Annotated in this window: 52 protein-coding genes and 1 pseudogene; 5 read left to right on the top strand and 48 right to left on the bottom strand. The window is 42.1% G+C overall.

Features of this window, described 5'->3' with window-relative positions:
* Window positions 1–168 precede the first annotated feature (168 nt).
* Complete coding sequence (gene potE / locus EO115_RS07965; protein ID WP_126938415.1) at window positions 169–1,503, bottom strand: putrescine-ornithine antiporter; 1,335 nt, start codon at window positions 1,501–1,503, stop codon at window positions 169–171.
* A 270-nt stretch (window positions 1,504–1,773) separates the two neighbouring features.
* On the opposite strand from potE, the gene EO115_RS07960 reads away from it, so the two are divergent.
* The gene (locus EO115_RS07960) at window positions 1,774–3,198 is read left to right on the top strand and encodes a sodium:alanine symporter family protein (RefSeq protein ID WP_126938414.1); all 1,425 of its coding nucleotides are present in this window, start codon (window positions 1,774–1,776) and stop codon (window positions 3,196–3,198) included.
* A gap of 193 nt (window positions 3,199–3,391) precedes the next feature.
* Here the strand turns inward: EO115_RS07960 and addA are convergent, their stop codons facing one another.
* The 7 genes from addA to EO115_RS07925 all read right to left on the bottom strand — a co-directional run bounded on the left by addA (window position 3,392) and on the right by EO115_RS07925 (window position 13,779).
* Window positions 3,392–7,225: a helicase-exonuclease AddAB subunit AddA gene (gene addA / locus EO115_RS07955; RefSeq protein ID WP_126938413.1), complete on the bottom strand. Its 3,834-nt coding sequence runs from the start codon at window positions 7,223–7,225 to the stop codon at window positions 3,392–3,394.
* Window positions 7,212–10,601, bottom strand: a complete 3,390-nt coding sequence (locus EO115_RS07950) for a PD-(D/E)XK nuclease family protein (RefSeq protein ID WP_164724090.1) — start codon at window positions 10,599–10,601, stop codon at window positions 7,212–7,214. Before EO115_RS07950 ends, addA begins: the two co-directional genes overlap by 14 nt.
* Window positions 10,602–10,714: 113 nt before the next feature.
* Complete coding sequence (gene queF, locus EO115_RS07945) at window positions 10,715–11,212, bottom strand: preQ(1) synthase (RefSeq protein WP_126938411.1); 498 nt, start codon at window positions 11,210–11,212, stop codon at window positions 10,715–10,717.
* A complete protein-coding gene (locus EO115_RS07940) occupies window positions 11,205–11,705 on the bottom strand; it encodes a QueT transporter family protein (RefSeq protein WP_126938410.1) in 501 nt (166 codons plus the stop codon). Before EO115_RS07940 ends, queF begins: the two co-directional genes overlap by 8 nt.
* Window positions 11,706–11,896: 191 nt before the next feature.
* Window positions 11,897–12,565 (bottom strand): hypothetical protein, encoded by a 669-nt coding sequence (locus EO115_RS07935; RefSeq protein WP_126938409.1) that lies wholly within the window; start codon window positions 12,563–12,565, stop codon window positions 11,897–11,899.
* Between the two features lie 16 nt (window positions 12,566–12,581).
* Entirely contained in the window at window positions 12,582–13,298 is a 717-nt protein-coding gene (locus EO115_RS07930; RefSeq protein ID WP_126938408.1) for a hypothetical protein, read from the bottom strand.
* Window positions 13,291–13,779 carry an ECF transporter S component gene (locus EO115_RS07925; protein ID WP_126938407.1) on the bottom strand — a complete coding sequence of 163 codons (489 nt, stop codon included), beginning with the start codon at window positions 13,777–13,779 and terminating at the stop codon, window positions 13,291–13,293. Before EO115_RS07925 ends, EO115_RS07930 begins: the two co-directional genes overlap by 8 nt.
* 185 nt (window positions 13,780–13,964) lie before the next feature.
* On the opposite strand from EO115_RS07925, the gene EO115_RS07920 reads away from it, so the two are divergent.
* Both EO115_RS07920 and EO115_RS07915 read left to right on the top strand, forming a co-directional pair.
* Window positions 13,965–14,642 carry a response regulator transcription factor gene (locus tag EO115_RS07920; RefSeq protein WP_126938406.1) on the top strand — a complete coding sequence of 226 codons (678 nt, stop codon included), beginning with the start codon at window positions 13,965–13,967 and terminating at the stop codon, window positions 14,640–14,642.
* Complete coding sequence (locus EO115_RS07915) at window positions 14,643–16,010, top strand: cell wall metabolism sensor histidine kinase WalK (RefSeq protein ID WP_126938405.1); 1,368 nt, start codon at window positions 14,643–14,645, stop codon at window positions 16,008–16,010.
* Window positions 16,011–16,249: 239 nt separating this feature from the next.
* Here EO115_RS07915 and EO115_RS07910 read toward each other — a convergent pair whose 3' ends face one another.
* The 4 genes from EO115_RS07910 to EO115_RS07895 form a co-directional block, all read right to left on the bottom strand.
* Complete coding sequence (locus EO115_RS07910; protein ID WP_126938404.1) at window positions 16,250–16,621, bottom strand: cupin domain-containing protein; 372 nt, start codon at window positions 16,619–16,621, stop codon at window positions 16,250–16,252.
* 323 nt (window positions 16,622–16,944) lie between these two features.
* Window positions 16,945–18,153, bottom strand: coding sequence for an MFS transporter (locus EO115_RS07905; protein ID WP_126938403.1), 1,209 nt, complete (start codon window positions 18,151–18,153; stop codon window positions 16,945–16,947).
* A gap of 156 nt (window positions 18,154–18,309) precedes the next feature.
* Entirely contained in the window at window positions 18,310–18,747 is a 438-nt protein-coding gene (locus EO115_RS07900) for a MarR family winged helix-turn-helix transcriptional regulator (protein WP_126938402.1), read from the bottom strand.
* Between the two features lie 31 nt (window positions 18,748–18,778).
* Entirely contained in the window at window positions 18,779–19,195 is a 417-nt protein-coding gene (locus tag EO115_RS07895) for an Rrf2 family transcriptional regulator (protein ID WP_126938401.1), read from the bottom strand.
* A 333-nt stretch (window positions 19,196–19,528) separates the two neighbouring features.
* Here EO115_RS07895 and EO115_RS07890 point away from each other — a divergent pair, with 333 nt between their 5' ends.
* Window positions 19,529–20,899 (top strand): NCS2 family permease, encoded by a 1,371-nt coding sequence (locus EO115_RS07890; RefSeq protein WP_126938400.1) that lies wholly within the window; start codon window positions 19,529–19,531, stop codon window positions 20,897–20,899.
* Window positions 20,900–21,018: 119 nt separating this feature from the next.
* Here the strand turns inward: EO115_RS07890 and EO115_RS07885 are convergent, their stop codons facing one another.
* From EO115_RS07885 to EO115_RS07865, 5 genes are all read right to left on the bottom strand, one after another.
* Entirely contained in the window at window positions 21,019–21,327 is a 309-nt protein-coding gene (locus tag EO115_RS07885) for a hypothetical protein (RefSeq protein ID WP_126938399.1), read from the bottom strand.
* 136 nt (window positions 21,328–21,463) lie between these two features.
* Window positions 21,464–22,243: a tRNA pseudouridine(38-40) synthase TruA gene (truA, locus tag EO115_RS07880; RefSeq protein ID WP_126938416.1), complete on the bottom strand. Its 780-nt coding sequence runs from the start codon at window positions 22,241–22,243 to the stop codon at window positions 21,464–21,466.
* A gap of 8 nt (window positions 22,244–22,251) precedes the next feature.
* Entirely contained in the window at window positions 22,252–23,058 is an 807-nt protein-coding gene (locus EO115_RS07875) for an energy-coupling factor transporter transmembrane protein EcfT (RefSeq protein ID WP_126938398.1), read from the bottom strand.
* Window positions 23,048–23,917 carry an energy-coupling factor transporter ATPase gene (locus EO115_RS07870; protein WP_126938397.1) on the bottom strand — a complete coding sequence of 290 codons (870 nt, stop codon included), beginning with the start codon at window positions 23,915–23,917 and terminating at the stop codon, window positions 23,048–23,050. The genes EO115_RS07875 and EO115_RS07870 overlap by 11 nt, the downstream gene beginning before the upstream one ends.
* Complete coding sequence (locus EO115_RS07865; RefSeq protein ID WP_126938396.1) at window positions 23,902–24,744, bottom strand: energy-coupling factor transporter ATPase; 843 nt, start codon at window positions 24,742–24,744, stop codon at window positions 23,902–23,904. The genes EO115_RS07870 and EO115_RS07865 overlap by 16 nt, the downstream gene beginning before the upstream one ends.
* Before the next feature lie 351 nt (window positions 24,745–25,095).
* Here EO115_RS07865 and EO115_RS07860 point away from each other — a divergent pair, with 351 nt between their 5' ends.
* Window positions 25,096–26,841, top strand: a complete 1,746-nt coding sequence (locus tag EO115_RS07860) for a class I SAM-dependent methyltransferase (RefSeq protein WP_164724089.1) — start codon at window positions 25,096–25,098, stop codon at window positions 26,839–26,841.
* A gap of 113 nt (window positions 26,842–26,954) precedes the next feature.
* Here EO115_RS07860 and rplQ read toward each other — a convergent pair whose 3' ends face one another.
* The 31 genes and pseudogenes from rplQ to tuf form a co-directional block, all read right to left on the bottom strand.
* Complete coding sequence (gene rplQ, locus EO115_RS07855; RefSeq protein WP_009353923.1) at window positions 26,955–27,293, bottom strand: 50S ribosomal protein L17; 339 nt, start codon at window positions 27,291–27,293, stop codon at window positions 26,955–26,957.
* Window positions 27,294–27,307: 14 nt separating this feature from the next.
* Entirely contained in the window at window positions 27,308–28,315 is a 1,008-nt protein-coding gene (locus EO115_RS07850; protein ID WP_126938394.1) for a DNA-directed RNA polymerase subunit alpha, read from the bottom strand.
* A gap of 51 nt (window positions 28,316–28,366) precedes the next feature.
* The gene (rpsK, locus tag EO115_RS07845) at window positions 28,367–28,756 is read right to left on the bottom strand and encodes a 30S ribosomal protein S11 (RefSeq protein ID WP_009353912.1); all 390 of its coding nucleotides are present in this window, start codon (window positions 28,754–28,756) and stop codon (window positions 28,367–28,369) included.
* Between the two features lie 15 nt (window positions 28,757–28,771).
* Complete coding sequence (rpsM, locus tag EO115_RS07840; RefSeq protein ID WP_126938393.1) at window positions 28,772–29,140, bottom strand: 30S ribosomal protein S13; 369 nt, start codon at window positions 29,138–29,140, stop codon at window positions 28,772–28,774.
* 22 nt (window positions 29,141–29,162) lie between these two features.
* The gene (gene rpmJ / locus EO115_RS07835; protein WP_007391661.1) at window positions 29,163–29,276 is read right to left on the bottom strand and encodes a 50S ribosomal protein L36; all 114 of its coding nucleotides are present in this window, start codon (window positions 29,274–29,276) and stop codon (window positions 29,163–29,165) included.
* 26 nt (window positions 29,277–29,302) lie between these two features.
* Window positions 29,303–29,521 (bottom strand): translation initiation factor IF-1, encoded by a 219-nt coding sequence (gene infA / locus EO115_RS07830; protein ID WP_009353944.1) that lies wholly within the window; start codon window positions 29,519–29,521, stop codon window positions 29,303–29,305.
* Between the two features lie 22 nt (window positions 29,522–29,543).
* Entirely contained in the window at window positions 29,544–30,314 is a 771-nt protein-coding gene (gene map, locus EO115_RS07825) for a type I methionyl aminopeptidase (protein WP_126938392.1), read from the bottom strand.
* A 3-nt stretch (window positions 30,315–30,317) separates the two neighbouring features.
* Window positions 30,318–30,881 carry an adenylate kinase gene (locus EO115_RS07820; RefSeq protein ID WP_126938391.1) on the bottom strand — a complete coding sequence of 188 codons (564 nt, stop codon included), beginning with the start codon at window positions 30,879–30,881 and terminating at the stop codon, window positions 30,318–30,320.
* 11 nt (window positions 30,882–30,892) lie between these two features.
* Entirely contained in the window at window positions 30,893–32,155 is a 1,263-nt protein-coding gene (gene secY, locus EO115_RS07815; protein ID WP_126938390.1) for a preprotein translocase subunit SecY, read from the bottom strand.
* A gap of 1 nt (window position 32,156) precedes the next feature.
* Window positions 32,157–32,597: a 50S ribosomal protein L15 gene (gene rplO / locus EO115_RS07810; protein WP_009353906.1), complete on the bottom strand. Its 441-nt coding sequence runs from the start codon at window positions 32,595–32,597 to the stop codon at window positions 32,157–32,159.
* Window positions 32,598–32,616: 19 nt separating this feature from the next.
* On the bottom strand, window positions 32,617–32,796 hold the full coding sequence (gene rpmD / locus EO115_RS07805; RefSeq protein WP_009353936.1) for a 50S ribosomal protein L30: 180 nt from the start codon (window positions 32,794–32,796) through the stop codon (window positions 32,617–32,619).
* Between the two features lie 14 nt (window positions 32,797–32,810).
* Window positions 32,811–33,311, bottom strand: coding sequence for a 30S ribosomal protein S5 (gene rpsE, locus EO115_RS07800; RefSeq protein ID WP_126938389.1), 501 nt, complete (start codon window positions 33,309–33,311; stop codon window positions 32,811–32,813).
* Between the two features lie 18 nt (window positions 33,312–33,329).
* The gene (rplR, locus tag EO115_RS07795) at window positions 33,330–33,692 is read right to left on the bottom strand and encodes a 50S ribosomal protein L18 (RefSeq protein WP_126938388.1); all 363 of its coding nucleotides are present in this window, start codon (window positions 33,690–33,692) and stop codon (window positions 33,330–33,332) included.
* Between the two features lie 31 nt (window positions 33,693–33,723).
* On the bottom strand, window positions 33,724–34,269 hold the full coding sequence (rplF, locus tag EO115_RS07790) for a 50S ribosomal protein L6 (RefSeq protein WP_126938387.1): 546 nt from the start codon (window positions 34,267–34,269) through the stop codon (window positions 33,724–33,726).
* A 24-nt stretch (window positions 34,270–34,293) separates the two neighbouring features.
* Entirely contained in the window at window positions 34,294–34,692 is a 399-nt protein-coding gene (gene rpsH, locus EO115_RS07785) for a 30S ribosomal protein S8 (protein ID WP_126938386.1), read from the bottom strand.
* Between the two features lie 28 nt (window positions 34,693–34,720).
* A complete protein-coding gene (rpsN, locus tag EO115_RS07780) occupies window positions 34,721–34,990 on the bottom strand; it encodes a 30S ribosomal protein S14 (RefSeq protein WP_126938385.1) in 270 nt (89 codons plus the stop codon).
* Between the two features lie 17 nt (window positions 34,991–35,007).
* The gene (rplE, locus tag EO115_RS07775) at window positions 35,008–35,547 is read right to left on the bottom strand and encodes a 50S ribosomal protein L5 (RefSeq protein ID WP_126938384.1); all 540 of its coding nucleotides are present in this window, start codon (window positions 35,545–35,547) and stop codon (window positions 35,008–35,010) included.
* A 28-nt stretch (window positions 35,548–35,575) separates the two neighbouring features.
* Window positions 35,576–35,893, bottom strand: coding sequence for a 50S ribosomal protein L24 (gene rplX / locus EO115_RS07770; RefSeq protein ID WP_126938383.1), 318 nt, complete (start codon window positions 35,891–35,893; stop codon window positions 35,576–35,578).
* A gap of 16 nt (window positions 35,894–35,909) precedes the next feature.
* The gene (rplN, locus tag EO115_RS07765) at window positions 35,910–36,278 is read right to left on the bottom strand and encodes a 50S ribosomal protein L14 (RefSeq protein ID WP_009353930.1); all 369 of its coding nucleotides are present in this window, start codon (window positions 36,276–36,278) and stop codon (window positions 35,910–35,912) included.
* Between the two features lie 24 nt (window positions 36,279–36,302).
* Window positions 36,303–36,563: a 30S ribosomal protein S17 gene (gene rpsQ, locus EO115_RS07760; RefSeq protein WP_009353932.1), complete on the bottom strand. Its 261-nt coding sequence runs from the start codon at window positions 36,561–36,563 to the stop codon at window positions 36,303–36,305.
* A 39-nt stretch (window positions 36,564–36,602) separates the two neighbouring features.
* Window positions 36,603–36,803, bottom strand: coding sequence for a 50S ribosomal protein L29 (rpmC, locus tag EO115_RS07755; protein WP_009353915.1), 201 nt, complete (start codon window positions 36,801–36,803; stop codon window positions 36,603–36,605).
* Entirely contained in the window at window positions 36,793–37,230 is a 438-nt protein-coding gene (gene rplP / locus EO115_RS07750; protein WP_126938382.1) for a 50S ribosomal protein L16, read from the bottom strand. Before rplP ends, rpmC begins: the two co-directional genes overlap by 11 nt.
* Window positions 37,230–37,895: a 30S ribosomal protein S3 gene (rpsC, locus tag EO115_RS07745; protein WP_126938381.1), complete on the bottom strand. Its 666-nt coding sequence runs from the start codon at window positions 37,893–37,895 to the stop codon at window positions 37,230–37,232. The genes rplP and rpsC overlap by 1 nt, the downstream gene beginning before the upstream one ends.
* 18 nt (window positions 37,896–37,913) lie before the next feature.
* Window positions 37,914–38,249, bottom strand: coding sequence for a 50S ribosomal protein L22 (gene rplV / locus EO115_RS07740; protein ID WP_009353926.1), 336 nt, complete (start codon window positions 38,247–38,249; stop codon window positions 37,914–37,916).
* Window positions 38,250–38,260: 11 nt separating this feature from the next.
* A complete protein-coding gene (rpsS, locus tag EO115_RS07735) occupies window positions 38,261–38,542 on the bottom strand; it encodes a 30S ribosomal protein S19 (RefSeq protein WP_126938380.1) in 282 nt (93 codons plus the stop codon).
* Between the two features lie 22 nt (window positions 38,543–38,564).
* Complete coding sequence (rplB, locus tag EO115_RS07730; protein WP_126938379.1) at window positions 38,565–39,395, bottom strand: 50S ribosomal protein L2; 831 nt, start codon at window positions 39,393–39,395, stop codon at window positions 38,565–38,567.
* A gap of 23 nt (window positions 39,396–39,418) precedes the next feature.
* Complete coding sequence (rplW, locus tag EO115_RS07725) at window positions 39,419–39,703, bottom strand: 50S ribosomal protein L23 (RefSeq protein WP_009353943.1); 285 nt, start codon at window positions 39,701–39,703, stop codon at window positions 39,419–39,421.
* Window positions 39,703–40,326, bottom strand: coding sequence for a 50S ribosomal protein L4 (gene rplD, locus EO115_RS07720; protein ID WP_126938378.1), 624 nt, complete (start codon window positions 40,324–40,326; stop codon window positions 39,703–39,705). The genes rplW and rplD overlap by 1 nt, the downstream gene beginning before the upstream one ends.
* Window positions 40,327–40,351: 25 nt before the next feature.
* Entirely contained in the window at window positions 40,352–40,993 is a 642-nt protein-coding gene (gene rplC / locus EO115_RS07715; RefSeq protein ID WP_009353879.1) for a 50S ribosomal protein L3, read from the bottom strand.
* Window positions 40,994–41,012: 19 nt separating this feature from the next.
* A complete protein-coding gene (gene rpsJ, locus EO115_RS07710) occupies window positions 41,013–41,324 on the bottom strand; it encodes a 30S ribosomal protein S10 (RefSeq protein ID WP_126938377.1) in 312 nt (103 codons plus the stop codon).
* Window positions 41,325–41,483: 159 nt separating this feature from the next.
* Window positions 41,484–41,621, bottom strand: a pseudogene (gene tuf / locus EO115_RS07705) (elongation factor Tu); the annotation flags it as partial.

Raw genomic sequence — 41,621 nt, 5'->3', positions numbered from 1 at the left:
AAGAATAGCGCTAGCTATTTAGATAGCTAGCGCTAAGAACTTCTTATATGAGCAGCCCCCACATTTGACAAAGAGCCATATAATACACAATATCTATGAAAGTTTCATGAAGTTTTACAAAATATGATTAAACTTTTATATGTGCATACATTCACTTCATATTCTATTTTATAAATTTGCGCCCTTACCAATGGCTTTCACCAAACGAGGTCTCCAATGAAATACCGCTTGATATGCCACATAACCAAAGGCAATTACAATGGCACCGCCTTGCATTGGCATGGATCCACTCGCATAGATAGCATAGCTATCATAAACGATAGCTATAAAGCTCATCACATAGATCAATCGACGCAACGATACAGGAGCTCCTTCTACAGCAAGCATTTTGTTCACTGCAAAGCAGCATAGAATGTATGGAAATACATTCGTCACTACCGCTAAGTTCACCAACTCTGCAAACTGTTCACTCAAGCTTTCATCGGTCGTCATCAAGGCCATGGCCCCTTGCAACACCAAGAGGATCACGATCCCACGCACTGGTGAATCTGCTCGGTTTACACGAGCGAATACCTTAGGAAAGAATCCTGCCTCTGCACAGCCTTTGAAAACACGGCTCAATGTGAATTGCCATCCCATAATGGCTCCAAAGCAGGAAATCGCCATCAAGGCCATCACAAATTTACCTACTACACCATCAAACATGTAGGCAAAGACGAGACCAAATGGCGCCGTAGAGTTCACCAACTCTAGGTTAGGAATAATCCCCGCCATAATATTTGTCGATACAATATACACCACGGCTACTGCCAAAGTGCCAAAAAATGTCGCAATGGGAACGTTTTTCTTAGGATTTTCTACAGCATCTGCATTTGCCGCAGCAGATTCAAACCCTAAAAATCCCCATAATGTCAATGAAATCGATTGACTTACCGCATCAAATGTTGGTAAGTGTTGCGGATTCCATGCCGATAAATACATATCTAAATCAAACCAATACCAGCCAAAGGCCCCAATAAATAAAACTGGTAGCATAGTGCCCCAAATGGTAATGTTACTAATACGCCCTGTGCTAGCATTACCTCGTACATTGACGAGTGCTGTTACTATGAGCAAAATAATGGTGGCTACACTGACTTCTAATGGCGTCGGTGTCAAGTCAAATAGCACAGCTCCATAGCCAATGATTGAAATTGCTATCGCTACATTGGCGATCACCAAGGATACGGCATAGGAATAGTTTGCCATAAAGTGTCCTGTGCGACCAAAGCCATATTCTACATAGCCTCCTAGGCCTCCATGCTTTTTCGTAAATAGCCCACATTGAGCAAAAATATATGCCAAAGTTAACGACCCAAACACGGTCACTAACCAAGATAAGATAGATATGGTACCTACCTGTGCTAACTGAGATGGTAGCATAATAATTCCAGCACCCAACATATTAGCTGCCACAATGGACGTCAGTTGGAATACAGACATTTTTTTAGCGGTGGTGTTCATGTATCAAGCCCCTTTCCAAACATCACTTGAATCTCTTTCAAGTTTCCGTATCATCAAAACCGCTAGCATAGCTAGTCCTTACGGAATGAGTTTGGATGTAGCTACGCAGTCCTATTTATATATCGATTCATTGTAACACCTTTTTCACCTCATGGATAGATATTTTTTCATATTTTGATGGCATCTCTATAAGTTTCTAGAATTTATAAGCCTTCCTATGATATACTATAGAATATATGCTTTGTCCATGTGAAAAGAAAGGATGTCCTTATGCAAGAACAAATCTCACAATTAATTGGCGATGTCAATGGGTTTCTATGGAATTACATTATCATCGCGCTCCTCATCATTGCAGGATTTTGGTTTACGTCTATCACAAATTTTGTGCAAATACGTAAAATCCCTGAAATGTTTCGTATCTTAAAAATGGGAGCTATTGAAAAAAGTAAAGGTGATCATCACATCTCCCCATTCCAAGCGTTTTGTATCAGTGTCGCTTCTCACGTAGGTGTAGGCAACATCGCTGGTATTGCTATTGCTATCTCACTAGGTGGCCCAGGCGCTATCTTCTGGATGTGGTTCATCGCTATTTTAGGTGCCGCTACAAGCTTCATCGAAAATACATTAGGTCAAATTTACAAAGAACGTCGTCCTGATGGTTCCTTCCGCGGTGGTCCTTCCTACTACATTCGTCATGGATTAAACAGTCCATTTCTATCCATTATATTTGCCATTCTTATCAGTGTAACCTATGGTTTAATCTATAACTCTGTGCAAGCAAATACGATTGCTTTATCTTTGCAACCATGGCATATTGATCCTTCCTTATCTGGTATTATCGTAGCAGTTTTATCTGCTCTTGTTATCTTCGGTGGTGCAAAACGTATTGCCCAAACAGCTGAGTTTTTAGTGCCATTCATGGCTGGTCTATATGTGTTAATTTCTATCTACATTGTCCTTGCTAACATCTCTGTATTCCCATCCGTTATCGCAGCTATCTTCACAAATGCTTTCACATTTGATTCCGCCGCAGGTGGATTTGTGGGCGCTGCTGTTATGCAAGGGATCAAACGGGGTCTATTCTCCAACGAAGCCGGCGAAGGTTCTGTGCCAAACGCATCTGCTTCTGCTGATGTAAACCACCCTGTAAAACAAGGTTTAATCATGTCCCTTGGAGTATTCGTAGATACAATTCTTGTATGTAGCGCTTCTGCATTCATCGTCTTAGTATCTGGCGATTATGCTCACACAGATTTAACAGGGATCGCCCTTGTACAACATAGTATTGGTCAACAATTAGGCTCCTGGGCGCCTGCTTTGATTGCTTTATTTGTATTCATGTTTGCCTACAGCTCCATCATCGGCAACTATTTCTATGGTGAAGTAAACATTGCACACATGACAAAAAACAACAAGTTTGCCATCAATCTATTCCGTGCTCTTGTAATTATCATGGTATATATCGGTTGTGTATCCGAATTAAACTTTGTTTGGAATTTAGCTGACTTATTCATGGCCTTCCTAGTATTATGTAACGTAACTACTATCCTACGCCTTGGAAAATTAGCTACCATTGCATTGAAAGATTACTTTGCACAAAAAGCAGAAGGCATCGAAGATCCAATCTTCGTCCGCGATATCTTACCAACGCAAAAAGGTATTACTTGGTGGCATAAAGGTCACGAAAACGAATAATGACATACTGAAAGGGTCCTTCGGGGCCCTTTTGCCTATTAAACTATAAAAAATAGAGGAAAGTTGATACTTTTTGATCAACTTTCCTCTATTGTATTGGGAACTATTTCGTTACAGCCTCTTATATAATGCTATTCCCTGACAACCCCTTATATTCTATAGCTCCTATTGTATGTCGCTTAAGAAAAGTCATTTACACAGGTATAGCTCGTTCTAATCGGAAGGAGTAAATATATACTTCTTTCACAGGGTATGGCGTCAATCGTTCCAATGCCTCTTTATAGAGCATCAACTGGATACAATACCGTTCTATTAATTCTGCTTCTTCTAAACGGTCCGTTTTGTAATCTACCAAGACCCACGCATCCCCTTCTAAAAATGCCGTATCGATGATCCCTTGTAGGAACAATTCTTCTCCATCTACCATCTCTGGATACACACGATTGGCTGGGAACAACATACTAAATGGCAACTCTCGTTCCACTCGCTTGGATCTAAGCAATCGCTGTCCTAGGTCACTATGAAAGAAATCATACACACGCTTTTCACTAATAACTTTTCGTTCTTCTTTGGATAGATAACCTTGTAAGGTTAAAGTATCTAAGGCTTTACGCAGCGCAGGTCGTGTATAGGATTGTAATGGCAACCACTGCATCACAGTATGCATTAATGTGCCCCAACGAGCCCCACTTTGCATAGGTACATCTTCTTCCATCGATTGTAAGGTCACTGCAAAAGGCCCTAAATCCTCTTCAAAGTCCCCCATTCCTAAGGTATCTAGCTCCATAGGAATATCCTGCATAGGGGATTCTTTACTTTCATCCTCTATCACAATATCATGTGCGTCATGTTGAGCATCACTTGGTACCGCGACCTGTAGCCTTTCTACTCCATATAATGGCTCTATCATCTGTTTTGCTAATTCTTCTAGCTCTACAAAGCGCCGTTTAATTTCCGATACAGAAATCTTTGCTGCTCGTTGTGTGGAAGTTTCATAAGGATAGATATGAGTAAATCGTGCTTCCAACGTTGGATCTAATGGAGGTGCCTCGACGGGCTCTTGGCGTTCCACTAGTTGCAGTTTACCATCTGCTGTGGGCCGTTCTGCCTCTATCACCGCATAGTCATTCCCATCATGTACGTGTAGTACAAACGGACACTCTTTATAGGGAATATCTGGGAACTGTGGACTTTCTACTTCTGCAAAGCGGCGTAAGTCCGTTCCCCCTTGCACATGACGAGCCATACTGCGCAATATCCAGTCCAAATAGGAATTGCAGTCCAAAATATGCTCTTTCGTTAATGCCGTTTCTCCCCATTGCAAGATAGGAGCCACTAGTTCCCCCATCTTTTTCGTAGCTGGACGATCGGTAGAGCCATTGATAGAGCCTTTCATAAATCCTGTAATAAACAGTTTATCTTTCGGCCGAGTCAAGGCTACATAGAGGATACGTTCCTCTTCTGCTTTTAAGTCTTCCTCCAATACCTGTCGCACAAAGAGCCACGGCAACGAACTATAGAGGACTCGTAAATCTGGGAAGTATCCCTTTAAGCCTAATCCATATTCCTTATGCAACAGCAAGGAACGGTTTAAATCCATTTTGTTAAACTTCTTTTGTGTTCCCATGAGGAATACCACAGGAAACTCCAAGCCTTTACTTTTATGAATCGTCATAATGCGAACTACATTGTCTGCTTCGCTGACAGTTTTCGCCACGCTCAAGTCTTGGCCCGAAGCCTGTAAACTTTCAATAAAGCGCAAGAACCGGAATAGACCACGGTAATTGCCACTTTCATATTGTTTCGCCCGATCATAAAGAGCCAGCACATTACCACGGCGCACGAGACCATTTGGCATGGCGCTCACGTATTCTACTACGTGCAATGTTTCATAGATGTGCCAAATTAAATCGGTAATCCCTTGGCGGCGAGACATGGTGCGCCACGTATCCATAGAATCCACAAAGCGAATCCAGGCAGGATTTCCCTCGGTCTCTACAAAGTGACGGAGACCGCTCCATAAACTGTCCTCACCTACGGCGATACGAAGTCGCCCTAAATCGTTTGCATCCATACCAATCAATGGAGACTGCAATACGATAGCCATCGGTAAGTCTTGCTCTGGATTGTCAATGATTTGTAACAAAGACAAGACAAATTGCACTTCCATAGCGCTAAAATAGCCCGTTTTTTCCTCTGCATAGGCAGGAATCCCTGCATGGCGAAGCAATTCTATCATACGATTGGCAGATCCTGAAATGGATCGTTTTAAAATGACAATATCTCGCCATTCCATCGGTCGGAAGGAGCCGTCCTTATCTTGTACAAGGGCCCCTTGTTCACGAAGTTCTTGAATTTTCTTGATGACAAAGAGCATTTCTTTTTCATCATTTTCTAACTCTTCTGCTTCCTTATCCTCTTGGGCTTTATCTGTATCACAGCACAAGATATGCACTTCTACATCGCCACCCACCCAATTCGAAGGAGGATCCTCTACCACACGCCCTGTATGGAGTGCTTCCGCCTCTCCATAGGTGAGACCTGCACCGTCTTCCGTCATGATTTGCGAAAAAATAAAATTCGTCACCGCCAATATAGCATCATGAGACCGGAAGTTTTGAGATAGATCGATGCGTCGTGTCATACTATTTTCGTCATGACTAAAACGATGATATTTGTCCATAAATAGCTGTGGATCTGCCATGCGGAATCCATAAATGGACTGCTTCACATCACCCACATAAAATCGATTATCTTCCTTGGATACAAGGTTCACGATCGCTTCCTGTACCCCATTTGTATCTTGGTATTCATCGACCATCACCTCTTTGAACGTATCTTGCAACTCCAAGGCTACTTCAGATGGCAGCAACGTCTCCTGCGAATCAGGGTCTACTAACAAGGCTAAACAAAGATGTTCCAAATCGGAAAAATCAATCATCCCCGCCTCTTGCTTGGCCTCTTGAAAGCGCCCATGAAAGTCTTTTACAAGGCCCATAATTCCTTCCACTAAAGGTAGCAGCGTTTGGATTTGCTCTTGCCAATCTGCTTCGGTAATACCAAAAGCACCTACCGACATGCCTTGTAGCATAGTTTTTCCTTCGGTAAGTATGGCTTTGATTTCACTGAGGATGGCCGGGTCACCTTCATTCATTGCTTTTGTGGCTCGCAGCACAGGGAAGCTAAACCCACTAATCCCTTGCACCGCCACTTGCATGGCATCCCATTCTGTGGCCTGTGCCATGGCTTGTAACAGCGTTTGCAATTCGCTGACCTTCTCCATCCACTTATCAAAGCCTTGCCCCATAGCTGCTAATTGTTGGGCTCGTTCAAATCGTCCTAATAGGTATTCAATTTGACGTTGCTGTTCCTTCCAAAAGGCCTCCCCCCACAGAGTCGCTACCATAGGCATAGTTAAAGCTTGGCGATATCGATCACAAGCCGTTTCTAACCATCGCATAGGCTGACTTTGGGCTAGGGCAAAGAAATAGATCTGCAGTAACATCTCTCGCAACTGCCCATCAGATTGGTCTGTACTGAACATGTCACTCACATCATAGATGTTGTGCGCCCCTGTTTCATAAGCCTCTAGCAATACCGCATCCAGTACGTCTTCTCGCATGAGTGCTAATTCACCTTCATTGCCCACTGTGAAAGAGGGATCAATATCTAGTTTATAAAAGTAACTGCGAATGACCCATTGGCAAAAGGAATGCAATGTAGAAATATGGGCAGATGGCAACATATTCAATTGTTCTTCTAAATACGGATCCCTTGTTTCCTGAAACTCTTCGGCTAATTTCACCCCAATACGAGCTTTCATCTCTGCTGCTGCCGCCTTTGTAAAAGTCACCACCATCAACTCTTGAATGGTCAATTCTCTTCGTTTCAGTCGCTGTATCATGCGCTCTACTAGAACTGCTGTTTTACCAGATCCTGCAGCGGCAGATACTAGCACCGTTTGTGATGGTAACGCTCCAGGTTTGGGAGCATCAATCGCACTTTGTTGTGCCTTAGTCCATTTCATAGGTCGCTTCTCCTGTACGAACTTCTTCCATTTTTTCCAACGCTTCTTCCTCTGTCATAGTCCGAATATATCGATATTGCTTCTGTCCCGATTCAAATCGGCACAGTGCCTGATATTCACAATATTGGCAAGGTCGTAACTTGTCTTTTTGATACGGGCTGACTGGGAAATGCCCTGCCATCATCTGTGTACCACTAGTAGAGATAATCTGCTTGGTATACTCTTTCATAAGACTAAACTGTTCCATCGTTTTCAAGTGCTTAGAAGAACGACTATCTGGGGTTCCATCTTTCTTTACAACGATTGGTACATAGGGGGAATTGCTTTGGTAGCCTCGTGTCATATCCATGGATTGTAATACATCATCATCTACGAAATAGCCACTATTCTTCAACACTTGAGAACCTTCTTTTTCCAGTTCTGCCTGTCTATGATTCACCACTTCTGCTAATTTAATCTGCGGATTTTGTACATAGGTATAGACCGCTGCCGCAGTACCAATAGAATCTTCTGTATTCTTTTCCAGTGCTAGCAAATAGGTCATTAACTGCAATTTCAATCCATAGTAAATTTCATCGGCCCGCACAGTGGTGCCTCCCGATTTGTAATCGATGACCGCCGCATAATGCCCTAAGGGTCCACGGTATTCATCGACCCTATCGATTTGTCCACGAAGCAAAATACTCTCCCCTACACCTTCTCCTAAAGGAATGCGCACAGAGTGCCAATCGGATTGACCCATGCCAAAGCTCTTTTCCACTTCTGTGGTAGCAAATTCACTCTTTTTCGACCAATCTACTAGTCTCGACACCGTTGCCGATAAGGTTGACGTCAATCGACTATATAGTTGTGATTCATAGGCATTTCGCTCATCTGTACCCATCACAGCATCGGCCGCTTCATGACACAGTTGTTCTTGTTCCTCTTCTGTCAAATCACGCCACTGTCGTTTGGTGCTCAACAAAGTTTCCCCTAAATACCGCAATGTATCATGTAGGAAGGTACCAATTTCGGGTGCTCCAAACGATTTTACTTTCCGCGGAGCTAACCGCAGTGCATATTGCGCATAGAAACTATACGGACATCTATGGTATCGTTCTAATCGTGTCACAGACCCGGACAACACGTCACCACGCAATAATAATTGTCTCACAATATCTTTTGTAATCTGTGGGACTACATTGGAATCAAAAGCCCCTCGTGTAGCAAAGAACACATCTCCACGATACGAACTTTGGAGGCCCCAATTATACAGGCTCCACCAAACCGGACTAATAGGTTCCCCTTTTTTCACCATACTCATACGGCTAGACAAGAGGCCTAAACTTTGTTTCACATTCCAAAGATACTCTCTTTCCTTATCTTCTGGTATAGATAGTGGTGCTTCTTCTACTGTTTTCACATAACCGTACTGTTGCAATCGTCGCACTACCAATGATGGTTCCATGCTCGCACCTTCTGCATCCGAAGTAGCATAGGACAAGTACAATCCTTGACTCGCCCGTGTACAAGCTAAATAGAACAAGAAGTTTTCGTTGAACATTTGCCCTAGTGCACCAGCTGCCAATTGCACGCCTACTTGTGCTAGCGCTTCTCGTTCACCATCTTTTAATATTCCCTCATCTCCCATTTTTTGTGGGAATACACCTTCATTGAGCCCCAATACATAGACTTCCTTTGCCTCTGCCATATAACTGCGGTCAATAGTGGTCACTGTCACATGATCCAAAGATGGTGGCACGATGGAATAAGTTACCTCGCTTAATCCTTCTTCTAACAGTAAGCCCATTTCCTCTGCGCTGAGGTAAGCTGTACCTGCTACTGCCATACATTCTTCTAAAAGTTGTATAGTATGTTTATATAACTGCAAATGGCTAGCACTTTCCTGGACATCTCCTTTAGCTTCTGCCTCTGTGTACCATTGGTGCAATTGATGTGGAATACGCCAATCTTGCATGGTCTGAAATAAAAATTCGCCCCACTCTTGTGCCGTATGAGATACTTTGCAAAAATCATAGAAAGGACGCAATCGTTCCATCACTCGGTGACGGAGATGGTTCATTTCTTCTTGTAATTCTACTTCGCTCTCTTCCCCATAGTGCCAGCTTTCACGCAACCAAGCAGCCCCCGTAATACCATGGGCTAAGCAATAGTTTTCTAAACGATCCACTTCACGACGTTCTAAAGGAGCAAAATCCGTTTTCAACAGACGAAACACTCCATCATGATCGAAAAAGGTTCTAACACAGTGAAAGATGCCCTGCAAAAATTCTGCCAACGGATGGCTCGTCATCTGTTTACGTTGGTCAGAAAAATACGGGATTCCATAGGTAATACAGGCTTTTTCCAATAGATCTCCATAGGCTTCCATATCTCGCAAGATAATAGTGCAATCTTTCCAGCGATGCGCTGGATCCTGCTGATACGCTAAGATACGACGACATACAGCATCCACTTCTCGCTCACGATGATAGGCACGCACCATAGGAATCGATAGTTCCGTTGTATTTGGCTTCATCGGTGCAGAAAAAAAGTCTCTGTTCAATTGTTGTAGTACAGGTGTGCCTCGATACACCGTCTTCATCTCGTGAATGATCGCCTGTGGATACCATTTCATCAGGTCTTGATAGGTCTCCCAAGTTCGGTAATACAAGGATCCTTTACGACCATGTATATTGGCATCCAAGGATGGTAACGTTAATGTAATATGGCAGGATTCGCTCAAGGAAAATAACCGTTGCACCAACTTGTATTGGATGGGTGTAAACCAGTGAAATCCATCCACAAACACATGCACATGCTCCATGAGAGGTGACTGCGGCAATACAGCAATGAGGTCTTCCAAGGAATCTCCTACACCTAGTTCCTCCAAGGCCTCTTCATAACGACCTAAGAGCAAGGATAATTCTTCTAACTTCCTCCCCAAAACCATAGAGTCCACTTGTTTTGCTGCCTGCCCTAACTCTGCGGGCGACACACCAAAGGCTTTGCAATCCGTAAGCACACTTTGCAATACATCCCCAAAATGGGCTTGCTTTGCCGCTTGCTTAAATAAATCTAGTTCTCCTTGTGATTGTTTTAAAAGCACTCGCAACAGCAATTTACGGCCCATGTCCGACAGCCCACGTTCTTTCACAAGCCCCAAGGATTGATACACTTGGTATGCCAAGCGTGTAATCCCTACTACGCGCACCGTAGTGAATCCTTTTTCACGGCGGAACTCAGCTAGTTTCCGCTCCATCATATATGTAGCAGGATCCGGCACCAATAGAATGATCTGGTGTTCCGGATGGTCCTGTAAAATACGCTCTATTTCTTTGAAGCAAGCCCATGTTTTCCCCGTGCCAGCTCTGCCTATATATACATGTGGTTCCATGTCAAGCTCCTTTCCATAACTCATGGTATGATGTATTCTATCTCTATCCTATCATGTATGACATACTTAGTAAAATTGCCAGGCCGCATCGACCTGGCAATATATATATGTAATTAACGATAGGCTACTCGCTTTGGTTGCATATCATGGAAGTGCAGACGCTCTTTCGCTGTCGCTTCCCAATCAGTTCCTGGCTTGCCATAGTTGGCATACGGATCAATAGACAACCCACCACGAGGGGTAAATTCGCCCCATACTTCAATATATTTAGGCTCCATCAAGGCCACTAAATCTTTCATGATGATGTTAATGCAATCTTCGTGAAAGTCTCCATGGTTGCGGAAACTAAACAAATACAATTTCAAAGATTTACTTTCCACCAATTTTTCATCTGGCACATAGGAAATATAAATCGTTGCAAAATCCGGCTGTCCCGTCATAGGACAAAGGCTAGTAAACTCTGGGCAATTAAATTTCACAAAGTAATCATTTCCTGGATGTTTATTCGGAAATGCCTCTAGTACATGGGGAGCATAATCTGTAGGATAATCTGTATGACTTCCTAATGCATGTACCCCTTGTAATTCTTGTGCATTGCGACCACTACTCATGAATCACTACCTCCTTCTTTCTATACACTACTCTCTCTAATGCATTGATGAGGAAGTAGCTAACCACACCACATACGAACTGACCTACTACGAGGGAGCTCACTAATACCCAATACGGAACTGATAAGAAATAGGACAACCAAATAGGGACTATCAATCCCGGTACCAATGTAATGATAGGAATCAATACCCAGTTGCCAAACCCTTGACGTTTCGCAAGCACAATCAAACCTGTTGTGACTAGCCCTACGATAGCTCCACCGATAGCATCTACCATGCCGAAACCACCCATCACCGTATTACTCACAAAGTTCGCAATCCCAAAGGCGGGAATGGTGAACGGAAAGATGGCTGACAATCCATATAATGCGGTAGCAATGCGCACCTGATACTGACCAAAGGCAAAGCCCTGTGTACCGATCATCAACGCCAAATACATGGCGATGGAAATGGCAGAAATCGTCAATCGTTGTGTGTTGTTAAATTGTTTCATTATAACTCCTTAGTTTTGTTTACAGACAGGAGGATCTCGAACTGTCTTTCTACTACATACTATGACCCTATGTCATAGTCACCTAGACCATTTCTAGGATTTATGGGACTATCCACCGATGACCGATCGATCCCAATGGATGTCCACTATTAAGTATACCGAATAGTTTCGATAAAAACAACTCCATAAACTTACGTCGTAGGTATTTCTTCTTTCTTAGAAGGCTCTTCTTTTGTACTTGCCATGGCTTCTTGTACTGCTGTATCCATAGGTTGCAAGGCATTCACATCTGACGCCACTACACTAGGTATGACCATATGTAGCTGACTGCGCTTACGCTTTCTTTTCTGAGGTGTATGAATTTGTACAGCTCCCTGCTGGCGCAGTCCACTCGTATCGATAGTGAAAGCATCCATCTTTTTCTGAATTTCTTGTTTCGATAAAGCTGGTCGCAGCACAATAGGAGTGCCAATTTCCTTGCCCTCTTCTTTTTGACGACCTCTTTTGACTGCCTCTTTTGCCGCTTCTTTTTCCGCCTCTTTTTCGATATCATAGTTCATAATCAAGCGGCGATTTTCACTGTACAGGCGCAACACAAGCATCTTATCACTTTCATTCATCACTTCACGAGTGTCAACCACGTCAGCAATGAGAGGAATCAATTCCTGTTTTGTAAAGGATCGTGATCCTAGTTCGATGCCCTTCGTATCTGTGACCGCCCCATGCTTGACCAATGTCATAAGCGCTTTGTACTCCCAATCAGATGGACGTACTACACTGTAAGGATTGGCCTCTGCCTGTGCCACAGACAGACCGCCCACCACAAGCGCCAAAGCTAGATAATATCGTAATTGTTTCATATACAAATCCTTTCTCCTATGCATGACGACCTACATATTGGGCATCGGGAAAACAGCGTAACCATTCTGTTTCGCTCTCTGCACAAACGGCAACCACCACCGATGTAGCAGGACCACCACTATGGTCTAGTACCTCATCTGTCATAGCAATTTCATCCAGAGGTGCTCCCTGCCATGAAGCCAATACCTGCAATTCTTGACGGATGCCTCGAGAACCAATCGGCACCATACGCATGGTGCTAGGATGTGCCAAAGCACGGTGAAGTTCTTCGTAGGTAACAATCCATTCTGGATGGGCTACTACTTCTGGCCCTACCAAGGGGCGACCTAGTACGTATACCGCATAGGGTTCACCATTTCCTCTCACTTCAGGCTCTCCCACTCCTAGAGCAGTGATGCCTACAGAGGTGGTGGTGACCTCCATATTGCTTTCATGGCTACCATTAATAGGCACCTCTATACCTGCTCGTTGCAGTTCTTCTTGAATCCCTTGCACCACAGGAAGCACAACTGCCTCATAGGCACCGCCGATGAGGTATTGAATGGCTTTCACAGACCCCTTAGCAGACAATATTTCCAACATCGCCACTCGTGTAGCAAAGGCCCCCACCATGGGGTAGGGCACTTGCAATACATCATGTTCTTGTAATCCGATTCCACTGCTAATATCACTGGCGATAAGCCAATCTTCGCTAGGTCCTAGCGATACCCGTGTTATATCTCGATCATTCATGCGTAGTTCCACCAAACACTCGATTCAGTTGGCTCACCACAAGAGCTGCCAACACATAATTCCATACATAGCCCAAAGATAATAGCGCCCACATAGATCCGATTACCTCTGTGCTGCCCATCATCAATGCCGTAATGGCCAACCCAATCCATACATTGATGATATATCCTACTATACCACTAACTACATAAGAGAAAGATGAAGTCATCTTGCGAAAGGTCACCCCCACCATTCCTGCCGTACAAGCCATAATCAATGCTACCACCCCATGTACTGCGGGCCCCAGAGGGAATCCCGAATAGGCTGCTGCCGCCAAATGACCTAAGGCACCTAGGATGGCTCCCGCCATAGGTCCCAACACTAAAGCCCCTACAAAGGCAGGGGAAGAATCAAAGGATATGGATCCCCATAGATGAATTTGGCCCCCAATGGCACATACAGCAATTAAGAGGGCATATTTAGTCAACACTCGTATATTCATAGTTGTCACTCCCGTTCTATATCGTCCGATATATTCTATCTTTATTATAGGATACGCCCTACTAGAATGCAATCGTTCATAGTCTATTCATGTCGACCCTGTATACTTATCATAGAATTCCCCTTTTATCTCACATGGAAATACGTTACAATACAAATATACTATCTCGTATGAAAGGAGCTATTATGAAAATCCTAATTGTAGAAGATGAAGAAATGCTAAATAATATAATCGCCAAACGATTGAAAGTGGAATCTATGACGGTGGATCAATGTTATAACGGAGAAGATGGATTGGATTACATCTCAACCTCCAGTTATGATGTGATCGTTATGGATATTATGATGCCGAAATTAGATGGTCATGCTGTGGTTCGCCAAATGCGTGAAGACGGCAACAAAACACCGGTCTTGTTCTTAACCGCCAAAGATACACTGCAAGACAAAGTATCTGGTCTTAACCTAGGGGCCGATGATTATCTAGTGAAACCCTTTGAATTTGATGAACTTGTTGCACGCATCTATGCACTAGCTCGTCGTAATCGCAACCAAGCTACCGAAGATATCATTGCTGGTCCACTATGCATCAACGGCAAAAGCCGTGCTGTTTCACTCAACAATGAGCCTATCACATTGACAGCAAAAGAGTTCGATTTATTATTCTATTTAGCGAGCAATCAAAACATTGTCGTGTCTCGTCAACAAATTCTCGATCACGTATGGGAATATGATTATGAAAGTTACTCGAACCTGATTGATGTATACATCAAAGATTTGCGTAAAAAAATTGATATCGACGAAGATAGAAAACTAATTCAAACCGTTCGTGGTGTAGGCTACGTATTCCGCACCGAGGAGCCATAGATGATAGCTTTCGTCAAACGCTGCTTCCACTATGTGGAATCTCTCTTGATGCGCGTTCCCTTAGCCTATAAAATTACTAGTTGGTATTCCATATTTCTGGTACTTATGATTGGTCTATTAGCTGTCTTTGTGATCCAGTTCACCCATGTGTGGGATCAAAATGAAATGCGAACAGAATTACAGGAAAATGTGATCGAAGCTGCTAGTCATCCTAAAAAATATAAGCCTTTCGACGATGGTGTTTTTCTTGTAGTCTACAGTCATGATGGCATTGTATTACGGGGCAGTCTACCGGATGGTTTTCCAAAGTCAGCACCGCCTTCTTTCGATGCCATAACAGAAATACAAGCAGAGCAATCTTCTTTCTTGTATTACGATGCCCCTATCCAATACCGACCAGGCATGCAAGGCTATATTCGCGGCATAGTACCTATGAATGTATTAGACCGAAAAACAAATAATATGTTCTTTGCCTTATTAGTAGGCGGAGTATTATTCGTAACGATCGCTACTATCGGGGGCTTTTGGATTATTCGTCGAGGATTAAAACCAGTGCGCACCGTGGCCGATGTGGCTGCACAAATATCTTTGAAACGAGATTTATCAGAACGCATCGAAAACATCCCTCAATCGGGAGATATTATGTATCGATTGGTGTCTACTTTCAATAACATGCTCAGCAGTTTAGAAGATGCCTCTAATCGTGAAAAGCGATTCAATGCTGATATCTCTCATGAACTACGCACACCGATTGCCGTCATTCAAGCGGAAAGTGATTATGCTCGTCAGTATGTAAGTTCTATCGAAGAAGCCAAAGAAAGCTTTGAAAATATTTTCACGCAAAGTAAAGGCATGACGGATATGGTGACGCAACTTCTTGAGATTGCCCGCCTAGATAGTCTGAAGGATATCAACAAAGTGCCCGTTTCCATATCAGATGTAGCCAATCAATTACTACTTACGTACTCACGCTTGGCTAAAGATAAAGGGCTTACCTTAACGAGTCATATCGATGAGTCTATCATCATCCCAGGAAGCCAAGTCTTGTTACAACAAGCGATGGCTAACTTATTGGATAATGCCTTTAAGTTTGCCCATTCTACAATTCACTTTGAAGTATCTGCCGCAGATGTCATTACTATTAGTGTCCAAGACGATGGCATCGGGGTCCCTGAGGAAAGCATCCCTATGATTTGGGATCGCCTCTACCAAGTGGATCCATCTCGCACCTCAAAAGAGAACAAGGGCCTTGGATTGGGTCTATACTTTGTACATAATGTAGTCTTGTTACACGATGGTACTGTCCATGTAGAAAGTACACCGAATGAGCGCACTCTCTTCATGTTCCAGTTGCCAATATATGAATAATCTAACTATATAAAAGGGGCTGTTTCTTTTATCAACATGCCATAATCCAATGGTAAAACTAGTTGGCGAGGCATTACTAGTTTGGTATAATTAAATTCATTGGTATGGTCTAATTATACCAATGAAGAGGCCCCTTCGAGGTCCTTTTTCTTAGAAATATAGAAAAAAAGCTATGAGTTGAATATATAAAATCAACTCATAGCTTTTTTAGTTTAAAGGGCTGTTTTGTTACAGACACTTTACGGCTCGATGCGGAAATAATCCGCAGGAACGGGGGCGAGGATGCCGACAAAGACAAAGTCTTTCGTGCCTGTATTTTTCATCCCGTGGCACATGCCCTTAGCTGAGACGATGATATCGCCCTTCGCGATGGGGTGCTCCTCTCCGGGGGTAGGGTAAAAGACGCCCTCTCCCTCAATGCAGATCCATATATCATCTGCATTGGCGTGACCGTGCGGCTGAATCATCTGCCCAGGCTTTATGACCCAGACGACGCCGCTCGTTGACTCCGTGCTGTAGATTGGCGTGCGCGTTGCGACATTGCCCGCCTTTGCTACATCTGCCATGCGAAAACGTCGCGTTGCAAAATCGTTTGTGATTTCATTTGCCATGATGTTTGCTCCTTTCAGAAATTCGTATTTTATATTGTTTTAGGCCGCTCAGTCAAAGTAAACATCCTCATATCCTTCGCCGTAGTTGTTCCACTCATTATATAGATCATCCGCGTGGCACGGGATATCACTATGGATTTTGTCTAGCTGTCCAACTTCATTTTACAACAAACCAATTCTTATAGCAACAATGCGATTTGATCTTGTCAAGATCAGTTGACAAATTCTCTTTAGGAGAATACAAATACTGTAACTCTTTATAGTCTAATTATACCAATGAAGAGGGCCCTTCGGGGGCCTTTTTCTTAGAAATATAGAAAAACCTATTCTTGTATATTCGGCCGCCGTCCATACACCTTCAGTACAACATATCCAATGATAACCATACCTAAACCCGCTACGGAGAATACATAGGAAATACCGAAATATGTGGCTACTAGACTCGCAAATAGTGGTCCCATCATATTGCCTAATTGTTGTGCTGTGGTGGCTAATCCAAAGACACGACCTCGCACAGATGGATCTGTGTTAACGGTCATCGCCGATCCTAATGACGGGAAGATACCAACTATAAATACACCAATCAATAGTTGCAAGGCTCCAAACCACCATAAGCCGAATGGTAAACTTTGCAAGATAAGGACCATCCCTGTGCCCAATAGTGCATAGGATATCCCTTTAAAGTATCCCTTCCGCTGTCCATAGGCAGCCCATAAGTTTGTAGTAATCATCCCCATGACACCGCCACCGCTGAGAATAGAACCTGCCAGCATGGCCGCTCCTTCCATAGAGCCTTTTAAATCCCCTACATAAATAGCCACGATTGGCTGTAGCATAAGCATAGCCGACTGCACTACAAAGTAGAGTGCTAATATATGAATCAGTACGCGATTCCGCTTCGCTTCTCGCAGATCATCCATAAACGAAGACACTTGTACAGGCTTCTCCGTTTCTACGATTGGTTCTTTCACAAAGACAGCCACGGCTGCTGTCACAATGAACAAGGTAATGCCCGCCACCAAAAAGACAGGTCGCATTCCAACGGCCAGTTCTGTAAGACCACCTGTAAAAGGTCCTACCGTATTGCCTAGAACTAGGCCCATCTGAAATATTCCCATAGCCGTGCCTACTCGTTCCTTCGGCACTGATAGGGATACCATGGTCATCGCCGCAGGCATAAATCCATTGGCAAACCCTTGAAAGGCGCGCACTAACAATAGTTGAAATGCATCTTGCACAAAAGCCCCAATCAAATAGGACACGCCGATGAGTATCCCTGCCCGAATGGCCATCAATTTTTTGCCATGACGATCTGCCAAACGCCCCCATATAGGCGCCATCACGGCTGCTACAAAAAACGATATGGAAAAGGTAAGTCCAGACCAAAGGGCCAAGCCCTCCTGCTCCACACCGAGTTCTAATAAATAGACTGGTAAAAAGGGAATGATCATGGTATAACAAACCGCCAATAAGGACATGCCAATTGTCAATATCCAAACAGCGACCATCCCCGTTTGCTGTAATCCTTTCATACTTCACATCCTTTACATATATCTATGAATGTATTGTAACATATCTAAGAGCGATTCCACATCTTTTATTCCCATACAAATAACATAGAGGATACCTGATTTCTCATCATCAAGTATCCTCTATGTGTTACAAAAGAGTCATCTATATACTCTTTCTTATTTCGCACCTATATTGCGCATCATCTTTGCTAATAAGGCACGCAATGTTTGTTCTTCCTCTGCAGACAATCCAATTGCATCGTCCATCACATTCGGTAAATGTTTCACTTTTTTCTGCAAGGACTGACCTTTTGCGGTCAATTGAATCACCATGGAGCGGCCATCTCCTCTGAATCGTTCACGAGTGATAAAGCCTTTCGCTTCTAATTTGCGTAACAATGGTGTCAATGTACCAGAGTCTAGGCTAATTCTATCTCCAATCATTTTCAAATTTGCTGTCTTGTATTCCCAAATGACCATCATCACTAGGTATTGCGTGTACGTTAAGTCCAACGCAGACAACACAGGTTGAAAGGAGCGAATTACTTCTTTCGCCGTAATGTACAGAGGAAACGCCAGTTGGCTTTCCAAATTCATTTGATTCTCTTTTTTCATCTTTCTCTTCCCTTACTCATTCCCTTACAAACTACACTGTAAAATGACGATCGATTACGTCTTGTAATGTTAAACTTTGCATATACTCTCGTAAGTGATTTTGTAAATGTTCCCATAATGGCAATGTACGACAACCTTCGCTTAACGGACATGTATTGACCTCGTCTTCTAGACAAGCCACAACAGCAATGGAATCCTCCGTAGCTGCTAAAATATCATATACCGTATAGTCTTTTGGTTCTTTTGTGAGCTGGTACCCACCATATTTACCACGCACACTCTTTACATAACCAGCGGCACCTAAGCGAGCCACAATTCCTTCTAAATATTTATCAGAAATTTTTTGGCGCTCTGCTAGTTCCCGAATGGATACATTACGATCCTTACTATGTTCTGCTAAGTCTACTAACACTCTAAGTGCATATCGACCTTTAGTAGAAATTTTCATAAATAATACCTCTTCAAAAGTAGGATTTATTCCTTGTTTAGTATTATATAAAGAATACCGAAATTTGTCTATATATTAATCTGCATATATAATGCATAAAACGCATATATACACTCCACTATATGAATATATAATACTATAAATAAAGTTTTTTACACCTCGCAAATTCTATATATGCCTTTGTTAACTTTTCATTATCTATTTATTAAATATAATTATAAAAAATAAAACTTTTATAATTTTTTTGAATAAATTTTGCCAAACCCTCTATATTATCCATGTGTACTGTGCTACAATAAGGAAGTACTATTGTTTATTTCTAGGAGGGGTACCATGTTAGAACGGTTATTCGCACTAAAAGAGCGAAATACTACGATCCGTACGGAAGTCCTTGCCGGGCTTACTACATTTATTACCATGGCATACATTCTATTGCTTGCGCCAAACTTATTAAGTTTAGCTGGTATGGATAAAGATGCCGTATTAATTGCCACAGCCTTAGGTGGTGGTTTAGTCACAATCGCTATGGGCGTATTTGTCAACTATCCAATTGCCTTAGCACCAGGTGTAGGGCTATTAGCATTCTATTCATTTACCGTTGTTCTCGGTATGGGATTGAGTTGGCAAACAGCATTAGGTGCCGTATTCATATCCGGTCTTGTATTCCTTGTGCTCACATTAACAAGAATTCGTCAACTCATCATCGAAGCAATTCCTACATCATTAAAAATTGCCATTACCGTAGGGATTGGCTTATTCATTTGTATCATTGGTTTAAAACTATCTGGCCTTATGACCATTGCTTTATCTTTACAACCAGGTACGTTAAATGATATTGTCAGCGCGAAAGGACACGGTGCTCCTGCTCCTTCTGAAACATTATTGACACTTGGTAACTTAGGCAATCCAGAAGTACTATTATCCTTATTCGGATTGTTCTTCTCTGCAGCCTTGATGGCTCGCCGTGTACCAGGCTCTCTATTGATTGGTGTCATCACCACATCTATCCTGGCCTATGCCACTGGCGTAGCTACGTTGCCAGACTCTATGAGCATTATGGCCATTCCTGATTTCAGTAAAGTAGCCTTTATGGAATTAGATATTGCATCTGCCTTCCATGTAGGCCTGGTGACGATTATTTTCTCTTTCACCTTCGTAGAATTGTTTGACTCTATGGGTACCTTGATTGCGACGGCCTCTAAAGCAGGCATTGCAGATCCGAAAAAAGGTGAATTCCCTGGTCTTGGTAAAGCCATGATTGTAGACTCCCTTGGCGTTAGTTTCGGGGCAATGCTAGGTTCCAGTACCATTACAGCCTTCGTTGAAAGTGCTGCTGGTGTCGGTGCTGGTGGGCGAACAGGTTTGACAGCTGTAACTTGCGGTATCATGTTCATCCTTTGCTTATTCTTTGCTCCTCTTATTGCCTTAGTGCCGAATGCAGCCACAGCTCCCGTACTCATCTTAGTAGGTGCGTTGATGATGGAAGCTATTCGTGAAATCGATTTCTCCGATTGGACAGAAGGTTTCCCTGCGTACCTAGTGATTGTATTAATGCCGTTTACATACAGCATTGCGAATGGTGTAGCAGCAGGTTTAATCGTATATCCATTAATGAAGTTCATCACTGGACGTCATAAAGATGTACACTGGTTTATGTATGTATTAGGTGCTATCGTATTAGCTAAATACATTTGGTTCGAGTAATCATAAACTGTAAACATACAATACCTATACAAAAGGGACGTAGTCACATACGCCCTTATATACAAAGAGGAACGTTGATGAAACAACATCAACGTTCCTCTTTTTTATATGCCTATTACTTATAATAAATCGTCTTCGTATACGGCTTCTTCAAAGAATAATGGCAATACATCATCGCTCATTTCATTCATCATATCGCGACCTGTTTTAGAGAACACCACAGATGCAGCAAAGCGCATCAATTCCGCTTCGTTCTCTGGATTTGCCACAAATTCATCAATGATTGTATCCATGTCTAAATGACGTTTCATAATGAAACGCGCCAACTTACGGCGATTCACAGGATCATTGACCAATGCATCTACATCGATCACATACTCTGGCATTTTAATCGCAATGTGTGTGTGGATTCCGTCTTCTTTCATCATAACCTCCTCTGCCTAACCGTATGGCTAAGCGATCTTACTATCTACTACTATATATTATTACTACCTATATGGTATAGGATTTTTATACACTTTACCTCTATCTATGCAGGATAGAAGAGGCGATTCGCCTACTCATTTATATATGAGAGAATCTAGCCACGGCGGCGTCCAAACTATCTGTATCTAGAAATACAGTATCTAAACATAGGCCATGTGCTGGCGCTGTTTTGCCGATTAACTGCCGGTTCTCTCCAGCGATAATACGTGGTACATCCTCTGGGTGAAAGCGACCTAAGCCTACATCCACCAAGAAGCCTGCCATATTCCGCACCATGTGATACACAAATCCATCGCCGATGACATGAATACGCACAGTAGGGCCTTGTTGCTGCACTTTCACAGCGTACATCGTTTTCACTGGATCTTGTACCGTTGTATTGTGCCCTTTAAAAGAACTAAAATTATGCGTTCCCTCCAACGCTCTCCCCGCTTGTGCCATCGCTTCTATATCCAAAGGCTTGCGCACATGGTAGGCATAGCGCAGCTGCAAAGGATCCACAACAGCATCATTATGAATGGTATAGATATATTCTTTGCCTTTCACATACTGATGGGGTGTCCAATCTGATGGCAATTCCTTGGCCTCACGAACCACAATGTATGGTGGCATATGTGCGATGAGGGCGCGCATCAAGTTGTGGACGGGAATCTTCCCCATCGTGGTGAAAGCCACTACTTGTCCCCTCGCATGTACTCCTGCATCGGTACGAGATGAACCATAAATTGTGATAGGTTCATTACAAACTTTGGATAAGGCTTCTTCCAAATAGCCTTGCACTGTAGGACCATTCTGTTGTCGTTGGTATCCACATAGCTCCGTCCCATCATAGGCAACGATAAGCTGTATCGTTCTCATACCCTCTGTCATATACCAAAGCCCCAACGCAATACGGCGAGTAATAGACTAACTACAACCACTGCTCCTACGCCATAGAAATCCAAGTTAGAATAGCTCAGTTCTTTCATACGGGTACGACCTTCGCCACCACGATAGCAACGAGATTCCATAGCTACCGCTAACTCATCAGCTCTACGAAAGGCGCTGATAAATAATGGCACTAATAAAGGCACCATATTCTTAGCCCGTTTCACCAAGGACCCGGTCGTAAAGTCTGCACCACGAGATTCTTGGGCTTTCATAATGCGATCTGTTTCCTCTAGTAATGTAGGGATAAAGCGCAAAGCGATGGTCATCATCATCGCTAGTTCATGAGCTGGGACACCAATGCGTTTCCAAGGATTCAACAACCGCTCAATACCATCCGTCAATCGAATCGGCGACGTTGTATAGGTCAACAAGGAGGAAAAGACGATTAAGAAAATCAATCGTGCTGCCATGAGGCCCCCTAAGTTAAGACCTTCGCGACTAATATGAAGCCAACCGTAGGAGAATAGGTACTCCCCTGGTGTAGTAAAGATATGAATCGCCAACGTAAATACAATGATTACCCACAATGGCTTAATCGATAGCCAAATCAATCGCAGTGGCAACCGAGATAGCGCCATACAGCCAAACGTAAAGGCAGCTACAATACTGTACGTCACCAAGCTATCCGCAAAAAAGATAGCTACGATAAAGAGCATGGTAGCCATAATTTTCGCCCGTGGATCCATGCGATGCAGCACAGAGTTCCCTGGGAAGTACTGTCCAATCGTAATATCACTTAACATGGCGCACCTCCTTTACATAGGCATACAAATCCTCTACTGCCTCTTGTACATGAACACGGTCAATATTCACTGGAATCTGGCGGTCTGCCAATGATTGTAATGTCTGTGACAGAGGTGGCACATCGACGCCTGCAGATTGCAATGTTTCACGATCATGGTGGAAAATCTCTATAGGATTTCCATCCAATAACACCTGACCTTGATGCATCACAATGAGACGATTGGCCATACGAGAAATATCTTCCATATTATGGGACACAAGGATAACCGTAATGCCTTTTTCCTTGTGTAATTTCATAATTTCTCCAAAAATTTCTTCTCGCCCAAATGGGTCTAGTCCCGCAGATGGTTCATCAAGAATTAAATAGGACGGGTCCAAAGCGATGACACCTGCAATGGCAACACGGCGCATTTGTCCGCCCGATAAATGAAAAGGAGATCGATCTGCGTACGTATCATAGTCTAAGCCTACAAATTCCATGGCTTCTCGCACACGGCGATCTACTTCCGCATCATCATATCCTAAATTACGCGGCCCAAAGGCAATATCTTTAGCTATGGTTTCTTCAAATAATTGATGTTCTGGATATTGAAAAACCATCCCTACTTGATGGCGAATCTCTTTGACTTCTTTTGTTTTTCCCACCAAGTCAACGCCATTCACTGTGACAGTCCCTGACGTAGGATGTAACAATCCATTTAAATGTTGCACCAATGTCGATTTACCGGACCCTGTATGACCAATAATCCCTACAAATTCTCCTTCATGGATGGTCAAGTTAATATCATGTAAGGCTGTTTTTTCAAAAGGAGTTCCCTGTCCATAGGTGTAGGTGACATGTTCTAATTGAATTGACATAAGGCCTCCCCTAACTCTTCATTCGTAGTAATACCACTTGGCATAGCAATACCTTTATCTTGTAAGCGCACCGCAATTTCTGATGGCACTGGCACATCTAGGCCTAACCCTTTTAAAGTATCTACATTCATAAACACTTCTTTAGGAGCCCCTTCATCAATGACTTCCCCTTGTTTCATCACAATGATACGATCCGCTAAGGCCGCTTCTTCCATAAAGTGGGTAATGAAAACAATGGTAATCCCCTCTTCTTTATTGAGACGATACACCGTATCCATTACTTCTTTACGACCCTTTGGATCTAGCATAGCCGTCGGTTCATCTAAAATAATGCACTTCGGCTTCATAGCTAATACGCCCGCAATCGCAATGCGTTGTTTTTGTCCGCCCGATAATAAATGCGGTCCATGCAAGGCATACTCCGACATATTCACAGAAGCTAGCGCTGCATCCACACGTTTACGGATTTCTGGAGCCGGTACTCCTAAATTTTCTGGTCCAAAGGCTACATCTTCTTCGACAATAGCCGCTACGATTTGATTATCTGGATTTTGGAATACCATCCCTACATTCTGGCGAATATTCCAAATTAAGCTTTCATCATTTGTATCCATTCCTAAAACGGTAACGGTACCAGATGTAGGCTGTAACAATACATTAAAATGTTTGGCCAATGTGCTCTTGCCACTGCCATTGGTTCCGATAATACTGACAAATTCCCCTTCCCTGATGTGAACACTCACATCCTTGAGGGCATGTACCTCACGGCCCATTTCATCTTGATAGACATGACTCATATGGTCCGTAGCGATCATAATTTCATTCATTCTTATTCTCGTTCCTCTCTACGTAAGTACAATTGTTACTTCGTATTACAATCTCTTTCATTATACCTTGTAGGTGGCATTCATACAATAGGCAACCTGTGTTGATTCTAAAAGGTTGACAAATAATTGCACATCTACTTACAACCACTTATTAAGTCTTATATAGTCTTTTATATCTATCTGTCTCAACGAAGGTATAGCAAATCGACTTTCTAACTTTCACACAAAGGCAAACAGTATATAAATCGCCCTATTTCTGATATACTTATAAGTATATAACTATATGAAATAAACCACTCACTATAGCTCATGAGTGGATACTATGACACTTCAGAGAATAAAGGAGTTTTTATGCGATACAACACACGAATGACTAAAGAGCAAGCCAAAGAAATCTACGCTGACTTAGGGTATCTTTCCCAGCCTTTCCCGTATGCGTCTGCTCCATTTCTTGAAAGTTACGCTCGTCTATTAGGCCTTTCACCAGCTCCTGCTAGCACAGCTCGTATTTTGGAAATCGGATCTTCCTACGGCGGTAATTTAATTTCTCAGGCCCTGTTCTATCCGAAGGCGACTTTCACAGGCATCGAAATTGCCCCCACCCAAGTGAGCGTAGGCAAGACCTACATCGACCAATTAGGCATCACGAACCTTGCCTTGTTAGAAGGCGATGTGAATGAAAGTCACCAACACCTCGGCACCTATGATTACATCATTGCCCATGGTTTCTATTCTTGGGTGGACCAAGATACAAAAGATAATTTTCTTCGCCTTTGCAAAGAGCATCTAGGGTCGAACGGCATCTTGTACATGTCCTATAACACTTACCCAGGTTGGCATAAGATGGATAGCGTTCGCGCTCTCTTGGAGTTTGCCAATAAGGATATCGACACCTTGAACCATCGTGAAAAAGTTCGCCACGGTAAAACGATAGCTAGTAAGCTAGGCGCTCTTATGCTTGAGTACGATACGGTAAAAACCCAACAGGCATCATTTTTACAGTCCTTGCGCCAAACATTACAAAAACAAGATTGCTATGTAGGTCATGACCATTTAGAGCCAGTGAACACGCCGGTGTACTTTCACCAATGCATGGACCATATGGCAGAGCATGGATTTACCTACCTCTGCGATTGCGATCTAAATTTATCATTCCCTGATGTGTATGACGAAACATTGCGCACTAAATTACATGACCTAGCCCCTCATGATCCATTGGCTCGAGAACAGTACATCGATTTCATGCTGAACACAGCATTCCGTAAATCCTTGTTTACACACAAGGGAGCTACACCAAAACGCATTACCGAAACATCTGTCGCAGATGCAGACTTCCAACACAGCTTGGAACAATTCCTATTCACCCTTCGCATTCCATCGGAGCATTTAGAACCCATCTTTGAAGAGTTGGCAAAACGGATGCCTATTTCTGTAACAGATCCTAATCATATTCATGAAAGTGCAGCAAATACCAATAGCGATACTAATCCTGCTAATTCATCTAATGATAACGCTAGCGGTACTTCCGGTAATAATGATCATACCAAATCTATAGCTAAAGGCTTGGCAAATTTATTCCAACAAGAGGGTCCTCATTTCTATGTAAAAAACAATACATTAGTGACCTATACAGGAGAACATACCATTCCTAACATGTGCTTACCATTGTTCTATCAATTCCTAGTAGAACATATCATTCAAGGTGGCATCAGCCTGTCCGTGTTGGAAACAGAACATCCTTTCAAACATCATATTTTTGAAGAGAAGAAAAGCTACATCCCCGAGCGCTATATTCCATTCGTAGAGATTATGCCACAAGAAGGCGTAAACGCTTACATCTACCCTGGCAATCGCTACAATGACCCTATTTCCGATTTCAATGAAGAAGATTTAGAGTTCATGAAACTCCTCAGCAAGCCTACTACAAAACACGATGTGATGTGCAAAATCTACGAGGCTATGACAGAAGAAAGCATTAGCCCTCTAGCCTTACAACAATCCACCAAATACACCATGATCCTCGCTTTCTACGAAGAAATGATTCGACGTATGGAATACTTTGGATTTTTCGAAGTAGACGAGACACAATTTAATTAATACCAAAACAGCGACTCCATCCTACCGGACAGAGTCGCTGTTTTGCCTATAAAGCAAAAAAGGCTGCAACAGAATGAGTGAAACTCATCCTATCACAACCAGATTGCGTTTGATTATACAAGCTCAAGAATAGCCAATGGAGCTGCATCGCCTTTACGAAGGCCAAGTTTGATTACACGAGTGTAACCACCGTTGCGCTCAGCATATTTTGGAGCAATTTCATCAAATAATTTTTTTACTGCATCTTCGTTCATAAGAAAAGCAAGAACTTGACGACGAGCATGTAAGTCGCCACGTTTGCCCAATGTAATCATTTCATCAACATATTTGCGAAGCTCTTTTGCTTTTGCTTCTGTTGTTTCAATGCGTTCATGTACGAAGAGAGATGTTACCATACCGCGGAACAACGCTTTACGAGCGGAACTGTTGCGGCCTAATTTTCTGTATGCCATTAGTCTTTCTCCTCTTATTCGCTTTGAGATGTTAGGGACTCATTGCTATCATTATATGATTTCAATTTCTCTAGAATTTCATCTACAGATTTTTTCCCTAAATTGCGGATTTTTCCTAGTTCATCTTCTGTTTTACCAGTTAAGTCACCGATTGTATGAATGTTAGCACGTTTCAAGCAATTGAAAGCACGAACAGACAACTCAAGATCTTCAATAGGAATTGTCGTTGGTCCATTAGATTCAGCTTCGACTTCGCTATTTTCTTGGCCTCCAGCAGTTGTCAACTCAGCGTCATTATCTCCGATATCAATCATATCATGAGAGTGAGCCAAGCGTGTGAAGTTTCCTAAATAGGAAATCATAATTGCTGCAGATTTGGCAATAGCATCGGAAGCACTGATGGAACCATTTGTCCAAACTTCTAATGTAAGCTTATCAAAGTCCATTTCGTTGCCCACACGGACATCACTGACTTCATATTTAGCTCGTAGAATTGGCGAGAAAATAGAATCAATAGGAATTTGTCCAATTTGATCATCTTCCCGTTTATTCTTAGTAGATGGTACATATCCTTTACCGCGTTCGATACGCACATCCATTACAAGATGAGCTGCTTCATCCATTGTAGCAATAACTAGTTCTGGATTTAAGACTTCAATTTCAGGTGGCATGAATTGAATCAAATCAGCCGCCGTTAATACTCCATCTTTACGAACATCAATATGAACCTCCATCGGAACAGATGCTTCTTCATCAATGCGAAGGCACAACTGTTTAAGATTCAGAATAATATCGGATACATCCTCACGAACACCTTCAATCGTAGAGAACTCATGAAGTACATCGTTAATCTTGATGGAAGTAATTGCTGCTCCATCTAAGGATGAAAGCAAAATGCGACGCAAGCTATTACCGAGAGTAATACCATAACCACGATCTAATGGTTCACATACGAATTTACCATAACGACCATCTTCGGTCATATGTACTTTCTCGATTCTTAGTTTTTTTTCTTCGCTCATCAGGTATACCCTCCTCTAAAACTTGTCACTATTCTAAGTATATAGCTCAGATTATACGCGACGACGTTTTGGAGGACGACAGCCGTTATGAGGAATTGGAGTCACATCTTTAATGCTAGTTACTTCAAGACCAGCTGCTTGCAACGCACGAATCGCTGCTTCACGACCAGATCCTGGACCTTTAACAAATACTTCTACAGTGCGAAGACCGTGTTCCATAGCTGCTTTCGCTGCTTGTTCAGCTGCCATTTGTGCTGCAAATGGAGTGGATTTACGGGAACCACGGAAACCTAGACCACCAGCAGATGCCCAAGAAAGAGCATTACCGTTTACGTCTGTTACTGTAACGATAGTGTTGTTAAAAGTGGAGCGAATATGCGCTGCACCAGATTCGATATGTTTCTTTTCTTTTCTTTTGGATCTAACTGTTTTCTTAGCCACAATATCCCTCCTTTATTATTTCTTCTTACCTGCGATTGCTTTACGAGGACCCTTACGAGTACGAGCATTTGTCTTCGTACGTTGACCACGACAAGGTAGTCCCATACGATGACGTTTACCGCGATAGGAGTTGATTTCAATTAAGCGTTTAATGTTAAGGGCTTCTTCACGACGAAGATCACCTTCTACTTTATACTCTCCATCAAGAAGTTCACGGATTTTAGCTACTTCATCTTCACTTAAATCACGAACGCGAGTATCAGGGTTGATACCAGTTTTAGCTAATACTTCTTTAGAAAGAGTAAGACCGATACCGTAAATATAAGTTAAACCAATTTCCACACGTTTGTCACGTGGTAAATCTACACCGGCTATACGTGCCATCTATTCATCCACCTCCTATCAATTATCCTTGTTTTTGTTTATGTTTTGGGTTTTCGCAAATAACCATTACGCGGCCTTTACGTTTAATAATTTTACATTTTTCGCATATCTTTTTAACTGATGGTTTAACCTTCATAAGTACCTCCTTTGTGGACCCTATGCTTATTTAAAGCGATAGGTGATGCGACCACGGCTTAAGTCATATGGTGTCAGTTCCATAGTAACTTTATCACCAGGAAGGATACGGATAAAATTCATACGCATTTTACCTGACACATGAGCCAATACGACATGACCATTTTCCAATTCTACTTGGAACATGGCATTCGGTAATGCCTCAACGACCGTACCTTCCACTTCAATAACGTCTTCTTTTGACATATCTTTATCCTCCGGTTACTGGTTATTGTATTAACCTCGGTGTATCACGCAATGTAAGAATTTCTGTACCATGTTCTGTAATGGCTACAGTATGTTCAAAGTGAGCAGCAGGTTTTCGATCCATTGTCACTGCTGTCCAGTTATCTTCAAGCACTCTTACTTTGTGCGTGCCCATAGTAATCATTGGCTCAATACAGATGACCATTCCTGGTCTAAGTTCTGGACCTTTGCCCTTAGTACCATAATTTGGAATCTGAGGGTCTTCGTGCATATTTTTTCCTAAGCCATGCCCTACGAAATCTCGTACAACACCATATCTATGGCGTTCTGCATGAGATTGTACAGCATGAGAAATATCTCCTACATGATTGCCAGCTACAGCTTGTTCAATGCCTTTAAATAGACATTCTTCTGTGACTTTAAGCAACTCATACACTTTAGGTTTTACCTCTCCTACTGGAACGGTAATTGCTGAATCTCCATGATATCCATCAATAGATGATACTAAATCGATGCTGATGACATCACCATCTTTGAGTATACGAGATGCGCTAGGAATCCCATGTACTACTTCATGATTTACGGAAGCACAGATAGTTGCCGGATACCCATAGTAACCTATGCAGCTAGGAATTCCTCCATGACTGCGAATATATTCTTCGGCAAATTGGTCTAACTCAAGCGTTGAAACGCCCGGCTTTACTAGTTTAGCAAGCTCGGTTAACGTTGCTGCTGTAAGTTGAGATGCCTTACGGATATGCTCAATTTCTTCGGGCGATTTAAAAATAATCATTGATTATTTCTCCAAAGCCTTAACGATATTTGCAAATACTGTGTCCACATCTTGTAAGCCGTCGATTTCTACATATTGACCGCTATTGCGATAATAATCGATCAATGGTTTAGTAGACTCTTCGTATACAGCAAGACGCTTTTGTACTGTTTCTGGTTTGTCATCATCACGATTTTCAAGACGTGCTCGTTCACTGATGCGTCGAACCAACTCTTCAGATGGAACACTTAAATTAAGTACAGCATCAAGGACGATATTCATTTCTTTTAAAATCGCGTCCAAAGAAACAGCTTGTGCTGTTGTACGAGGGAAGCCATCTAAAATGAAACCTGCTTTACAGTCATCCTTGGACAAGCGTTCACGAACGATGCCAATGGTAACGCTATCTGGCACTAATTGTCCAGCATCCATATATTTCTTAGCCTCTAATCCTAATGGAGTAGATTCTTTCACAGCGGCACGGAACATGTCACCTGTAGAAATTTGAGGGATACCATATTTTTCAATTAGACGAGCTGCCTGCGTGCCTTTACCAGCACCTGGAGGCCCCATTAATAAAATATACATATCATTATCTCCTATTTCACAAAGCCCTTATATTGGCGTGTTAACACTAAAGATTCTACTTGTTGCATTGTGTCTAATGCTACACCCACTACGATCAGTAGCGCTGTACCACCAAAGTACACACCTTGAATGCCTGTCAATCCACCAATCATATTTGGTAGGATTGCCACAAAAGCTAAGAAAAATGCACCTACTAATGTGATACGAGTCATTACTCGGTCCACATAATCAGCAGTCGGTTTTCCTGGGCGAATACCTGGGATAAAACCACCGTGTTTTTTCATATTATCTGCCATATCCGTAATATTGATAGAGATGGCTGTATAGAAGTATGTAAAAAATAAAATCAATACAGCATACAAAATAGTTTGTATCGGCGTTCCCCATTGGAAATAACTTGCTACTGTTTGTACCCAAGGTACTTGAACAAATTGAGCCAATGTGGCTGGGAACATCAATATGGATGACGCAAAGATAATGGGAATAACCCCTGCTTGATTGACTTTCAACGGCAGGAATGTTGAGTGACCACCATACATTTTTCTTCCTACTACGCGTTTAGCGTATTGGATAGGAATACGACGTTGGCCTTGTGTCACAGCAATTACAAGAACGATCATAGCTACCGCAATGATAGCAAATAGAACCGCTTGAAATACATTGATTGTACCTACTTGTAGGTATTGGTATATGGTTTGAACTCCATCAGGGAATCGAGCCACGATACCTGCAAAGATAATGAGTGAAATACCATTACCTATGCCATGAGCTGTAATTTGTTCCCCAATCCACATCAACAGACAAGTACCTGCTGTGAGGATAATGGAAATCAAAATAACAGACATGAAGCTATTGTCTATCAGCGCATTGCTAGCACGTAAGGCATAGGTCATACCAAAGGCTTGGATAAAGCCAAGTACAACTGTACCATATCGTGTCACTTTAGCAATTTTTTTACGCCCTTCTTCTCCGTCTTTGCTCCACGCTTCAAATGTCGGTATTACAGCACCCAATAATTGCATGATAATCGATGCATTGATGTATGGTGTAATACTCATTGCAAAGATAGAGAATTTACTTAATGCACCACCGGCAAACAAATCCAGTAAACCGAATAAGTTACCACTAGTGAATAAGCTTTCAATAACAGATGCCTCTACGCCAGGTACCGGGATATGGATACCTAAGCGAAAGACAATGAACATAAGCAATGTATAGACTACTTTGTTTCGTAACTCCGTTACTTTTGTGATGTTCAAGAGGCTAGCTAGCACCCTAGATCACCTCTACTTTTCCACCTGCTGCTTCGATTTTTTCTACTGCAGATTTTGTGAAACCGTTAGCGATAACAGTTAATTTACGTTCTAAAGTTCCGTTACCAAGGATACGGATACCATCACGTACATTTTTCAAAATACCAGCTTCAATAAGAGCTACTGGATCAACAGTTGCACCGTCTTCGAAACGATTCAATTGGGATACATTAACTTCTGCATATTGAAGTGCAAAGATATTTTTGAAACCACGTTTTGGTAAACGACGATAAAGAGGCATTTGGCCACCTTCGAAGCCAGTGCGCACACCGCCACCACTACGAGAATTTTGACCTTTTTGACCACGACCGGAAGTTTTACCTAAACCGGATCCAAGACCACGACCTACACGAGTACGAGTTTTTTTGGAACCTGCAGCCGGAGCTAATTCATGAAGTTTCATTCGTGCACCTCCTTATCTATTATACTTCTTCTACTTTTACTAAATGTCTTACTTTATGAAGCATACCTTCGATTTGAGGTGTTACTTCTTTAACTACTTGAGAGTTAGTTTTTTTCAATCCAAGAGCTTTAACAGTCGCACGTTGATCTGCAGGACGACCGATTAAGCTTTTTGTTAATGTTACTTTAACTTGTGCCATCATAGGTCTCCTTATTAACCGTAAATTTCTTCAAGAGTTTTGCCACGAAGTGCAGCTACGTCTTGAGCTCGTTTCAATTGAGATAAACCTTCTAGTGTTGCGCGAACCATGTTGTTAGGGTTAGAAGATCCCAAGGATTTAGTCAAGATGTTGCGAACACCTACTAATTCCAATACGGCACGAACTGGGCCACCAGCGATAACTCCAGTACCTTCAGCAGCTGGTTTCAAGAATACGCGGCCTGCGCCGAATGTTCCTGTAACTGTGTGAGGGATTGTACCATTTTTAATAACAACATGAATAAGGTTTTTCTTAGCATCATCAATACCTTTACGGATTGCATCAGGTACTTCCGCAGCTTTACCTAAGCCAACACCTACATGACCGTTGCCATCACCAACAACTACAAGGGCGCTGAAGGAAAAACGACGACCACCTTTTACAACTTTGGCTACGCGGTTGATGAATACTACTCTTTCTTTAAGATCAAGAGTTGTGTAATCAATTCTTGCCATGTCTATAGTTCCTCCTTCTTAGAATTTTAAGCCTGCTTCACGAGCGCCTTCTGCAAGGGCTGCTACACGACCATGATAAATGTAACCACCGCGATCGAATACTACTGTATCGATACCTGCAGCGATTGCTTTTTTCGCAACAGCTTCACCAACTGCTTTAGCAGCAGCTACGTTACCGCCGTAGGAAAGATTTAATTCTTTATCTTGAGAGCTAGCAGATACGATTGTTTTGCCAGCTACGTCATCAATGACTTGAGCATAAATATTGCTTAGAGAACGGAATACGTTCAAGCGAGGACGTGCAGCCGTACCGGAAATGTGACGACGTAAACGTAAATGACGTTTTGCACGAGCAATTTTGCGTTTGGATGTTCCTGCCAAGATGTCCACTCCTTTCTAATGTAAACTGTTATTACTTACCTTTAGCGCCAGCTTTACCTGCTTTACGACGAACAACTTCGCCTTCGTAACGGATACCTTTACCTTTGTAAGGTTCTGGTTTTCTCCATTTACGGATATCAGCTGCTACTGCACCAACAACTTCTTTGTCTGCGCCTGTAACAACGATTTTATTAGGAGCTGGAACTTCGATTGTAATACCAGCAGGAGCTTCCATCTCAACTGGATGGGAGAAGCCCAATGTTAAAGCAAGTTTGTTACCTTGCTTAGCTGCTCTGTAACCAACGCCATTGATTTCTAAAGTTTTAGTAAAGCCTTCATGTACGCCTGTTACCATATTTGCAACAAGAGCACGAGTTAAACCGTGTAAAGAACGGTGTTCTTTTCCATCGCTAGGACGAGTTACTGTGATTACGTTATTTTCTACAGTAATGTTGATGTCTGGATGGAAAGTACGAGTTAATTCACCTTTTGCACCCTTAACTGTTAACGTATGCTCGTTTTGAGATACTGTTACGCCAGCTGGGATCTCGATAGGCATTCTACCGACACGTGACATTCTTTCTACCTCCTATTGCTATGATTACCATACGTAAGCAATTACTTCGCCACCTAAGCCTTCTTTACGAGCTTGTTTGTCGCTCATAATGCCTTTAGATGTAGAAATAACTGCAATACCTAAACCGCCAAGTACACGAGGAAGTTCTTCCTTTTTCGCGTATACACGTAGGCCTGGTTTAGAGATACGTTTAATACCGGTAATTACTTTTTCATTATTAGAACCATATTTCAATGTTACTTTCAAAGTAGCATGTTTTTCATTTTCAACTGTTTCAACTTCCTTAACGAAACCTTCGTCTTTAAGGATAGCTAATACAGCAGCCTTCATTTTAGAAGCAGGGATTTCAACTGTTTCATGAAGTGCAGAGTTTGCATTACGGATGCGAGTCAGCATATCCGCAATTGGATCTGTCATTACCATCTTCTAAAAACCTCCTCTCGTTATCCTATTACCAACTAGCTTTTTTCACGCCAGGGATTTGTCCTTTGTACGCCAATTCACGGAACGCAATACGGCTAATACCGAATTTACGCATATAACCATGAGGACGACCTGTTAAGTTGCAACGATTGTGCAAGCGTGTTGGGGATGCGTTGGCAGGTAATTTGGATAAACCTTCATAATCGCCTGCTGCTTTTAACGCTTCGCGTTTTGCTGCATATTTTGCAACGATACGTGCACGTTTTTTCTCACGTTCGATCATAGATTTTTTAGCCATCTATCGTTTCCTCCTAATTATTTTTCAAAAGGCATGCCGAATTGTGCCAATAATTCACGAGCTTCTTCGTCAGTGTTAGCTGTTGTTACGAAGATGATATCCATACCTGTAACACGTTCAACTTGATCGTATTCGATTTCAGGGAAGATTAATTGCTCTTTAAGGCCTAATGCGTAGTTACCACGGCCGTCAAACGCTTTAGCGCTGATACCACGGAAGTCACGTACGCGAGGCAATGCCGCATTAATCAATTTATCGAGGAATTCGTACATGCGTTCGCCACGAAGAGTTACTTTTGTGCCAAGAGGCATACCTTCACGAACTTTGAAGTTCGCAATGGATTTTTTCGCGCGAGTTACAACTGGTTTTTGACCAGCAATGATTTCTAAATCTTTAACAGCAGAATCCAATGCTTTGGAGTTACCAACAGCATCGCCTACGCCGATATTGATTACGATTTTTTCTAATTTAGGAATTTCCATTACGTTTCCATATTGGAATTTCTCTTGTAAAGCCTTCTTAATTTCAGAAGTATATTTTTCTTGTAAACGAGACATTTTGTAAAAGACCTCCTTTCCTTATCAATTAAAGTTTAGCGCCACTTTTAACAGCTACACGAACTAAAGAACCATTTTCCTCAACTTTTTTAGTACGAGTTGGAACTTTTTGCTCAGGATCTAACACCATTACGTTAGAAGCATGGATTGTACCTTCTTTTTCGATGATGCCACCTTGAGGGTTCGCTTGGCTAGGTTTCGTATGACGTTTAACTAGGTTAAGACCTTTTACAGTTACTCGTTCTTTTTTGATATCAACAGCGATGATTTCGCCTTGTTTACCTTTTTCCTTGCCGGAGATAACAACAACTGTATCACCTTTTTTAACATGTAGTTTTTGGGACATGTTGAGCTCCTCCTTCTTATAACACTTCTGGAGCAAGGGAGATAATTTTCATGAAGTCTTTTTCACGAAGTTCTCTTGCTACAGGTCCGAAAATACGTGTTCCGCGAGGGCTTTTGTCGTCTTTAATAACTACAGCAGCGTTCTCATCGAAACGGATATAGGAACCATCTTGACGACGGATGCCTTTTTTAGAACGAACAATAACGGCTTTAACTACGTCGCCTTTCTTGACAACGCCACCGGGTGATGCATCTTTTACAGAAGCAACGATTACGTCACCAATATTGCCAAATTTACGGTAAGAACCGCCCATCACTTGGATGCACATAATGCGTTTCGCACCAGTGTTATCGGCAACATTCAAAATTGTTTGTTGCTGGATCATGACTTTTCCTCCTTACATCACTGATTATTTTTGTCTTTCAATAATTTCTACAACTCTCCAACGTTTATCTTTAGATAATGGACGAGTTTCTACGATTTTTACGATATCGCCAACTAAGCATTCGTTATTTTCATCATGAGCTTTAAAACGTTTGCTTGTTACCATTGGCTTGCTATATAATTCGTGAGGTACTTTACGATCGATTTGTACAACAACTGTTTTATCCATTTTGTTGCTTACAACTTTACCTACACGTGCTTTTCGTACATTTCTTACTTCTGCCACGACTTTAAGCCTCCTATTCAATCCAAACAAAATTTGTTATTATGCGTTACCTTTAATTTCTTCTTCTCGTTGTACAGTTTTGATACGAGCGATAGTTTTTTTAACTTCACGGATACGCATTGGATTTTCTAATTGACCAGTAGCGAGTTGAAAACGTAGGTTAAACAACTCTTCTTTCAATTCGGAAACTTTAGTGTTCAACTCGGCAGCGCTCAAATTGCGAATGTCATTAACCTTCATTTACGTCACCACCCAATTCTTTACCCTTAACAACGAACTTCGTTTTGATTGGAAGTTTATGGCTTGCAAGACGCATAGCTTCACGAGCCACTTCTTCTGCCACTCCGTTCATTTCAAACATTACACGTCCTGGGCGAACTACTGCTACCCATTTTTCTGGAGAACCTTTACCGGAACCCATACGAACGCCTGCTGGTTTTGCAGTGATTGGTTTATCAGGGAAAATTTTAATCCAAACTTTACCACCACGTTTAATGTAACGTGTCATAGCAATACGGGCTGCTTCGATTTGACGGTTTGTGATCCAAGATGGCTCTAATGCTACTAAACCGAAATCACCATGAGCAACTTTGTTACCACGCATTGCACGGCCTTTCATACGACCGCGGAATTGTTTACGATGTTTTACGCGCTTTGGAATTAGCATTAGTTGTCACCTTCTTCCTTTTTAGATGTTTGTTTAGCTTCTGGCAAAACTTCACCTTTGTAGATCCATACTTTAATACCGATGCAACCATATGTTGTATGTGCTTCTGCTGTTGCATAGTCGATATTAGCACGAAGTGTGTGAAGTGGAATGGAACCTTCACGGTAAGATTCGCTACGAGCGATCTCTGCACCGCCAAGACGACCGGATACCATTACTTTGATACCTTTAGCGCCTAAACGCATAGTACGTCCAACTGCTTGTTTCATTGCGCGACGGAAGCTTACACGGCGTTCCAATTGTCCCGCAATGCTTTCAGCAACAAGTTGAGCTTCCATGTCTACTTGTTTAATTTCAGCAATATTTACATCGATTTGTTTATCTGTGAAACGTTTTAATTCTTTACGGATATCTTCGATACCTTGTCCACCTTTACCGATAACCATACCTGGTTTAGCTGTGTGGATTGTTAATTTAATACGTTTATTTGTACGCTCAATTTCAATGCGGGAAATACCAGCAATGAAAAGTGTTTTCTTCAAGAAGTTACGAATTTTAACGTCTTCATGAAGGTTAGATGCGAAATCTTTATCAGCATACCATTTTGCGTCCCAATCTTTTACGATACCAACACGCAAGCCATGTGGATTTACTTTTTGACCCACTCTGTTTCCCTCCTTCGATTAAGCTCTTTCTTTAACAACTACTGTTACGTGGCTAGAACGTTTCAAAATTTTGAAAGCCTGTCCACGGGAACGAGGATGAATGCGTTTCATTGTTGGGCCTTGATCAACGAAGATCTCGGACACATAAAGATTATCTACATTCATATCAAAATTGTGTTCTGCATTTGCAATAGCAGATGTCAAAACTTTAGTTACTACATCGGCGCCAACTTTCGGAGTAAACTTCAAGATGGCAAATGCTTCGCCGATGTTTTTACCGCGCACTAAATCTGCAACGATGCGGATTTTACGAGGCGCAATACGAATATGTCTAGCGATTGCTTTTGCTTCCATGTTAAATCCTCCTATTTTCTGCCTGTAGTTTTTTCGTCCTTACCATGTCCTTTATAAGTACGTGTAGGAGCGAACTCACCTAATTTATGACCTACCATATCTTCTGTAATGAATACAGGTACATGTTTGCGACCATCATGCACAGCAATCGTATGGCCTACAAATTGTGGGAAAATAGTAGATGCACGGGACCAGGTTTTTACTACTTTTTTATCATTAGTTTCATTTAAGGCATCAATTTTCTTCAGAAGAGATTCTGCGACAAAAGGGCCTTTTTTAATTGATCTGGACACTGTTATATCTCCTTCCTATATCCTATTTTGTACGACGTTTAACGATTAGCTTGCTAGAAGCTTTCTTTTTATCGCGAGTTTTAACGCCATGAGCTGGTTTACCCCAAGGTGTAACAGGATGTTTACGACCTACTGGAGATTTACCTTCACCACCACCATGTGGATGGTCACAAGGGTTCATTGTAACACCGCGGTTGCCAGGACGAATGCCTTTCCAACGTTGACGGCCAGCTTTACCAATAGTGATATTTTCATGGTCAATGTTAGATACAACACCTACTGTAGCACGGCATTCTACACGTACACGACGAAGTTCACCAGATGGTAAACGAAGTAATGCGTAGTTGCCTTCTTTCGCCATTAATTGAGCGGAAGTACCAGCAGAACGAACGATTTGTCCGCCTTTACCGATTTTCATTTCGATGTTGTGTACTTGAGTACCCAATGGGATATTAGCCAATGGTAACGCGTTACCTGGTTTAATATCGGATTCAGGACCGGAGTAAACTACATCACCCACTTTAAGACCATGTGGAGCAATGATATAACGTTTTTCGCCATCTGCATAGTTTAACAATGCGATACGAGCACTACGGTTAGGATCGTATTCGATTGTAGCTACGCGAGCTGGGATATTATCTTTAGTACGTTTGAAGTCAATAATACGGTATTGACGTTTATGACCGCCACCTTGATGACGTACTGTCATTTTACCAGTGTTATTACGACCACCTTTAGAAGTTACTTTCGCGAGCAAGGATTTTTCAGGTTTGCTTGCTGTAATTTCAGTAAAGGCAGACACTGTCATAAACCGACGACCAGCGGAGTACGGTTTAAATGATTTAATTGCCATTATTGGGCCTCCTTACTAGACTCTTATACACCTTCAAATAATTCAATAGTTTCGCCAGCTTTTAGAGTTACGATAGCTTTTTTGTAATCGCTACGTTTACCCATTGTGCGACCCATGCGTTTAGTTTTTCCTAATACACGGATTGTGGCTACTTTTTCTACTTTTACGTTGAAGATTGATTCAACAGCTTTACGGATTTCTACTTTGTTCGCATTCAAAGGAACTTGGAAAGTGTATTTGTTTTCTTGCATTAACAAAGTTGTTTTTTCTGTAATGATTGGACGAATTAATACATCAAATTTGTTCATTATCCAAGCACCTCCTCAATTTTTGCAATAGCACCTTCAGCGATGAAGAGTTTGTCGTGATGCAATAAATCGAAGATATTGATGTTCGTGTATGGAAGCGCTTTTACACCTTGAATGTTACGAGCGGACAATTCCACATTTACATCACCATCAGTGATGAAAAGAACTTTTGCGTCACCAACTTTGAAGTTGTTAAGAACGTTTAATACTTCTTTAGTTTTTGGTGCAGCTAATTTCAATTCGTCGATTACGAACAATTCGCTGTTATTTACTTTATCAGATAATGCAGATTTAACTGCTAAGCGTCTAGCTTTACGAGGCATAGCTTTGTAGTAGCTACGTGGTTGTGGACCAAAAGTGATACCACCACCTACCCAAATTGGGGAACGGCTAGAACCAGCACGAGCACGGCCTGTACCTTTTTGTCTCCAAGGTTTTTTACCGCCACCGCGTACTTCTCCTCGAGTTTTTGTTGCATGTGTACCAAGTCGTTCGTTAGACAATTGACGAACTACGGCTTGATGCATAACAGCAGCGTTTACTTCAACACCGAATACTGCATCATTCAACTGGATTTCTCCGACCTTAGCGCCGGACATGTTGTATTTAGTTACTGTTGGCATTATGTATCCTCCTTTCGACAATTAGTTATTTAACAGGTTTTACTGTGTTGCGAACCATCACTAGGCTACCTTTAGCACCAGGGATGCCACCTTTGATTAATAAAAGGTTACGTTCAGTATCAACTTTTACAACAGATAGACGTTGTACAGTAACTCTGCCACCACCCATTTGTCCAGGAAGTTTTTTACCTTTAAATACTTTACCGCCGCCACCGGAGATCATTGGACCGATGGAACCTGGTTCACGATGAGATTTGGAACCATGAGTTTCAGGACCACGGCTAAAGTTATGACGCTTGATTGTACCAGCGAAACCTTTACCTTTACCTGTACCCACAACATCTACTAGCTCACCTTCTGCGAAGATATCAGCTGCCAGAGTTTGGCCCACTGTGTAATCAGTTGCTTCAGCAAGGCGAAGTTCACGAAGATATTTAACTGGCGCTACGCCGGCTTTATCGAACTGGCCTTTTACAGGTTTAGTTAAATGTTTTTCTTTAATGGAACCGTAACCAAGCTGTACTGCATTGTAACCGTCGGATTCAACAGTTTTTACTTGCACTACTACGCTAGGTGTAGTTTCCACTACAGTGACAGGAACTAGTTTGCCTTCAGTTGTGAAGACTTGAGTCATTCCTAACTTTTTACCCAAAATAGCTTTAGACATAATCGCACCTCCTTATTTCTTATAATTTTATTTCAATAGATACACCAGCTGGCAAATCTAAGCGAGTGATTGCATCTACTGTTTTCGAATTTGGTTCAATAATTTCTACTAAGCGTTTATGTGTACGCATTTCGAATTGTTCACGGGAATCTTTGTTAACATGTGGAGAACGAAGAATCGTGAAAATGTTTTTTTCAGTTGGCAATGGAATTGGTCCAGAAACCAATGCGCCATTGCGTTTTGCAACTTCTACGATGCGTTGCGCACTTTGATCTAATGCTTTGTGATCATATGCTTTTAAGCGAATACGAATTTTTTGTTGTTTTGCCATTGTTATATATCTCCCTTCGTCCATTTCCAGAATGAACTGCTCCATAGAAATTCTCCCTCGCAAGGGCAACCTTCTATATCATAGTTTATACACAACCTAAGAGCGGCAGGACTGCCGCTCCTTGATTGCACGGTTTATATAGATAATCTATCAGTTAGATTATGCTTCGATAGCTGTAACAACACCAGCGCCTACTGTATGGCCACCTTCGCGGATCGCGAAACGTAAGCCTTCTTCAATAGCGATTGGAGTGATAAGCTCGATGTTCATAGTGATGTTATCACCAGGCATACACAT

The sequence above is a fragment of the Veillonella sp. CHU740 genome, assembly GCF_003992055.1.
In the GTDB taxonomy this organism is placed as follows: Bacteria; Bacillota; Negativicutes; order Veillonellales; family Veillonellaceae; genus F0422.
This window is presented reverse-complemented; position numbering and strand designations above follow the sequence as displayed.

Coding starts and splice junctions, on each gene's coding strand:
- potE (WP_126938415.1), bottom strand. CDS start 1,503: ATGAACACCACCGCTAAAAAAATGTCTGTATTCCAACTGACGTCCATT.
- EO115_RS07960 (WP_126938414.1), top strand. CDS start 1,774: ATGCAAGAACAAATCTCACAATTAATTGGCGATGTCAATGGGTTTCTA.
- addA (WP_126938413.1), bottom strand. CDS start 7,225: ATGAAATGGACTAAGGCACAACAAAGTGCGATTGATGCTCCCAAACCT.
- EO115_RS07950 (WP_164724090.1), bottom strand. CDS start 10,601: ATGGAACCACATGTATATATAGGCAGAGCTGGCACGGGGAAAACATGG.
- queF (WP_126938411.1), bottom strand. CDS start 11,212: ATGAGTAGTGGTCGCAATGCACAAGAATTACAAGGGGTACATGCATTA.
- EO115_RS07940 (WP_126938410.1), bottom strand. CDS start 11,705: ATGAAACAATTTAACAACACACAACGATTGACGATTTCTGCCATTTCC.
- EO115_RS07935 (WP_126938409.1), bottom strand. CDS start 12,565: ATGAAACAATTACGATATTATCTAGCTTTGGCGCTTGTGGTGGGCGGT.
- EO115_RS07930 (WP_126938408.1), bottom strand. CDS start 13,298: ATGAATGATCGAGATATAACACGGGTATCGCTAGGACCTAGCGAAGAT.
- EO115_RS07925 (WP_126938407.1), bottom strand. CDS start 13,779: ATGAATATACGAGTGTTGACTAAATATGCCCTCTTAATTGCTGTATGT.
- EO115_RS07920 (WP_126938406.1), top strand. CDS start 13,965: ATGAAAATCCTAATTGTAGAAGATGAAGAAATGCTAAATAATATAATC.
- EO115_RS07915 (WP_126938405.1), top strand. CDS start 14,643: ATGATAGCTTTCGTCAAACGCTGCTTCCACTATGTGGAATCTCTCTTG.
- EO115_RS07910 (WP_126938404.1), bottom strand. CDS start 16,621: ATGGCAAATGAAATCACAAACGATTTTGCAACGCGACGTTTTCGCATG.
- EO115_RS07905 (WP_126938403.1), bottom strand. CDS start 18,153: ATGAAAGGATTACAGCAAACGGGGATGGTCGCTGTTTGGATATTGACA.
- EO115_RS07900 (WP_126938402.1), bottom strand. CDS start 18,747: ATGAAAAAAGAGAATCAAATGAATTTGGAAAGCCAACTGGCGTTTCCT.
- EO115_RS07895 (WP_126938401.1), bottom strand. CDS start 19,195: ATGAAAATTTCTACTAAAGGTCGATATGCACTTAGAGTGTTAGTAGAC.
- EO115_RS07890 (WP_126938400.1), top strand. CDS start 19,529: ATGTTAGAACGGTTATTCGCACTAAAAGAGCGAAATACTACGATCCGT.
- EO115_RS07885 (WP_126938399.1), bottom strand. CDS start 21,327: ATGATGAAAGAAGACGGAATCCACACACACATTGCGATTAAAATGCCA.
- truA (WP_126938416.1), bottom strand. CDS start 22,243: ATGAGAACGATACAGCTTATCGTTGCCTATGATGGGACGGAGCTATGT.
- EO115_RS07875 (WP_126938398.1), bottom strand. CDS start 23,058: ATGTTAAGTGATATTACGATTGGACAGTACTTCCCAGGGAACTCTGTG.
- EO115_RS07870 (WP_126938397.1), bottom strand. CDS start 23,917: ATGTCAATTCAATTAGAACATGTCACCTACACCTATGGACAGGGAACT.
- EO115_RS07865 (WP_126938396.1), bottom strand. CDS start 24,744: ATGAATGAAATTATGATCGCTACGGACCATATGAGTCATGTCTATCAA.
- EO115_RS07860 (WP_164724089.1), top strand. CDS start 25,096: ATGCGATACAACACACGAATGACTAAAGAGCAAGCCAAAGAAATCTAC.
- rplQ (WP_009353923.1), bottom strand. CDS start 27,293: ATGGCATACAGAAAATTAGGCCGCAACAGTTCCGCTCGTAAAGCGTTG.
- EO115_RS07850 (WP_126938394.1), bottom strand. CDS start 28,315: ATGAGCGAAGAAAAAAAACTAAGAATCGAGAAAGTACATATGACCGAA.
- rpsM (WP_126938393.1), bottom strand. CDS start 29,140: ATGGCACGTATAGCCGGTGTAGATTTACCACGTGACAAACGTGTGGAA.
- rpmJ (WP_007391661.1), bottom strand. CDS start 29,276: ATGAAGGTTAAACCATCAGTTAAAAAGATATGCGAAAAATGTAAAATT.
- infA (WP_009353944.1), bottom strand. CDS start 29,521: ATGTCAAAAGAAGACGTTATTGAAGTGGAAGGTACGGTCGTTGAGGCA.
- map (WP_126938392.1), bottom strand. CDS start 30,314: ATGATTATTTTTAAATCGCCCGAAGAAATTGAGCATATCCGTAAGGCA.
- EO115_RS07820 (WP_126938391.1), bottom strand. CDS start 30,881: ATGTATATTTTATTAATGGGGCCTCCAGGTGCTGGTAAAGGCACGCAG.
- rplO (WP_009353906.1), bottom strand. CDS start 32,597: ATGAAACTTCATGAATTAGCTCCGGCTGCAGGTTCCAAAAAAACTCGT.
- rpmD (WP_009353936.1), bottom strand. CDS start 32,796: ATGGCACAAGTTAAAGTAACATTAACAAAAAGCTTAATCGGTCGTCCT.
- rpsE (WP_126938389.1), bottom strand. CDS start 33,311: ATGGCAAGAATTGATTACACAACTCTTGATCTTAAAGAAAGAGTAGTA.
- rplF (WP_126938387.1), bottom strand. CDS start 34,269: ATGTCACGTGTCGGTAGAATGCCTATCGAGATCCCAGCTGGCGTAACA.
- rpsH (WP_126938386.1), bottom strand. CDS start 34,692: ATGGTAATGACAGATCCAATTGCGGATATGCTGACTCGCATCCGTAAT.
- rpsN (WP_126938385.1), bottom strand. CDS start 34,990: ATGGCTAAAAAATCTATGATCGAACGTGAGAAAAAACGTGCACGTATC.
- rplE (WP_126938384.1), bottom strand. CDS start 35,547: ATGTCTCGTTTACAAGAAAAATATACTTCTGAAATTAAGAAGGCTTTA.
- rplX (WP_126938383.1), bottom strand. CDS start 35,893: ATGTCCCAAAAACTACATGTTAAAAAAGGTGATACAGTTGTTGTTATC.
- rplN (WP_009353930.1), bottom strand. CDS start 36,278: ATGATCCAGCAACAAACAATTTTGAATGTTGCCGATAACACTGGTGCG.
- rpmC (WP_009353915.1), bottom strand. CDS start 36,803: ATGAAGGTTAATGACATTCGCAATTTGAGCGCTGCCGAGTTGAACACT.
- rplP (WP_126938382.1), bottom strand. CDS start 37,230: ATGCTAATTCCAAAGCGCGTAAAACATCGTAAACAATTCCGCGGTCGT.
- rplV (WP_009353926.1), bottom strand. CDS start 38,249: ATGGAAGCAAAAGCAATCGCTAGACATATTCGTATTGCGCCTCGTAAA.
- rplB (WP_126938379.1), bottom strand. CDS start 39,395: ATGGCAATTAAATCATTTAAACCGTACTCCGCTGGTCGTCGGTTTATG.
- rplW (WP_009353943.1), bottom strand. CDS start 39,703: ATGAACAAATTTGATGTATTAATTCGTCCAATCATTACAGAAAAAACA.
- rplD (WP_126938378.1), bottom strand. CDS start 40,326: ATGCCAACAGTAACTAAATACAACATGTCCGGCGCTAAGGTCGGAGAA.
- rplC (WP_009353879.1), bottom strand. CDS start 40,993: ATGTCTAAAGCTATTTTGGGTAAAAAGTTAGGAATGACTCAAGTCTTC.
- rpsJ (WP_126938377.1), bottom strand. CDS start 41,324: ATGGCAAAACAACAAAAAATTCGTATTCGCTTAAAAGCATATGATCAC.